General features: G+C 66.1%; 52 protein-coding genes and 1 riboswitch (1 of these 53 cut by a window edge). Of the genes, 24 read left to right on the plus strand and 28 right to left on the minus strand.

Going from position 1 to position 56266, the window contains the following annotated elements; translation table 11 throughout:
* Positions 1-274 precede the first annotated feature (274 nt).
* From RDU24_RS09755 to RDU24_RS09765, 3 genes are all read right to left on the minus strand, one after another.
* Complete coding sequence (locus tag RDU24_RS09755) at positions 275-847, minus strand: hypothetical protein (RefSeq protein ID WP_308735560.1); 573 nt, start codon at positions 845-847, stop codon at positions 275-277.
* 43 nt (positions 848-890) lie between these two features.
* Complete coding sequence (locus RDU24_RS09760) at positions 891-2195, minus strand: hypothetical protein (protein ID WP_308735561.1); 1305 nt, start codon at positions 2193-2195, stop codon at positions 891-893.
* 206 nt (positions 2196-2401) lie between these two features.
* Positions 2402-4510 carry a potassium transporter Kup gene (locus RDU24_RS09765; protein ID WP_308735562.1) on the minus strand — a complete coding sequence of 703 codons (2109 nt, stop codon included), beginning with the start codon at positions 4508-4510 and terminating at the stop codon, positions 2402-2404.
* Positions 4511-4561: 51 nt separating this feature from the next.
* A riboswitch (cyclic di-AMP (ydaO/yuaA leader) is annotated at positions 4562-4703 on the minus strand.
* A gap of 239 nt (positions 4704-4942) precedes the next feature.
* Here RDU24_RS09765 and RDU24_RS09770 point away from each other — a divergent pair.
* The 4 genes from RDU24_RS09770 to RDU24_RS09785 are packed head-to-tail and all read left to right on the plus strand — an operon-like array spanning position 4943 to position 7805.
* The gene (locus RDU24_RS09770; protein WP_308735563.1) at positions 4943-5134 is read left to right on the plus strand and encodes a twin-arginine translocase TatA/TatE family subunit; all 192 of its coding nucleotides are present in this window, start codon (positions 4943-4945) and stop codon (positions 5132-5134) included.
* A 52-nt stretch (positions 5135-5186) separates the two neighbouring features.
* Entirely contained in the window at positions 5187-6056 is an 870-nt protein-coding gene (motA, locus tag RDU24_RS09775; protein WP_308735564.1) for a flagellar motor stator protein MotA, read from the plus strand.
* A gap of 31 nt (positions 6057-6087) precedes the next feature.
* A complete protein-coding gene (locus RDU24_RS09780; RefSeq protein WP_308735565.1) occupies positions 6088-7044 on the plus strand; it encodes a flagellar motor protein MotB in 957 nt (318 codons plus the stop codon).
* Positions 7045-7046: 2 nt separating this feature from the next.
* On the plus strand, positions 7047-7805 hold the full coding sequence (locus RDU24_RS09785; RefSeq protein ID WP_308735566.1) for a PilZ domain-containing protein: 759 nt from the start codon (positions 7047-7049) through the stop codon (positions 7803-7805).
* Positions 7806-8134: 329 nt separating this feature from the next.
* On the opposite strand, the gene RDU24_RS09790 is transcribed toward RDU24_RS09785, so the two are convergent.
* The 7 genes from RDU24_RS09790 to RDU24_RS09820 all read right to left on the minus strand — a co-directional run bounded on the left by RDU24_RS09790 (position 8135) and on the right by RDU24_RS09820 (position 14966).
* Entirely contained in the window at positions 8135-8713 is a 579-nt protein-coding gene (locus RDU24_RS09790; protein ID WP_308735567.1) for a hypothetical protein, read from the minus strand.
* A gap of 63 nt (positions 8714-8776) precedes the next feature.
* Positions 8777-9679 (minus strand): carbon-nitrogen hydrolase, encoded by a 903-nt coding sequence (locus tag RDU24_RS09795; protein ID WP_308735568.1) that lies wholly within the window; start codon positions 9677-9679, stop codon positions 8777-8779.
* A gap of 99 nt (positions 9680-9778) precedes the next feature.
* A complete protein-coding gene (locus RDU24_RS09800) occupies positions 9779-10855 on the minus strand; it encodes a DUF3426 domain-containing protein (RefSeq protein WP_308735569.1) in 1077 nt (358 codons plus the stop codon).
* Positions 10856-10879: 24 nt separating this feature from the next.
* Positions 10880-11413, minus strand: a complete 534-nt coding sequence (gene hpt, locus RDU24_RS09805) for a hypoxanthine phosphoribosyltransferase (RefSeq protein WP_308735570.1) — start codon at positions 11411-11413, stop codon at positions 10880-10882.
* A 5-nt stretch (positions 11414-11418) separates the two neighbouring features.
* The gene (locus tag RDU24_RS09810) at positions 11419-11898 is read right to left on the minus strand and encodes an N-acetyltransferase (RefSeq protein ID WP_308735571.1); all 480 of its coding nucleotides are present in this window, start codon (positions 11896-11898) and stop codon (positions 11419-11421) included.
* Positions 11895-12395 (minus strand): TlpA family protein disulfide reductase, encoded by a 501-nt coding sequence (locus tag RDU24_RS09815; RefSeq protein ID WP_308735572.1) that lies wholly within the window; start codon positions 12393-12395, stop codon positions 11895-11897. Before RDU24_RS09815 ends, RDU24_RS09810 begins: the two co-directional genes overlap by 4 nt.
* 150 nt (positions 12396-12545) lie before the next feature.
* Complete coding sequence (locus tag RDU24_RS09820) at positions 12546-14966, minus strand: homocysteine S-methyltransferase family protein (RefSeq protein ID WP_308735573.1); 2421 nt, start codon at positions 14964-14966, stop codon at positions 12546-12548.
* A gap of 247 nt (positions 14967-15213) precedes the next feature.
* Here RDU24_RS09820 and RDU24_RS09825 point away from each other — a divergent pair, with 247 nt between their 5' ends.
* The 8 genes from RDU24_RS09825 to glpX all read left to right on the plus strand — a co-directional run bounded on the left by RDU24_RS09825 (position 15214) and on the right by glpX (position 23722).
* Positions 15214-16191 (plus strand): sigma-70 family RNA polymerase sigma factor, encoded by a 978-nt coding sequence (locus tag RDU24_RS09825; protein WP_308735574.1) that lies wholly within the window; start codon positions 15214-15216, stop codon positions 16189-16191.
* Positions 16192-16194: 3 nt separating this feature from the next.
* The gene (locus RDU24_RS09830) at positions 16195-16959 is read left to right on the plus strand and encodes an HD domain-containing protein (protein WP_308735575.1); all 765 of its coding nucleotides are present in this window, start codon (positions 16195-16197) and stop codon (positions 16957-16959) included.
* Positions 16960-16970: 11 nt separating this feature from the next.
* Positions 16971-18761: a tetratricopeptide repeat protein gene (locus RDU24_RS09835; RefSeq protein WP_308735576.1), complete on the plus strand. Its 1791-nt coding sequence runs from the start codon at positions 16971-16973 to the stop codon at positions 18759-18761.
* Positions 18762-18765: 4 nt separating this feature from the next.
* Positions 18766-19704 carry a hypothetical protein gene (locus RDU24_RS09840; protein WP_308735577.1) on the plus strand — a complete coding sequence of 313 codons (939 nt, stop codon included), beginning with the start codon at positions 18766-18768 and terminating at the stop codon, positions 19702-19704.
* Positions 19697-20011, plus strand: a complete 315-nt coding sequence (locus tag RDU24_RS09845) for a hypothetical protein (RefSeq protein WP_308735578.1) — start codon at positions 19697-19699, stop codon at positions 20009-20011. The genes RDU24_RS09840 and RDU24_RS09845 overlap by 8 nt, the downstream gene beginning before the upstream one ends.
* Positions 20012-20044: 33 nt before the next feature.
* Positions 20045-20509, plus strand: a complete 465-nt coding sequence (rpiB, locus tag RDU24_RS09850) for a ribose 5-phosphate isomerase B (protein WP_308735579.1) — start codon at positions 20045-20047, stop codon at positions 20507-20509.
* 107 nt (positions 20510-20616) lie between these two features.
* A complete protein-coding gene (gene tkt / locus RDU24_RS09855; RefSeq protein WP_308735580.1) occupies positions 20617-22620 on the plus strand; it encodes a transketolase in 2004 nt (667 codons plus the stop codon).
* Positions 22621-22738: 118 nt separating this feature from the next.
* Entirely contained in the window at positions 22739-23722 is a 984-nt protein-coding gene (glpX, locus tag RDU24_RS09860; RefSeq protein ID WP_308735581.1) for a class II fructose-bisphosphatase, read from the plus strand.
* Between the two features lie 66 nt (positions 23723-23788).
* Here the strand turns inward: glpX and RDU24_RS09865 are convergent, their stop codons facing one another.
* Entirely contained in the window at positions 23789-24028 is a 240-nt protein-coding gene (locus RDU24_RS09865) for a hypothetical protein (protein ID WP_308735582.1), read from the minus strand.
* Positions 24029-24115: 87 nt separating this feature from the next.
* On the opposite strand from RDU24_RS09865, the gene RDU24_RS09870 reads away from it, so the two are divergent.
* The 3 genes from RDU24_RS09870 to RDU24_RS09880 all read left to right on the plus strand — a co-directional run bounded on the left by RDU24_RS09870 (position 24116) and on the right by RDU24_RS09880 (position 26683).
* Positions 24116-25186, plus strand: a complete 1071-nt coding sequence (locus RDU24_RS09870) for a glycosyltransferase family 9 protein (RefSeq protein ID WP_308735583.1) — start codon at positions 24116-24118, stop codon at positions 25184-25186.
* Positions 25187-25243: 57 nt separating this feature from the next.
* The gene (locus RDU24_RS09875) at positions 25244-25663 is read left to right on the plus strand and encodes a DUF2784 domain-containing protein (protein WP_308735584.1); all 420 of its coding nucleotides are present in this window, start codon (positions 25244-25246) and stop codon (positions 25661-25663) included.
* A gap of 102 nt (positions 25664-25765) precedes the next feature.
* Positions 25766-26683: a hypothetical protein gene (locus tag RDU24_RS09880; RefSeq protein ID WP_308735585.1), complete on the plus strand. Its 918-nt coding sequence runs from the start codon at positions 25766-25768 to the stop codon at positions 26681-26683.
* A 25-nt stretch (positions 26684-26708) separates the two neighbouring features.
* Here the strand turns inward: RDU24_RS09880 and RDU24_RS09885 are convergent, their stop codons facing one another.
* Complete coding sequence (locus RDU24_RS09885) at positions 26709-27458, minus strand: class I SAM-dependent methyltransferase (RefSeq protein ID WP_308735586.1); 750 nt, start codon at positions 27456-27458, stop codon at positions 26709-26711.
* Between the two features lie 217 nt (positions 27459-27675).
* Here RDU24_RS09885 and RDU24_RS09890 point away from each other — a divergent pair, with 217 nt between their 5' ends.
* The gene (locus RDU24_RS09890) at positions 27676-28524 is read left to right on the plus strand and encodes a substrate-binding periplasmic protein (RefSeq protein WP_308735587.1); all 849 of its coding nucleotides are present in this window, start codon (positions 27676-27678) and stop codon (positions 28522-28524) included.
* 45 nt (positions 28525-28569) lie between these two features.
* On the opposite strand, the gene RDU24_RS09895 is transcribed toward RDU24_RS09890, so the two are convergent.
* Genes RDU24_RS09895 through flgB form a run of 7 tightly spaced genes read right to left on the minus strand, consistent with a single transcriptional unit; the run spans position 28570 to position 34521 of the window.
* Complete coding sequence (locus RDU24_RS09895; protein ID WP_308735588.1) at positions 28570-29889, minus strand: FliI/YscN family ATPase; 1320 nt, start codon at positions 29887-29889, stop codon at positions 28570-28572.
* Positions 29879-30685: a FliH/SctL family protein gene (locus RDU24_RS09900; protein WP_308735589.1), complete on the minus strand. Its 807-nt coding sequence runs from the start codon at positions 30683-30685 to the stop codon at positions 29879-29881. The genes RDU24_RS09895 and RDU24_RS09900 overlap by 11 nt, the downstream gene beginning before the upstream one ends.
* The gene (gene fliG, locus RDU24_RS09905) at positions 30672-31670 is read right to left on the minus strand and encodes a flagellar motor switch protein FliG (protein ID WP_308735590.1); all 999 of its coding nucleotides are present in this window, start codon (positions 31668-31670) and stop codon (positions 30672-30674) included. Before fliG ends, RDU24_RS09900 begins: the two co-directional genes overlap by 14 nt.
* Position 31671: 1 nt before the next feature.
* Positions 31672-33276 (minus strand): flagellar basal-body MS-ring/collar protein FliF, encoded by a 1605-nt coding sequence (fliF, locus tag RDU24_RS09910; RefSeq protein WP_308735591.1) that lies wholly within the window; start codon positions 33274-33276, stop codon positions 31672-31674.
* 40 nt (positions 33277-33316) lie between these two features.
* Positions 33317-33646 carry a flagellar hook-basal body complex protein FliE gene (gene fliE, locus RDU24_RS09915; protein ID WP_308735592.1) on the minus strand — a complete coding sequence of 110 codons (330 nt, stop codon included), beginning with the start codon at positions 33644-33646 and terminating at the stop codon, positions 33317-33319.
* 26 nt (positions 33647-33672) lie between these two features.
* Complete coding sequence (gene flgC, locus RDU24_RS09920; protein WP_308735593.1) at positions 33673-34110, minus strand: flagellar basal body rod protein FlgC; 438 nt, start codon at positions 34108-34110, stop codon at positions 33673-33675.
* The gene (gene flgB, locus RDU24_RS09925) at positions 34111-34521 is read right to left on the minus strand and encodes a flagellar basal body rod protein FlgB (protein ID WP_308735594.1); all 411 of its coding nucleotides are present in this window, start codon (positions 34519-34521) and stop codon (positions 34111-34113) included. It lies immediately after the preceding gene.
* Positions 34522-34847: 326 nt separating this feature from the next.
* Between flgB and RDU24_RS09930 the strand changes: the two genes are divergently transcribed.
* The 4 genes from RDU24_RS09930 to RDU24_RS09945 all read left to right on the plus strand — a co-directional run bounded on the left by RDU24_RS09930 (position 34848) and on the right by RDU24_RS09945 (position 38535).
* Positions 34848-35408 carry a tetratricopeptide repeat protein gene (locus RDU24_RS09930; RefSeq protein ID WP_308735595.1) on the plus strand — a complete coding sequence of 187 codons (561 nt, stop codon included), beginning with the start codon at positions 34848-34850 and terminating at the stop codon, positions 35406-35408.
* A 150-nt stretch (positions 35409-35558) separates the two neighbouring features.
* On the plus strand, positions 35559-36155 hold the full coding sequence (locus tag RDU24_RS09935) for an IMP cyclohydrolase (protein ID WP_308735596.1): 597 nt from the start codon (positions 35559-35561) through the stop codon (positions 36153-36155).
* Positions 36156-36324: 169 nt separating this feature from the next.
* Complete coding sequence (gene hflX / locus RDU24_RS09940) at positions 36325-37929, plus strand: GTPase HflX (protein WP_308735616.1); 1605 nt, start codon at positions 36325-36327, stop codon at positions 37927-37929.
* A 60-nt stretch (positions 37930-37989) separates the two neighbouring features.
* Positions 37990-38535, plus strand: coding sequence for a hypothetical protein (locus RDU24_RS09945; protein ID WP_308735597.1), 546 nt, complete (start codon positions 37990-37992; stop codon positions 38533-38535).
* Positions 38536-38574: 39 nt separating this feature from the next.
* On the opposite strand, the gene plsY is transcribed toward RDU24_RS09945, so the two are convergent.
* Positions 38575-39195, minus strand: coding sequence for a glycerol-3-phosphate 1-O-acyltransferase PlsY (plsY, locus tag RDU24_RS09950; protein WP_308735598.1), 621 nt, complete (start codon positions 39193-39195; stop codon positions 38575-38577).
* Positions 39196-39376: 181 nt separating this feature from the next.
* Between plsY and RDU24_RS09955 the strand changes: the two genes are divergently transcribed.
* Genes RDU24_RS09955 through RDU24_RS09965 form a run of 3 tightly spaced genes read left to right on the plus strand, consistent with a single transcriptional unit; the run spans position 39377 to position 41505 of the window.
* On the plus strand, positions 39377-39661 hold the full coding sequence (locus tag RDU24_RS09955; RefSeq protein WP_308735599.1) for a DUF1844 domain-containing protein: 285 nt from the start codon (positions 39377-39379) through the stop codon (positions 39659-39661).
* Positions 39662-39664: 3 nt separating this feature from the next.
* Positions 39665-40732: an N-acetyl-gamma-glutamyl-phosphate reductase gene (argC, locus tag RDU24_RS09960; RefSeq protein WP_308735600.1), complete on the plus strand. Its 1068-nt coding sequence runs from the start codon at positions 39665-39667 to the stop codon at positions 40730-40732.
* An 11-nt stretch (positions 40733-40743) separates the two neighbouring features.
* Complete coding sequence (locus tag RDU24_RS09965) at positions 40744-41505, plus strand: 4Fe-4S double cluster binding domain-containing protein (protein ID WP_308735601.1); 762 nt, start codon at positions 40744-40746, stop codon at positions 41503-41505.
* A 77-nt stretch (positions 41506-41582) separates the two neighbouring features.
* On the opposite strand, the gene RDU24_RS09970 is transcribed toward RDU24_RS09965, so the two are convergent.
* The 7 genes from RDU24_RS09970 to RDU24_RS10000 form a co-directional block, all read right to left on the minus strand.
* A complete protein-coding gene (locus RDU24_RS09970) occupies positions 41583-43547 on the minus strand; it encodes a molybdopterin biosynthesis protein (RefSeq protein WP_308735602.1) in 1965 nt (654 codons plus the stop codon).
* Between the two features lie 112 nt (positions 43548-43659).
* Positions 43660-44658, minus strand: coding sequence for an endolytic transglycosylase MltG (gene mltG / locus RDU24_RS09975; RefSeq protein WP_308735603.1), 999 nt, complete (start codon positions 44656-44658; stop codon positions 43660-43662).
* A gap of 29 nt (positions 44659-44687) precedes the next feature.
* Positions 44688-45101 (minus strand): Holliday junction resolvase RuvX, encoded by a 414-nt coding sequence (ruvX, locus tag RDU24_RS09980; protein WP_308735604.1) that lies wholly within the window; start codon positions 45099-45101, stop codon positions 44688-44690.
* 212 nt (positions 45102-45313) lie between these two features.
* Positions 45314-47452: a methyl-accepting chemotaxis protein gene (locus tag RDU24_RS09985; protein WP_308735605.1), complete on the minus strand. Its 2139-nt coding sequence runs from the start codon at positions 47450-47452 to the stop codon at positions 45314-45316.
* 124 nt (positions 47453-47576) lie between these two features.
* Complete coding sequence (locus RDU24_RS09990) at positions 47577-48668, minus strand: HD-GYP domain-containing protein (protein WP_308735606.1); 1092 nt, start codon at positions 48666-48668, stop codon at positions 47577-47579.
* A gap of 1 nt (position 48669) precedes the next feature.
* Positions 48670-49059, minus strand: a complete 390-nt coding sequence (locus RDU24_RS09995; protein WP_308735607.1) for a response regulator — start codon at positions 49057-49059, stop codon at positions 48670-48672.
* Positions 49052-53122 (minus strand): PAS domain S-box protein, encoded by a 4071-nt coding sequence (locus RDU24_RS10000; protein ID WP_308735608.1) that lies wholly within the window; start codon positions 53120-53122, stop codon positions 49052-49054. The genes RDU24_RS09995 and RDU24_RS10000 overlap by 8 nt, the downstream gene beginning before the upstream one ends.
* Positions 53123-53369: 247 nt before the next feature.
* Here RDU24_RS10000 and lepB point away from each other — a divergent pair, with 247 nt between their 5' ends.
* Positions 53370-54224, plus strand: coding sequence for a signal peptidase I (gene lepB, locus RDU24_RS10005; protein WP_308735609.1), 855 nt, complete (start codon positions 53370-53372; stop codon positions 54222-54224).
* Between the two features lie 37 nt (positions 54225-54261).
* Here the strand turns inward: lepB and RDU24_RS10010 are convergent, their stop codons facing one another.
* Positions 54262-56266 carry the 3' portion of a hybrid sensor histidine kinase/response regulator gene (locus RDU24_RS10010; protein ID WP_308735610.1) on the minus strand. Its footprint extends 1037 nt past the window's final position, so the window shows 2005 of its 3042 coding nt (coding positions 1038-3042); its start codon lies off the right edge, out of view — the gene reads right to left on this strand; it ends in the stop codon at positions 54262-54264.

A 56266-nucleotide genomic window follows, 5' to 3' on the forward strand; every position in this document is an offset into this window, starting at 1 on the left:
TCGCCCTTGAAGACGGGGCTGCCCTCTTGAAGCCCGCGGTTTCCCTCAGGCCCGGCTGCGGTCATTTGACCCTTGACGACTTTGGCGATGCCGATTTCTTTGGCCATGTTCCCCCACACCAATTTAATGACAGGCATTGGCAGCGCGGGAGAGAGATGTGGAATGGGGAAGGGCGCTGCAAAATTGCACTACGTATAACAGCCCGTTTGACTAACGTCAACGTTATCCGGTGGGAGGCTATGCGCGAGCCGAATATTGTTCGGATGAAAGGCTGCTACTTTTTCGACTTGCTTTTGTTCTTGCGGGCCGCTTTTGGCTTGGAGCTGACGCGCTTGGGCGTTTTTTCTTTTCCGGCAGATTTTTTGACGCTGGCTTTTTCCTTGCCGCGCACAGTTTTCCCCTTGGCTATTTTGGCCTTTTTCGCCTTGCGCTTGGGGTGGGACTCGTACAGAGGCGTTTTGCCTATGCCCAGGAAGCCCGGATGGACGCCCAATTCACCCGAAGCCTGGCCCCAGGATTTGCCATCCTTGCGCAGCGCCTCCACCTGGGCCGGGCTGATGCCCGCCACGTGCGCCAGAGCCTCGGCCCGGGTGCGCTCCACGCGTTCCTCGGAAGCCTCCAGGGCTTCGGCCGCTTGGCGCGCCGCCTCGCGGTTGCCGCTCTTGTGCAGCTTCCAGGCCTCCTCGCGCAGCTGGGCGTTTTCTTCCAGCACGGCGTCCATGCGCTTGAGCACGGGGTCGTCGCTGACGGCCAGGGCCGGAGCGGGCAGGCTGAGGGCCGAGCAGGTCAGAACGCCTGCGAAGAATGCGGCGACAAGAAGCAACGAGGTTCTGGAAGGCGTGGGCATATGTTCTCTCCGCAGGGGTCGCGAGGTTGCTTTCACGGGGCTTTCATCCGTCGGCGCGAGCAGCGCCGGGAACAGGCGTTGGCGCCGGTTCCGGGGGAGACCGCCAGGCGCAGGCGAAGGCCAGAGCCAGCGCGCCCGCCGAGGCCGGAGTGTGCAGCGCCGGAGTCAAGGCCGCCGCCAGCAGGGTGGCGAGCAGCAGCCCGAACCCGAAGCGCCTGCGGCCATGCAGGGCGCAGGCCAGCATCCCCGCCGCCGCCAGCAGCGGTCCGCCGAGGCCCCACCCGGCCAGAAGCCTGAGCCAGGACGAGGGGATGTCAAAGGCGGACACCGGGAGTCCGGCGGCTTCGGGCGCCCAATCCAGACCGCCCACGTCAGGCATGGCCAGGGCCACGGGCTCGTTCAGCGGCAGCCCCACAAGCCAGGCCCCTGGCTCCTGCTTCAGCGCCTCGACGACCGCCGTCAGGTACCAGGACAGGCCCAGGTCTTCTCCGCCGCCGAGGGTGCTCGCAAGGGGCAGAGCCATGGACATCCAGATGCCCAGGATGCAGGCGCAGGCCAGGGCCAGGCGTTCCTGCAGCGGGCCGCGCTCCAGCAGCAGGACCACGCCGCCCGCCGCCAGCAGGCCCGGGCGCGAAAAGGTGACGAAGAGGCCGGCCAGGACGAGCCAGCGGGACAGACCCCAGGGGGAGGTGGCGGACACTGCGCTGCCGGTCGACACGGGCAGGCCGGAAAGGTTGGCTCCGGCTGCTTCGGGGCTGTGCGCTTCGGGCAGGTCCAGGGTGGCGCACAGCGCGATGAGGAGCAGGAAGGCCATGGTGTCGGAGGCGGCCTGCCCGCCGCCCAGCAGAAAGCCGCCGCCCAGCACCACCTGCCTGGCCATGATGGCCGTGACCAGGAAGTCCAGCGCCAGCAGGGCGCCCAGCGCGCCGCCCAGGTGGACGAGCGTCTCGCGCCTTGGCGCGCCGAAGCAGAAGGTCCAGGCCGCGGCGAACAGCACCAGCGCCGGGAGCCGCAGCTCGTCCAAAAGCGGCGCAAGGTCCTGGGCCTGGCTCAGCACCGGGCCGAACAGGCGCAGCCCAAGGTGCACGGCCACGGCCATGAGCACGGCAAGGCCCAGGCCCAGCCAGGAGGCCCGCGACAGGGGCCTTCGGGCGTGGATGTCGCGCCCGAGGCTGACCACCAGGGCCAGTCCGGCCAGAACGAGCCACGGCGTCAGGCCCTGGGGGCCGAAGCGCTGGCTGAACTCCGGGCGTTCCGCGACGCGGCCCGCCAGCACGGCCAGGGGCATCAGCACGTAGACCGCGAGGAGCGGCAGCCGAGCCAGGAAGCGGTCGCCCGCGCTGGTCATCCGGCGCTCCTGGCGTCGCGGGTGGTGATGTCTGTCCGTGTGGTCCTGGCGTTTGGCATGAAACGGCTCCGGGGAAGTGTCCCCGGCAGAGGGCATAGCGCGTCCTGGGCTCGGGGTAAAGTCCGGGCCGGAAGAAGATGCCGCAGCGCGTCGCGCAGGGCATGGCGCAACAGGCGGCGTTGTCGGGCCGCTGGGGCGGGCCTCGGCTACAGCTCCACCTGGGCGCCCAGCTCCACCACGCGCCCCGGCGGAATGCCGAAGAAGGTCGTGGCGTTCCAGGCGTTGCGCGACATGAAGGCGAACAGGCTCTTGCGCCAGCCCGCGATCCTGGCGTCGCCGCCGGTGAGCAGCGTCTCTCGGCCCAGGTAGAAGCTGGTGCTTTCCATCTCGACGTCCAGGCCGTGGGCGCGCGCAAGGCGCATGATTTCCGGCACGCTCGGGGTCTGCATGAAGCCGTAGCGGGCGATGATGCGGAAGAACCCGTGGCCCAGGCTGGTCACCTCAAGGCGCGAGTGCTCCGGCACGAAGGGCGTCTCGGCGGAGACGACCGACAGGAGGATGATGAGCTCATGCAGCATCTTGTTGTGCTTGTAGTGGTGCAGCAGCGTGATGGGCGTGCCCGTGGCCGAAACGGACATGAACACCGCCGTGCCCGGCGTGCGCATGGGCCGGTCCGTGGCCACCAGGCTTTCGAGGAACAGGTTGATGGGCAGGCCCATGGCCGCGTACTTCTTGCCCAGCGCCTGCTTGCCGTCGCGCCAGGTGACGATGGCCAGCATGATGACTCCGGCCACGGTCAGGGTGAACCAGCCGCCGTCCAGGATCTTCAGCAGGTTCGCGCCCAGGTAGGTCACGTCGAACACCAGGAACAGCACGATGAGCGGGATGGTCTTCCAGTACGACCAGCGCCACAGGGTGTGCACCACGTAGAAGTAGATGATCGAGGTGATGCCCATGGTGGCCGTGACCGCGATGCCGTAGGCCCCGGCCAGGTTGGTGGAGCTTTTGAAGGCCAGCACCAGGCCCAGGCAGGCCACCATCATGGCGTTGTTGATGCCGGGCAGGTATATCTGGCCCTTGGTCTCGGCCGAGGTGTTCACGATGTGGATGCGCGGGCAGTAGCCGAGCTGCATGGCCTGCTGCGTCAGCGAGTACACGCCGGAGATCATGGCCTGGGAGGCGATGACCGTGGCCATGGTCGCCAGGGCTACCATGGGGTAGAGCATGACGTGGGGCACCAGGGCGTAGAACGGGTTGAAGGCCTTGTCCGGGTGCTCCAGCAGAAGCGCCCCCTGGCCGAAGTAGTTCAGCAAAAGCGAGGGCAGCACCATGGCGTACCACGACAGGCGGATCGGGCGGGAACCGAAGTGGCCCATGTCGGCGTAGAGGGCTTCTCCGCCGGTGATGCACAGCACCACGGAACCCAGCACCACCAGGCCGTGCAAGTGGTTCGCCAGGAAGAAGCGGTAGGCGTAGACGGGGTTCACCGCGGCCAAAACGTCCGGGCGGTTGATGATGGCCGCCACGCCCAGGCCGGCCAGCACAGTGAACCAGGCGACCATGAGCGGGCCGAAGACCTTGCCGATCTTTTCGGTGCCGTGCTTCTGCATGCGGAACAGCACGATGAGGATGAGGCAGGTGCCGGGCAGGATGAAGGGCGCGGCCTGGTCGGTGGCCACGTCCAGGCCTTCCATGGCCGAGAGCACCGAGATGGCCGGGGTGATGATGCCGTCGCCGTAGAGCAGCGCCGCGCCGAAGATGGCCAGGGTGACCAGCACGGTGTAGCCGCGTCCGCTCTTGTCCTTGGTCCCTGCCTGCACCAGGGCCAGGAGCGCGAAGATGCCGCCCTCGCCCTTGTTGTTGGCGCGCATGATGAACATGACGTACTTGAGGCTGACCACCACCAGAAGCGACCAGACGATGAGCGAGAGCACGCCCATGATGTTGCCCGGCAGCAGCGCGATGGCGTGCTGGCCGTGGAAGCATTCGCGCACGGCGTAGAGCGGGCTTGTGCCGATGTCGCCGTAGACCACGCCCAGCGCCGCCAGGGCCAGGGCCATGGTGCGACCGGAATCGTGGCCGGAATCGTGGCCGCCGTTGTCGTCCGCGGGGGGCAGATCGGGCGATGTTTCAGGGCCTTCGGCCTGCCTGGGCTGTGCTGGCGTGTCGGGCGGGTTCTGGCTCCCGGCCAGCGGCGGCTCGCCCTGGGCGTCCTGGCTGGCGGCCCAGGGCAGAAAACGCGCGATCGGCAGGCTGGCAATCCAGGCGAAAATGCTTTGCCCCGGGCGCGAAGGGGCAAGGGGAACAGCGGGCATGAAAAAAACCTCCGGTACGAATGAATACGGGGGATGGCCCCGTGTACCGGAGGTCTTCCCCTTCGACGCCTGCGAGGTTAGCTGACGGGCTCGGACCGAAGAGTGTCCTACGCCGTGGTGTCCGGCGATGCGCCCCAAGGGAGTGGTTCCCCCGCTCCCGGGACACAGTCCCGGAACTCGGCAAGAAGTCCTCTATGCCTGCCCCTGGGGGCTGTCAACAGCCTTGCGCGACCCTTTGCCCGGGCTGGGGGAGAAATGGCCGCGCCGTGCGAGTTGCCAAGGCGGGCGAAAGCGGGATAGGCTGTGGCGCAAAGGTTGGCGGCGGGCAATGTTTGCCTGCGCGCCCGCGGATTATGCGAAAGGTACGCAATTTGCATCGCGCTGGCCGTGGAGGAGTGCCTCCCGGTCGGCCACAGCTTCGGGAGGCCATGCATGTTCGGCACACAGGAATGGCTCATCATCGTCATCATCGGCGTGGTCATGTTCAATTGGCGCAAGCTGCCGGAGTTGGGCAGCAGCGTCGGGAAGGCCCTGACCAGTTTCAAGCGCGGCCTGAACGAGCCTGAAGAGATCGACGTGAGCGAGAAGAAAAAGGACTCCGGCGAAACCCCGCCAAAGCCCTGACGCCCGCAACCGGGCCTTCGGGGCGGCAGCGCTTGCCGCATGAGGGGAGTATATGTTCGTAATCATAGGCATGGTCGTCGTTTTGGCGTGCGTCATCGGCGGGTATCTGCTGGAGGGCGGCAATCTGCACGTGCTCTGGCAGCCCATCGAGCTGCTCATCATTTTCGGTTCCGGCATCGGCTCGCTGCTCGTGGGCTCGCCCATGAAGGTCAACGTGGCCATCGGCAAGAACCTGGTGACCGTCATGACCGGCAAGCCCAAGGGCAAGCAGGACTACCTGGACATCCTCCTGGTGCTCTTCGACCTTCTGTCGCTGGCCCGGCGCGAGGGCGTCATCGCCCTTGAGTCCCACGTCAACAAGCCCGACAGCAGCACCATCTTCACCAACCGGCCGAGCGTGCTCAAAAACCATCACGTCCTCGACTTCATCTGCGACAATTTCAAGGCCTACACCGCCGCCAGCATGGAGCCGCACGAATTCGAGGCCCTCATGGACACGGACATCGATTCCCACCACGAGGACGCGCTGCAGGCGCCCACCAACCTGAACCGCGTGGCCGACGCCTTCCCGGCCCTCGGCATCGTGGCCGCGGTCATGGGCGTCGTGCTCACCATGGGCAAGCTCTCCGAGCCGCCCGAGGTCCTGGGCCACTCCATCGGCGCGGCGCTGGTCGGCACCTTCCTGGGCGTGCTTCTCAGCTACGGCTTCTTCGGTCCGCTGGCGGCCATCATGGGCAGCCTGGTTCAGGATACGAGCATCCAGCTCCAGGTGGTCAAGGCGGCCATGAACGCCTTCGCCATGGGCTGGCCCCCGGCCATGTCCCTGGAGTCGGCGCGCCGGGCCATTCCCGCCCACGACCGCCCCGGCTTCGACGAGTTGGAAGCGATCCTGCGCGAGAGCAAGAAGAGCAGCAAGGGCTAGCCTGGCGCCAGGCGGGCAGGAGTAAGCGACAGTGGCTGAAAACAAGTCCATCATCATCAAGAAGATCAAGAAGGGGCACGGCGGCGCGCACGGCGGCGCCTGGAAGGTGGCCTACGCCGACTTCATGACCGCCATGATGGCCTTCTTCCTGCTCATGTGGCTGCTGTCCATGGTCGTGCCAGAAAAGCGCGCGGGCGTGGAGCAGTATTTCAAGGAATTCAGCCTGTTCGACAAGCAGAGCGCGCTCGATATCCGCCAAGGCGGCGCCATGATCCCCGATCAGAACAAGCCCCCCATTCCCCAGCGCGACGAGCTCACCGAAGACGCCAAGGAAGGCACCGTGGCCATTCAGCCCGTGCAGATCCAGCAGAAGATCAAGAGCGCGGTGAACATCAACCTGCCCGACGTCAAGGACCAGATCTTCGTTGACGTCACCGAGGCCGGGGTGCGCATCCAGCTTGTGTACGACGAGAATAATCCCATGTTCGCCAAGGGCAGCCCCGAGCTTACCGCCAGCGGCCGCAAGGCCCTGCAGATCATCGGCGAGCAGCTGAAGCCCCTGCCCAACAAGATCGTGGTGGAGGGACACACCGACGCCATCAACTATTCCGGCGGCAAGTACACAAACTGGGAGCTTTCCACCCAGCGCGCCAGCACCGCCCGCGTGGCGCTGGAGCAGGGCGGCATGGGCGAGGACCGCCTCTCGCGCGTGTCCGGCTACGCGGCCACGCAGCCGCTGTTCCCCGACAACCCCACCGATGCCCGCAACCGGCGCATCAGCGTGCTCGTGCTGAACTACGTTCCGCCCGAGAGCGGCGACGGCCTGCACAAGGCCCTGGGCGCGGAGGCCTCCAAGGTCAAGCAGCCCACCATCGCCGAGGAGCTCAACGCCACCATCGAGCAGATGCTCTCTGCCGAGGGACGCGGCGAAGAACCCAAGGGCAAGGCCGACAAGGCCAAGGCCGCTCCGAAGAAGGAAGGGCACTAGCCATGAGTGAAGTCGAGCCCGCGCGGCTGCCGAACATGGTCGACAAGCTGACCCCCGGCGCCAGGATATTCGCCATCCTGCACAAGGACGCCCTGCGTGAGCGCATCGACGTGCGCCCCTCGGAGGTGCTGGGTCTTGAGGGCGACGTGCTCTTCCTGCGGCAGACCGAGCCCCCCGTGGGGCGCGAGCACCTCGGCGCCAGCATTGAGGCCGCCCTGCTGCTGGACCAGGAGGGCGCGTTGCGGCCCGTCGGCTATGCCGCGCGGCTGCTCAACATCCTCGACGACTACACCGCGCCCGACCTTACCCAGGTGCAGGCGCTGGCCATCTCTGCGCCCAAGGCCGAAGATTTTTTCGAAACCAGCCTGCGCATGCACTACCGAGTGACCGTGGACGACGACATGGGCGTGCTCATTCGGCTTGAAGGCCTCGAAGGGCTGGAGGAGCAGGACAGCCTGGACGCCCCGAGCGGGCCGGAACTGCTCGACTTCTCCGCCGGGGGCGCGCGCGTGCGGCTGCCCGCTGGCGTGCGCGTCAACGTGGGCGACCAACTGCCCTTCAAACTCGTGTTCCTGGGTTCCGGCTATGCCGACGGCATCGGCATCGTGCGCAGCGTCGAATCCACGCCCGACAACCGCCACCTGGACCTGGGCCTCTTCTTCACCAACATGGAGATCCGCGACATCCGCTACATGGAGCGCATGGTCGCGCGGATCGTTTCGGCCTGCCGCCAGCGCGAACGCGACGCCGAGTACGTCTGACAGCCTGGCGGGTGGTCTGAATAGCGGACCGCAGCCCCTCTTGAGGCCGAACCGAAAGGTCAGAAGAAAGACACCCTCCCGTGGCTGGCCCCCAAAGCCGAAAGGGCTGTTTCAGGTTCCTCCCGCCCCCTTCGGGGTTTCAAGGGTGTTGTGCTCCTGTCTCGCCTGCCAGCCATGGCAGCTGCCGCCTGCTTCACGATTCCCTTAACCATCCCAAAAGTGAAAGGTTCCTGTTGACGTCTTTGCGTCGACAGGAACCTTTCACGTACTGGGGAGTCCAGAGGGCCTCAGGCCCTTTGACGGGGGTCCAGGGTGCGGCGCCCCTGGCTCTACTTGCTCTGCTGCTGTGCGGCCAGGGCTTCGCGGCGGCGCTTCAACAGCGCCGGGTACACATTGCTCAGGATCATGGCCGAGAGCAGGAAGGCATAGGAAGTGGCCTCGTAGCTCCATTCCGGCCAGGACTTGTCGTAGGTCTTCAGCCAGGCCACGGTGGTGTTGACGGTGAACACCACGGCCCAGCACGTTGTGAGGATGATGTTGGTGCGGATGAACGCCGGGTGCTTCCACATGCTCGGGTCGGTGTGCTCGCGGGCGTATTCCTCGGTGAAGGGCTTGCCCATGAACATGGTCACCCAGGTGCCGGCGGCCAGGGCGCCGTTGGCCAGGATGCCCATGTTGCGGATGGTCCACATGTCCTGAAACACCAGCACTGCCACGCAGGCGTATGCGAAGAAGGCGATGCCCACCCACATGATGGCGCCCCGGTGCAGCTTCAGCACGGCCATGGCCAGGGTGAGCACGGAGGCAACCACCAGGCCGATTTTGAGCCGCTCCAGGCTGCCGTGGGCGATGACCAGGAAGGCGATCCAGGGTGCGAAGCTGAACAGGAGTTTCAGGAACTGCATCATGAGCGATCTCCAGAGAAATGTCTGTGGCATGAGCCGGTTCGCGTGGCGAGGGATCCTCAGCCGCTAGTCGTCGAAGCGTTTGGTGATGGCGCCGTAGGCGTCGATGCGCCGGTCGCGCAGGAAGGGCCAGCCCCGGCGCACGAACTCGATGCGCTCCGGGTCCACCTGGGCGAGCAGGATGGTCTCCTCGTCGGCGCTGGCCAGGGCGCTGATCTCGCCCGCTGGCCCGGCCACGAAGCTTGAGCCCCAGAACTCGATGCCCGCGCCCTGGGCGTTGTTGCCGTCGGCGAGCGGCTTTTCGAAGCCGATGCGGTTGGCGGCGGCGATGTAGCAGCCGTTGGCCACGGCGTGTCCGCGCTGGACGGTGGTCCAGGCGTTGCGCTGCTCGTCGCCCAAGAGGTCTTTCTCCAGGGGGTGCCAGCCGATGGCCGTGGGGTAGAAGATGACCTCGGCCCCCTTCAGGGCGGTCAGGCGCGCGGCCTCTGGGTACCATTGGTCCCAGCACACGCACACGCCGATCCTTCCCACGTGGGTGTCGACGGCCAGGAAGCCCAGGTCGCCGGGCGTGAAGTAGAACTTCTCGTAGAAGGCAGGGTCGTCGGGGATGTGCATCTTGCGGTAGATGCCGAGCACGTCGCCCCCGCGCCCGAGCACGGCCGCGGTGTTGTGGTAGAGCCCCGGCGCGCGCTTCTCGAACAGGGAGACCACGATGGCGGTGCCGGTCTTCTTGGCCAGTTCGCCGAAGGCCGTGGTGGTGGGGCCGGGTACCGGCTCGGCCAGGTCGAACAGGCGGGCGTCTTCCTGCTGGCAGAAGTAGGGGCCGAGGAAGAGCTCCTGCAGGCAGATGACATCCGCGCCGAGGGCTGCGGCGCGCTCGGCCAGGGCCAGGTGCGCGGCCAGATTCTCCTCGGCGCTTTCGCGGCAGCCGGTCTGGATGAGGGCGATGGTGTAAGGCTTGCGGTTCATGGCTGCCCCGTTGTTTGTGGTCGGGCTGTTTAATGAAGACGCCGGAGCGGGGTGCTCGCCCTGCCCCGGCGCCAAATGCCGTCGAATGTGTCGTTCAGACTATTTCGGGTCCAGCGCGTCGATGACCTTGACGCCGAACTCCTTGACCGTGTCTGGCGGTTTGAAGAACACGGCCATGAAGGGCGTGTCCATGCCGGTCTTGAGGAAGGTGTTGCTGGTCAGGATGCCGACCTCGGAGGCCAGGCTGGAGTTGATCTCCTCCTCGCTCTGCACCTGCAGCTGGAACTGCGACAGGGTGTTGCCGCACAGAAGCTGCTTGGCGACCAGGACATGGCCCTTCTCGTCGAACAGGGAGATTTCGACCTTGATGCGTTCCTTGGGCGTGGCGAAGTTGTTCACGGCCTTGCCCTCGACAATGAAGATCTGGCCCGCCTTCTCGTTGGGGATGTAATACTGGCGGACGTTGCGCAGGGCGATGTCCTTGACCTTCTCGGCGTTGTCGGTCGTGGCCTTGGGCTTGCTTCCGAACGAGCTCAGGAAGGGGATGTCCATCTTGGTCCAGGGCTTGAAGATGAACAGGCCGACGCCGCACAGAGCCACCAGGGCCAGCACTGCTCCCAGGATGATCCACTTCTTTTTGGGGTTGGCCGCAGCCGCGGGCGCACCCAGGTCAAGCGAGTCGCTGCTGCCCAGGGAGTTGAGGAAGTCGTCGTCCTTGCTCTCGGCTTTCGCGGCCGGGGCCGGGGCGGGTTCGTCGTCGTCAAAGGCTCCGCCAGCCTGAGCGGCGGGGGCGGCGGGCTCGTCGTCGTCCCAGGGCATTTTGCTGGCCGGGGCGCCGTCGGCATCGTCGTCGGAGCTCGGTCCGGCGGCGGGCTCGTCATCGTCCCAGGGCATCTTCTTGGCGGGGGCCTTGTCGGCGCCGGCGGCATCGGAGCCAAGTCCTGCGGCGGGCTCGTCGTCATCCCAGGGCATCTTCTGCGCGGCGGGCTTGGGCGCGGGCGCGGCGGGCGCTTCAGCGGCCTGCAGGCCGCTCAGCTCGTCCTCGAAGTCCTTGGCCGGGGGCATGACGGTGAAGATGTTCTGACACTTCGCGCAGCGGACCTTGGACCCGTTGGGCGCGATCTTGTCCTCTGGGAGATTGTATTTGCTCTCACATTTTGGGCAGGCGACAATCATGGCTTTTCTTTTGCTCCATCGCCCCTATTCGGGAACGAGTTCGTACACGGCGTCCAGTTCGCGGTACTTTTCCGCGTAGTCCATGCCGTATCCCACGATGAATCCCTTTTGTATGGGGAACCCGGCAAAGTCAACCGTGACTCCGACTTCCCTGCGCTCGTGCTTATCAACAAACGCGCAAATTTTCAAACTGGCCGCGCCGCGCTTTTCAAGGACGTGCAGAAGGAACTCCGCGCTGCGGCCCGTGTCGACGATGTCTTCCACCACCAGCACGTGTTTTCCCGCCACGTCCACCTCCATGTCCTTGGTGAACACGGCCTGGCGGCCCCGGCTGGTGGAGTTGCCGTAGCTGGCCAGCCGCACGAAGTCGATCTCCGGGCCGACCTCGCCGATGTCGATGCGGCGCACCAGGTCGGAGAAGAACAGGAAGGCGCCCTTCAGGACGCACACGCAAACCAGGGGCTGGCCCTTGTACTGGGCGCTGATCTGCGCGCCGAGCTCGGCCACGCGCTTCTGGATGGCCGCGGCCGGGATCACCGGCAGCATCTTGTGGGACATGACTTCTACAGCTCCATGATCATTGCGATTTCGTCGCAGTCCGGGAAGCGAGGGCAGTTCAGGCAGTCGCTCCAGACCTTCTGGGGCAGGCTGTCCTTGCTGGTCTCGGAAAAGCCCATGTGCTCGAAAAAAGCCACGGTGTTGGTCAGGGCGAAGACGCGGTAGATGCCGAGGGTCACGGCGTCGGACACGCAGGCCTCCACCAGCTTGCGGGCCAGGCCCTGGCCGCGCTGCTCGCGGGCGACCACCAGGGAGCGCACCTCGGCCAGGTTCTCCCAGCTGATGGACAGGGCGCAACAGGCCAGCACGGAGTCGTCCTCGCCGCTGGCGATGACGAAGAAGTCCCGCAGGTGGCTGTACAACTGGTTGAACGAGCGGGGCAGCACCAGCCCGTCGTCGCCGCTGGTGGTCATCAACAGTTTGTGGATGCCCTTGACGTCGGTGATGCGGGCCTTGCGCAGCTGGTGGGCCACGGGCGCGCTCACTGGGCCTTCACCAGCTGGCCGATGACCGGGTCCAGCATTTCAAAGGGATAGGCGCCCGCGCTGTTGAAGGCCACCTGGCCCTCGCCGTCGAAAATGACCAGGCTTGGGATGCTGCGCACGCCGAACTCGCTCGACACGTCGCCCTTGGCCATGAGCACGGTGAGGGTGGTGGGGCGGGTCTTCAGGTACTCGCGCATGGCCTGGTCGGTGTCGTCCACGCTCAGGGCCAGGATGTCGAGCTTTTCCTTGGGGTACTTGGCGCGCAGCTGCTCCAGCACGGGCAGCTCGGTCTTGCAGGCCGGGCACCAGGTGGCCCAGAACATGATCAGCGTGACCTTGCCCTTGTTGGCGGCGATCAGCTTGTTCAGGCCGGGCATGTCAACGGAGTCGAACTTCTCCTGGGCGCCGGGCTTGCCCTCGCCGGAGCAGGCGGGCAGCAGGCCGAGACAGGCGGCCAGCACGAGCAACAGCGTGAATTTCATGAGGGTCTTAGTCATCGGTGTCCTCATCGCAGCCGCGAATCAGGGGCTGCGTCATAACGTCTGCCGCGCATGTAGCAGAAACACGCGCGGGACGCAAAGACTCTCGGAGCCTGCCCTTGTGGCGGCCTTCCGGGCGATCGGGCTGCCGGCCCAGTGCCTGTCGGCCTAGTGCTTGCCGGAAAGTTCGCCGGCCAGCTTCACGGCGGCCACGGCATCGCGCGAGAAGCCGTCGGCCTTGATGGACGCGGCAAAGGCCTCGGTGACCACGGCCCCGCCGATCATGACCTTCATGTCCAGCCCGCGCTCCTTGACCAGGCGCACGGTGTCCTCCATGCGTACCATGGTGGTGGTCATCAGCGCCGAGAGGCCGATGACCTTTGCGCCCACGCGCTCAGCCTCGTCCACGATCTTCACGGCGGGCACGTCCTTGCCCAGGTCGAAGACCTCGAAGCCGTGGTTCTTCAGCATCAGGCAGACGATGTTCTTGCCGATGTCGTGGATGTCGCCCTCAACCGTGGCCATGACCACGGGGGTCTTTTTCTCGGCGCGGCCGGAGGCCAGCAGCAGGGGCTCCAGCCGACCGAAGCCCGCCTGCATGGCCTCAGCCGAGCGCAGCAGCTGCGGCAGGAAGTATTCCTTGCGCTCGTACTTGTTGCCGACCTCGAGGATGGCGGGGATGAGCTCGTCGTTGACCAGGGCGAAGGGGTCCGCGCCTTCGGCCAGGCGCGCTTCCAGCATGGCCAGCAGGGCGGGCTTGTCACCACTGATGACCGCCTCGCCGGGGGTGGTGGCCGCGCCCTTGGCGATGGACGCGCCGGTACCGCCACCGGCGCCGGAGGTCGGGGCCACGGGCGTCCAGTGGGCGTAGCCCTCGATGTAGCGCCCGGCCTGCGGATCGCGGGAGAGCAGCACCTCGCCGGAGGTCAGGATCTCCCGCAGGCGGTTGGAGGCCGGGTTGGCGATGCACGAGGACAGCCCGCAGGCCATGCTCATGGCCAGGAAGGTGGAGTTGAGCAGCTCGCGCGCGGGCAGGCCGAAGCTCACGTTGGACAGGCCCATGGTGGTGGGCAGGCCCAGGGTCTCGCGGCAGTAGCGGATGGTCTCCAGGCAGTGGCGGGCGGCCTCGGGCTTGCTCGAAACCGTGAGCACCAGCGCGTCCACCATGATGAGGCGGCGCGGGATGCCCAGTTCGTCGGCCTGGGCGAGCAGGCGCTCAATGACGCTGATGCGCTCTGCCGCGGTGTAGGGCAGCTTGCGGCCCTCCAGCGGCAGCAGGATGAACGGCGCGCCGAACTTCTTGCACAGCGGGCCGAGCAGCTCCATGCGGCCGGGCTCCCCGCTGATGGAGTTCACCAGGGGCGAGCCGGGCTGCGTCCACAGGGCGTTATCCATGGCTTGGGGGTCGGAGGTGTCGAGCGAGAGCGGCAGCTCGAAGCGGGCGGAAAGGGCCAGGGCCAGCGACGGCAGCACGGCCTTTTCGTCCACCATGGCCGCGCCCACGTTCACGTCGAGGATGGCCGCGCCGTCGGCGATCTGGGCCTGGGCAAGGCGCAGCGCCTCGGCGTGTTCGCCGCGCACCAGTTCCTCGGCCAAAACCTTCTTGCCGGTGGGGTTGATCCTCTCGCCGATGACGGCCAGCGTGTTCTCCGCTCCAAGGCCCACGGAAAGCGAGCGGCAGGTGAGCACCAGCGGGGTCTTGTCGGCGGGTTCGGGGCGGGCGTAGGGCGTGTCGCCCACGGCGGCGCGCAGGGCGGTGATGTGCGCGGGCGTCGTCCCGCAGCAGCCGCCCAGGAACTTGGCGCCCAGCTCCACAAAGGCGCGGCACTGGCGGGCGAAGTCGTCCGGGCCGAGGCGGAACACGGTCTTGCCGTTTTCGTCCAGCTCCGGCAGGCCCGCGTTGGGCTGCACGAGCAGCGGGGTGGACAGGCGCGGCAGCATGGCCCGCACGATGTCGACGATCTGCTCCGGTCCGGCGGAGCAGTTGGTGCCGATCAGGTCAACGCCGAGGTTCTGCATGGTGTCGATGAAGGTCAGCGGCGGGGTGCCGGTCAAGGACACCGCGCCCTCGAAGGTCATGCTCACGGCCACGGGCAGGTCGCAAACCTCGCGCGCGGCGATGACCGCTGCCTTGGCCTCGGCCAGGTCGAACTGGGTCTCGATGATGATGAGGTCGGAGCCGCCGTCGACCAGGCCCTGGATCTGTTCCTTGAAGGCTGCCACCAGTTCGCGGAAGGTGAGCTTGCCCAGCGGCTCGGCGAAGTGTCCGGTGGGGCCGACGCTGCCTGCCACGAAGGCGCGGCCGTCCACGGCGCGCTTGGCCGTCAGGGCCAGCTGGCGGTTCAGCTCGCGCACGTTCGTGGTGGGGTCGAGCTTGAAGCGCGTGCCGCCAAAGGTGTTGGTGGTGACGACCTCGGCCCCGGCCGCGGCGTATTCGGCGTGGATGGAGGCCACGGGGTCGGGGTTGGCCAGGCCGAAAAGCTCCGGCGAGACGCCGGGAGGCAGCCCGCGGGATTGCAGGAGCGCGCCGAAGCCGCCGTCGAAGAAATGGATGCGGCCATCGGCCAGGAGTGAGCGGAATGTGGACATGGGTCGTCTCCGTATGGGTCTGGTCCGGGAGGGGGGGCGGATGGTCGCGCCGCGCTGGGGCCGGACCCTTGAGTTGGCAAAGCCTGGTTTGGACTGGCGTCAAAGGGCGCGGAGCCTGCGGCCCCGGCCCAGGAGGTCGGGTGTACTGAAAAACGTTGAAAAGGACAAACAAAAACTATACGCTCACGTTTTGCGAAACAAGTCTCCGAGCCAGGGATCACAAGCCCTTTCGGATGAAAAGGCTGGCATGAAGTCGAACAATACCACAGCCTCCCCGCCCGAGCGCCGTCGCCCGACGACCCCGGCCCTGGCCGGGAAGAAGCAGCACCTTCCCGCCCTGGTTTCCACCAAGCGCGGCGAGGTCGGCCTGCGCGATTCGCTGCACCACTACCTGCGCGAGATCGCCCGCTTTCCGCTCCTGGCGCCAGAGGAAGAATTCGAGCTGGCCCAGCGCGTGCGCGAGTCGGGCGACCAGGAGGCCGCCTTCAGGCTCATTTCCTCGCACCTGCGCCTGGTGGTCAAGATCGCCATGGATTTCCAGCGGCGGTGGATGCAGAACGTGCAGGACCTGATCCAGGAGGGCAACGTCGGCCTCATGAAGGCCGTGCGCAAGTTTGACCCGGACAAGGGAATCAAATTCAGCTATTACGCGGCGTTCTGGATCAAGGCCTACATCCTCAAGTTCATCATGGACAACTGGCGCATGGTCAAGATCGGGACCACCCAGACCCAACGCAAGCTGTTCTACAATTTGAACAAAGAGCGCCAGCGCCTGACCAATATGGGCTTTGACCCCACCACCAGCGCCCTGTCCGAGAGCCTGAACGTGTCCGAGGCCGAGATCGAGCAGATGGACCAGCGGCTCTCGCGCCAGGACATGAGCCTGGACATATCCCTTGGCGACGACACCGAGAGCACCCGGCTGGACTTCCTGCCCGCGCTTGGGCCGGGCATCGAGGACATCCTCTCGTCCAACCAGATTTCCGCGCTCCTGCTGGAAAACCTGAAGACCATCGCGCCCAGGCTTTCGGACAAGGAGCAGGCCATCTTGAACGAGCGCCTGCTCTCGGACAGCCCGGTGACCCTGCGCGAGATCGGCGACCGCTTCGGCGTGACCCGCGAGCGTGTGCGCCAGATCGAGTCGCGCCTGCTGGAGAAGCTCAAGGAGCATCTGTCCTCAAGCGTCAAGGATTTCTCCGCCGACTGGATTGAGGCCGAGGAGTAGCCTATGGACCTGCGCATTTTGGAACTCAAGCGTCGAGCCCGCGATCTGGCCGTGTCCCGCGCGCAGTCGGCGTTCTCGCTGGAATGCGCCGAGGAGCTGACCTACGCCCGCGACCTGTTCTTCGACCATCCGCTGCTGCTGCGCCTGCAGGGCGACGCCCTGGGCTTTTTGAACGAGGCCTGCGGCCTGGGGGTGGAGCACGGCAAGAGGGTGGCCATGGACGCCGCAGCGCTGATTCTGGTGGAGCCCTCGGGCCTGTCCGCCGATGAGCGCCGCAGGCTGACCGTGCTGGCCGAGATGGCCGGGCTGCTGCACGACGCCCTGCGCCACGAGGATAACCACGCCGAGAAGGGTGCGGACCTCTGCCTGCGCATCCTGCGCGGCTATGCCATCAGCCCGGAGGAGCGGCTTTGGATCGCCGGGGCCGTGGCCGCGCACGAGAAGGACGGCACGCAGCCGCAGGAGGCGGGCGAGCACGCCCGGCTGCTGGCCGGTGCCGTGCACGACGCCGACATTTTCCGCTACGGGCCGGATATTTTCGCCACCACCCTGTGGGAATTGTGCGAGTGCGACGAGTGGTCGCTTGAACAGATCGCCGCGGCGTTCCCGGAGGGCGTGCGCCGCGCCAAGGCTCTCGCCGGCAGCTTCCACACCGAGAGCGGGCGGCGTTACGGCCCGCCCCTGCTGGCCGAGGGCGTGTCCCTGTCCGAGGAATACGAACGCATGCTGGGCCAGACCCTGGCCGCAAACGCCAAGAATAAAGCGTGAGGACAGCGCATATGCCAACGAGTCTTCCCGCCGCCCGCCGTCTGGCCCTGCCGTTGGCGCTGGGCTTGCTCCTGAGCCTGGGCTGCGTCGCCTGCGTCGCCGCGCGGCGGGCGCCCGTGAAGGCGGAGCCCATGGCTGGCCCGGCCTCCACCACCTACGACTACCTTGAGTTCCAGGCTCTTGCCCAGGAAATGGGGCGCACCGGAGTCCTTTCGCGCACCTCGCCCGAGGCCTTCGCCCGCACCCTGGAGTTGCAGAGGGCAGCGGCCCAGGCCCTGGACCGCATCATCGCCCGCGAGCCCGCGCCCAGCCTGTTCATGGACAAGGGTTTCCTGTTCTGGAACTCGGAGCAGGCGGGAGAGGCCAGGAGGATCCTGGAAAACGGCCTGCGCCTGTTCCCCGACGACTACAACCTGAACGCCGCTCTGGCCAACGCCTACCTGCTTGAGAACAAGCTGCCCGAGGCCGCCGCGACCATCGAAGCCTATCTGGCGCGGCACGACAACCAGCTCCTGCGCGAGCGCCTGGGCCAGCTCTACAACGACGCCGACCAGCCAGCCAAAGCCCTGGAAGTGCTGCGCAAAATACCTCAGAAGGGGCGCTCCAACGACGCCCAGTACCAGCTGGCCAGAGCCCAGGCCCGCCTGGGCCAGCGCAAGGCGGCCATCGACACCCTGCGCAAGCTGACCAAGTCCGCCCCGGACTTCCTTGAGGCCTGGGTGGAGCTGGCCTTCCAGCAGGAGATGGAGAAGGATTACGTCTCGGCCCTGGCCACCTACATGCAGATTCTGGCCCTGGGCGAGACCCGCGAGGACATCCGCCAGCGCATCGAGAACGGCGGCGGCGAGGGGCGCGAGGACATCCGCCTGCGCGTGGTGGGCCTGGAACTCAAGCTGAACAACCCGGACAAGGCCCTGACAGTGGCCCTGGAAGGCTCCGGCAGCAAGGCCTTTGTGCTCTCGGCCTCTCTGCTCTTCTTGAGCGAGAACTACACGGCCCAGGCCAGCACCCTGTTGGACGTGCTGGCCAGCACCCCGCCCGTGCCCGGCGAATATTTCTTCTACAAGGCCGTCATCGCCCACGATGGCGAAAGCAACCCGCAGAAGGCCCTGCAGTTCCTCGACCTGGTGCCGCAGAGCGACGCCCACTACAGCCAGGCCCTCCAGTTCCGCATCCAGCTGCTCTACAGCCTGAGCCGCGAGCACGAGGCCGTGGAGCTCATGGAGCAGGGCAAGCGCCTGTTCCCGGGCCAGTCGCGCTTCCCGCTGCTGCAGGCGGGCTACCTCATGGAAAAGAAGCGCCTGCCCGAGGCGCGCCAGGTGCTGGAGGATGCCCTCCAGGCCAGGCCGGAGGACGAGGACCTGCTCTACCAGCTGGGCGCCGTGCTCGACCGCCAGGGCGACCGCAAGGCCGCGCTCCGGATCATGCAGCGCATAGTGGACAGGAACAAGGAGCACGCCGACGCGCTCAACTACATCGGCTACACCCTGGTGGAGGAGAACCGCGAGCTTGAGCGCGCGCTCTCCCTCATCAAGAAGGCCGACCGGCTCAAGCCGGGCAATGGCTACATCATCGACTCCCTGGCCTGGGCCAACTATCGCCTGGGGCGGCTGGAAGAGGCCTGGAAGCATATCCAGCGGGCCGTGTCCCTGGCCCAGGACGACGCCACCATGTGGGAGCACTACGGCGACATAGCCCGCGAGATGGGCAAGCGGGACAAGGCCAGAAAGGGCTACAAGACCGCGCTCAAGCTCAAGCACGAGTCTCCCGAGCGCGTGAAGAAGAAGCTGAAGGGGTTGTGATCGCGTGAGCATGCTGCGCAGAGTGTGTCTTCTGGCCGGGAGTGCGGCCTTGGCTTTGGCCTGCGCCGCCTGCGCGCCCAAGGTCGAGCTGCCGCGTTTCGACGATGTCCTGGCCAACAAGTCGGCCTTTCAGGATCGCTTCGTCACCGCGCCCATGTTCGCCACCGGCGTGGCCGTGCGCGCCAGCCTGCTGTATTCCACGCCCGCGCGCACCAACCGCACGGATGTGCAGATCTTCGGCGACTACGGCCGCCCCCTGCGCCTGGACGTGCGGGCCGGGCTCGGCACCATGGTCGCCCTCATGCGCGAGGACGCCAGCGGCCTGCTGGCCTATTACCCCGGCAAGAAGGCGGTCTACGCGCACATGGACCCGGTCATCGGCGCGCAGCTCCTGGGCCTGCCCTTCCCCTTCTCCATGCGCGACCTGGCCCTGGTGCTCTCCGGCCACTTCCGCTCGCTGGTGCCGCCGGACAAGGCTCCGTCCGAGATCCGCGCATTGCCCGACGGCGGCTTCGCCTACAGCTACGCCAAGGGCCCGGTGCGGCTGCTGGCCGTGGACGCGTACGGCCGCCCGCAGCGCCTGGAGGGCGAGCTCTCCCCCTATTTCAAGACCCAGGCCGAGCGCGAGGGCGAGGTTGTGTCCGGCCCGCGTGTGTGGAGCCTGGTGTTCTCCGACTATCCCGAGGACGACGGCGACCCCCCGGGACCGGCCACGGTGCTGACCCTGAACCTGCCCAAGGGCGAGAGCGCCGTGCTGCGGGTCAAGGCGCTGGACGAGCGCGGGCTGCCCTGGCCGCTCAAGTCGCTGTCCCTCGTGCCTCCGTCGGATTCGAGGTTCATGGCTCTGGACCGCCAGTCACCGCCGCCTCCGGGCATCACGGACATCGTCACCGGGGGCAGCGAGAACGAACACGGACAACCTGAGGAGAAAGCGCATGGATAACAACAACCAGGCACTGATTCCGGTTGTGGAGCCCCCGGCCCAGCCCGGCCTCGTCGGCACCTTCACCCTGGGCCTCAAGGTCTGGGGACGGGAGATGCGGCGTCTCATAACCGGCCAGGCCAAGCGCCACGAGGTGCGCCAGCTGGAGGCCCGCCTGCGCGAGGAGATGGCCGTGCTGGCCAGGCTCGACGCCTCCGGCCAGGCCACCCCCGGCCCGGAGCGCGACCTCTGCCTGCGGCAGGTGGAGATGCTCAAGGCGGAGATCGCCCGGCTGCGGCGCGAGGAAGAGGCCACGGAACCCAGGTAGACAGCCGGGCGCGCGCCCGCAGGAGGAGCCTTCATGTCAAAGACCATCGTTTTGGCCTCCGACCACGGGGGATACGCCCTCAAGTCCGTTCTGGCGCAGGCCCTGCGCAAGGTCGAGTGCGTGGTGGAAGACCTGGGGCCGGACTGCACCAGCTCCTGCGACTATCCGGCCTTTGCCGACAAGCTCTCCAAGCGTCTGCTGGACGCGGGCGAGGAGGGCCAGAACGGGCAGGTGCTGGGCATCCTCATCTGCGGCACGGGCCTGGGCATGAGCATGGCCGCCAACCGCCACCCCGGCATCCGCGCGGCGGTCTGCACCAACGAGTTCATGGCCCGCATGGCGCGGGCGCACAACAACGCCAACGTGCTCTGCCTGGGCGAGCGCGTGACCGGCCAGGGCCTGGCCCTGGAGATCATGCGGGCGTTCATGGAGGCGCCCTTCGAGGGCGGCCGCCACCTGCGGCGCATCGAACAGTTCGAGACGCATTCCATGGCCTGAGGCCGCCCGGCTCCGAGAGCCCGGCCTGAGGCGGAGTGACGACGCGGAGCCATTCCGCGCAATACAACCCGGCGGCTGCGTGCCGCCCCAAACGAGGACCAACTTCCATGCAGAAGACCATCGCCCCTGACCAGCTTGTGGTGAATACCCTGAAAGGGCTCATCATGGACGCCACCCGCGCCGCCGATTCCGGACACCCCGGCGGAGCCATGAGCTCCGCGGACTTCGCAGCGGTGCTCTACTCGGAGTTTCTGAACTTCGACCCCGAGCGCGCCAACTGGTTCAACCGCGACCGCTTCGTGCTCTCCGCCGGGCACGAGTCGGCCCTGCTGTACGGCCTGCTGCACCTGGCCGGGTTCATCGACGCCGACGACCTGCGCGGGTTCCGCCAGCTCGGCAGCCGCACGCCGGGCCACCCGGAGCACGAGGTCACCCCCGGCGTGGAGGCCACCACCGGTCCCCTGGGCCAGGGCTTCGTCATGGCCGTGGGCATGGCCGTGGCCGAAACCTTCCTGCGGGGCAAGCTGGGCAAGGCCGTGTGCGACCACAACACCTACGTGCTCACCAGCGACGGCGACATGCAGGAGTCCGTGGTCCTGGGCGCCGCCTCCCTGGCCGGGCTGTGGGGTCTGGGCAAGCTCACCTGCTACTACGATTCCAACAAGGTCCAGCTGGCCGGGCCGGTCTCCCGCGTGGACCGCACCGACTACGCCAAGGTTTTCGCCGCCATGGGCTGGCACGTGCAGCAGGTCGACGGCCACGACCGCGACGCCATCCGCGCGGCCATCAAGAAGGCCCAGGCCCAGAAGAAGAAGCCGAGCCTCATCATCGGCCACACGGTCATGGCCAAGGGCGCGGCCACCCGCGAGGGCGACTTTGGCACCCACGGCGAACCCCTGCCCGCGGACGAGATCGCCGCCACCAAGAAGAACATGTGCCTCATCGAGGGCGCCTGCTTCCACGTGCCGGACGAGGCCCGCAAGCATTTCCAGGCCCGCTTCCCCGAGCTCAAGCGCGGCGTGGCAGCCTGGAAGGAGACCCTGGCCAAGCGCATCAAGAAGGGCGACAAGGACTTCCTGGACTTCTGGAAGGCCATGAACACCGGGCGCGGCGAGCTGAAGCTGCCCATGCCGACGTTCGAGCCCGGCAAGAAGATCGCCACCCGCGCGGCCTGGGGCCAGTGCCTGAACATGCTCAAAGACGCCCTGCCGAACCTCATGGGCGGCAGCGCCGACCTCGACCCCTCCAACCAGACGAGCAAGTTCCGCGACGCCGTGGGCATCTTCGCGGCCGACAATCCGCTGGGCCGCAACCTGTCCTTCGGCGTGCGCGAGTTCCCCATGGCGGCCATCCTGAACGGCATGGCCCTGCACGGCGGCACGCTGCCCTTCGGCGCCACGTTCCTGACCTTCTCCGACTACTGCCGCAACGCCATCCGCATGTCGGCACTGCAGAAGCTGCCGGTGCTCTACGTGTTCACCCACGACTCCTTCTACGTGGGCGAGGACGGCCCCACCCACCAGCCTATCGAACACGTGGCGAGCTTGCGGCTCATCCCGAACTTGCTGGACCTGCGCCCGGCCGACGCCACCGAGACGGCGCTCTGCCTGGAGCTGGCCCTGCGCCAGACGAACCAGCCCTCGTGCCTGTTCCTCACCCGCCAGGGCCTGCCGGTCATGGATCCCAAGGAGTACCCGGCCGTGGCCGAGGGCGTGAAGCGTGGCGGCTACGTGCTCAAGGACTGCAAGGACGAGCCGGAACTCATCGTCATGGCCTCCGGCTCCGAGGTCTCTCTGGCCCTTGAGGCCGTGAAGATCCTGGAGGAGGAAGAGCCGGGCCGCATGATCCGCGTGGTCAGCATGCCTTCGGTGAACCTGTTCGAGGCCCAGCCCATGCACTACAAGGAATCCGTGCTGCCGCCCACCGTGGAACGCCGCGTGGCCATCGAGGCCGGGCGGGTCGAGGGCTGGCACAAGTACGTGGGCCTGTTCGGGCTGGCGCTCGGGCTCGACCACTTCGGCGAGAGCGCCCCGGCTGACAAGCTGGCCGAGAAGTATGGCTTCACCGCGCCCACGGTGGCCAGGCTCATCCGCGAGCGCTATTTCGGCTAGCGCAAGCCGCTGCCCAGGGCGCTTGCGGTCTGGCGGGGTGCTCTGCTAGAGTACGTACACGATGGGAAAATCGGACCGCGCGTGAGCGCGCAGGTTCTGCACTTTGAAGGAGAAACACATGGAAGCCCCGCAAAGAAATCTGGCCTTGGACCTGGTGCGCGTCACCGAAGCGGCGGCCCTTTCGAGCGCCCGTTGGCTGGGCAAAGGCGACAAGGACGCCGGCGACCGCGCTGCAGTGGACGCCATGCGCCTGTCCTTCAAGACCCTGGCCATCAGCGGCACCATTATCATCGGCGAAGGCGAGAAGGACAACGCTCCCATGCTGCACAACGGCGAGAAGGTCGGCGCGGGCGGACCGCAGACCGTGGACGTGGCCGTTGACCCCGTCGAGGGCACCAGCCTGCTGGCCTATGGCCGCCCCAACGCCATCAGCGTTGTCGGCGTGGCCCCGGCCGGAACCATGTACGATCCGGGCCCCAGCTACTACATGCAGAAGCTGGTGGTGCCCGCCGCGGCCAAGAACGTGGTCGACATCGAGGCTCCCGTGCCCACCAACCTGAAGCGCATCGCCAAGGCGCTGGGTAAGGACGTGGACGACCTGGTGGTCTTCGTGCTCGACAAGCCGCGCCACAAGAAGCTCATCGCCGACATCCGCGAGGCCGGCGCGCGCATCCAACTGCACACCGACGGCGACGTGGCCGGGGCGCTCATGGCCATCGACCCGCGCAACGAGGTGGACGTGATGATGGGCACCGGCGGCACGCCCGAGGGCGTCCTGGCGGCCTGCGCCATCCGCATCATGGGCGGCGAGATGTTCTGCAAGCTCGACCCCCAGAAGCAGGACGAGAAGAATCTGCTGGCGCAGCACGGGGTGGACATCCGCCGCGTGCTCACCGTGGGCGACCTGGTGAAGAGCGACGACGTGTTCTTCGCGGCCACCGGCATCTCGGGCGGCACCTTCCTGAAGGGCGTGCGCTACCTGGGCTACGGCGCGGAGACCAGCTCGCTCGTCATGCGCGGCAAGACCGGCACCATCCGCTACATCGAGGCCATCCACTCCTGGGATCACCTCATGAAGATCAGCGCGGTCAAGTACGACTAACAAACGCACAAAGGCCGGGAGGGGGCGCCATATCCCCTCCCGGCCTTTTCCTTTTTCCGGTATCCGCTAGATTTCAGGGTCGGCGAGCTTGGCGGCGATGATCAGCGCGTCCTCGCTGCGGGCCTGGGCCTGCAGGCTTTTGGACTCCCCGTGGCAGGCGAAGCCCGCTCCCGAGACATGCACGTAGCCTGCGGAGAGGACCTTGGAGTAGGGAATCTGCTCGCGCATCTCGGAAAAATCGATGCGCCTGGGGAAGATGATGGGCTCTGGAATTCCTGCAAAATCCTCGAACATGATGTATTTCATGGCGTCCTCCACGGTCGGTTGCTCTAGCGTGACTCTAGCCTACGTACATGGCGAGGGCAAGATGCGCCGGACGCCCGCGGGCAGGCCATGAAACACTTTCGGCGCATCGGCATCTGGCAGACCGCCTTCCTGGGCGACGCCGTGCTCACCCTGCCGCTCGTCCAGGCCGTGAAGGAGCGCTTCCCCGAGGCCGAGCTGCACCTCTTCGTGCGCGCCGGGGTGGAGGGCCTGTTCAGCGCCCAGCGCGAGCTCGCCAGCGTGCGGCCCTTTGCCAAGCGCGGCGCACAGAAGGGCCTCAGCGCCGCCACCGCCCTGGGCCGGGAGCTTGCGCGCGAGGGCTTCGACCTCTGGATTTCCCCGCACACCAGCCTGCGCAGCGCTCTTGTGGCCCGAACCGTGGGCGCGCCCGTGCGCATCGGCTATTCTCGTCCCTGGTGGAACCGCTTCGCCTACACGCACCTGGTCGACCGCCGCTTTGACGAACTGCATGAGATCGAGCGCCTGATGCAGCTGGCGCTGCCTCTGGAGATCGACCCGGTAGCGCCCAAGCCGCGGCTGGACCTGCCGGCCGAGGCCGTGAGCCGCGCAGAGGCGGTGCTTTCAGCCCTCCCGGCCGGGCCGAAACGTGGCCCAGTCCTCGGCATCCACCCCGGCTCCACCTGGCCCACCAAGTGCTGGCCCGAGGAATATTTCGCCGACATCGCCCGCCGGGCGCTCGAGGCCGGGGCCGTGGTGCTGCTCTTCGCCGGACCCGGTGAGGAGGCGCTGGCCGGGCGCATCGTGTCGACAGTGGGCAAGGCGGCTGGCGCTGCCGAGGGCGCTGGAGCCGGTCGGCTCGTGAATCTGGCCGGGCAGCTCAACATCCCGGCCCTGGCAGCGACCCTGGGGCGGCTCGACGCCTGCCTGACCAACGACTCCGGCCCCATGCACCTGGCCTGGGTGCAGGATACGCCGCTCTGCGCCCTGTTCGGCCCCACGGTGCGCCAGCTTGGCTTCTTTCCGCGCGGGGAGAACTCCCGCGTGCTGGAGCAGAGCATGGACTGCCGCCCCTGCGGACTGCACGGGCACAAGGCCTGCCCGCAGAAACACCACCAATGCATGCGCGACATCACCCCGGACCGGGCTTGGGATGTGCTGCGGGGCATGCTCGGGGTGTAGGGTCCAAAAGCGTCTTTCGGAAACAGGCCCAAGGCTGCTTTATCTCTGGAGGCGCTCATGCCAACGGACGCCGCGACCTCGCTTCTCCTTGCCGACATCGTGCTGGTGCTGCACACGGCCCTGGCGTTGTTCCTCACCTTCGGCCTCGCCGCCATCTGGCTCGGCGGCTGGCTGGGTTGGGGCTTCGTGCGCAACAGGGGCTTCCGTCTGGCGCATCTCGCCGGGCTGGCCGTGGTGGCGCTGGAGTCCGTGCTCGGGCTGACCTGCCCGCTGACGGACCTGGAGAGCGGCCTGCGCAACGCGGCCCACGCCACGCCGGGCGCCATGCCGTATCGGGGCGGGTTCATCGCCCACTGGCTGGGCAAGATCCTCTATTATGACTTGGACGAGCGGGTGTTTCTTGCGCTGTATCTGGCGGCGCTGGGGCTCACGCTTCTGGCGTGGCGGGTGGTGCGGGTGCGGGGGCGCAAGGTCTGAGCAGAGCCCCAAGATGCCGCCTTCCTCGACAAAACCGCGTGAGTGTGGTCTTCCTTCGCCAAAGGCCTGTGGATGGTCCCGCATGGAAAAGGAGTGAGGCTGATGGCGAAACGAGTCGCAACGTGGGTTGGCCTTGTGGCGGCATTGGCAATGGCCAGTGCGGGAACGCCCTGCCGGGCGCAGGCTGCGGGCGCTGTGGTGGAGACCCGGCACCTGCTGGCAAGCGACGCCACGGGGAGGCTGCCGGACGGACAGTTGCAGGCTCTGGCCGAGCAGGCCCAGGCCACCCTGGACCGTTTGCTTGAGCTGTGGGGCTGTCCTGCACAGACAGAGACCTTCGGCAAGATACTGCTGATCTATGACGAGCCGCTCCGCGGCCACTGCACAAGCACCTGCTTCGTCAGGGGGCAGAGGGGCGGGCGCGCCAGCGGCGAGCCCACACGCACCGTGCGGGTGTTCGGCTGCGCCGAGGCTCCGCTGATGCTGGCCCACAAGTTCACAGCTGCGCTCATGCCGCAGCCGGACAAGCTGTTGCGCAACATGATGGGCGCGATTTCGGAAATGCGCCTTGGCAATCCGATGTCCTTCCCGGCCTGTGGCCAGGATGTGGACGACTGGGTTCGGAGCTTTGCGCGCGGCGGCACCCTGATACCGCTGGGGCAGCTCGGGCCGGACCATGAGTCCTGGGGCATGCGCGATCTTGGTGGCGGCAGGCTCATGGCCCTAGACCGCGTACGGCAACTGCGCGCCTACGCCGAGACGGCGTCCTTTGCCCGCTATCTGGAAGCGGCCCACGGCCTGGACAGCCTCAAGCGGCTGACCCGGCTCTCGCGGACGCAGGCGCGGCCGTGGCAGGAGGCCCTGGGCGCCGATCTGGCCGAGTTGGAGGCGCGTTGGCTGGAATCCCTGAAGGCCGGGGGAGCGGGGCGGGAGGAGCAGGCCGGGCGGATGGCCAGGGTAATGGGGAGGGGCTTCGGCGATCCCTGCGCCCTTGCGCAGCGGGGCGTTGGCCTGCGCTGAAGGCGCGGATCGTTGGCCTGCGCCGCTAGTCGGCGCGCTTCACGGCCACCAGCATGTCCTGGCCGTTCTCGGCGTCGGGCCTGCCGCACCAGCGGCCGGGGACGATCTTCGCCGCCGAAAGGCCCTTTTGCGTGAGCATGCTCCGCACGAGCGACTCCTCGAAGGCCACGGCGTCCTCCTTGCTTGCCGGGTCGGCCACCCAGAACCCGCCGTAGCGCTTGGTGAAGTCCGGGTTGCTCCGGCACTTTGCGAGCCGCGCGCGTGCGTCGTCGTTCATGAAGTAGTAGGTGGCGAACATGCGCCCGCCGGGCTTAAGCACCCGCGCGATCTCGGCGAGGTAGCCGTCCATGTCCGCGGGCAGCATGTGCGTGAACACCGACACCAGGATCACCAGGTCGAACGAGGACTCGGCGTAGGGGAAACGGAAGGTCTCGGCGCTGACGCTGGCGCCGGGGTTGTACACGCCGCTGTACACATCCACGGTGCGGAACTCGAAGTTCGGAAGCCTCGGGGACAGGTTCTTCTGGCACCACTCGACGCCCACGGGGAAAATGTCGAAGCCGCTGTAGCGGGCCTCGGGGCCGAGGTAGTGGGCCAGGCCCCAGGCAGCGCGGCCAACGCCGCAGCCCACGTCGAGCACGCGCTCGTTGGGCTTCAGGTCCGCGTGGCGGATGAAGAAGTCGAGCAGCATTTGCGCGCTTTGGGCGTAGTCGCCCCCGCCGAAGCAGATGCTCAGGTCCGGGTGCGGGACGGGCAGGGCGGTTTGTACGTGCATGTGCGGCTCCTGAAATGAGATGCGCGCGAGCGGAAGGATTTGCCGCGCAAGGAAGAAATAGCAAGGATCGGGCCAGGGGCGGCACGGAGTTGTCGCTTGTCGGGCCGCTTCCTGTTTACACAACAGCTGTTCCGGGTTACAATGCCATATTGAGATGCCCCCGGGCTCAAACTGTCCATGGCCTAGGCCTGCAAGGCAAGGCGGTTGGGAGGTTTCCATGGCATTCTCATGCGGACTCTACCCAAGAACAGGTTTTTCGGACGCCGCCGGGCCGGTGCGTTTTATCGCGCGCGCTCGCTTCTTGTCGGCGCGGTTGGCTGTTGGGGCCTGCGTGGCCGCCCTGCTTTTGCTGACTGGCTGCGGCAGGGCCGAGGCTTCTGAGGCCAAGGGCGGCGCAACGCCGCTCAAGGTCGGGACGTTTGTGCTCCCCCCCTGGGGATGGGTTGACCAGGATGGCTCGCCGCACGGCATCATCTATGAGCTGCACCAGAACATCGCTGAGCGCACGGGCCTGCCCTTCACCCATGGAATGTACCCTTTTGTCCGGCTGAGCGAGATGCTCCGCTACGGAGAGTTGGACTTCATCTCAGGCCAGCCCCATAAGTCGCTGCTTGAGGCCGGAGAGAAACTCGTCCTCCTGCACACCATCAACATCATCGCGGTCACAAAGAAAGGGAGCGGCATCCAAACCCTCCGTGACCTCAAGGGCAAGACCGTCGTCTACCAGCGCGTGGCTTCCTACCCGCAGCTGGAAGGCTTGCCTGGGAACATCGTCAGGGTGGACAGCTACGAGCAGTCCATTCAGATCCTCCACGCCAGGAGCGGAGTGGACGCGGCGGTGTTTTCCGAGCCTTCGTTTTATTACTTCATGCGGATGCTGGGACTCAAGCGCGCGGACTTCGGCGACATCGTTACCATTGAACGCAACCGGGAGGATTGGGTGTTCGTGCGCCGAGGCCTTCCCGCAACGGTAAGGGCCGCGCTGAAGACTGCGGTGGAAGGGGCCACCCGAGACGGGGTGTATGAGAAACTGCTCTTGAAGTACTGCGGCGTTATCGAGAAGTAAACGGCGCGAAGGCTGGGACTGGTGAACCGGTCCGCCGTGCGCTGTCTACCCCACCCCCGCCAGCCCGCGGAGCTTGGCGAAGCATTCGTCGAGGCCGACGTTCTCGCCCACGAGCTGCTGCAGGAAGCCGTTGATGGGGCCGACCATCTCGATGGCGCGGTCCACCTCGGCGTTGGCGCCCCTCTGGTACGCCCCGATGTTCACCATGTCCTCCACGCGCTTGTAGGTGCTCATCAGTCGCAGCACCGCGCGCCCGGCCGCCAGGTTCTCCTTGTCCACCACCTCGCTGCGCAGTCGGCTGATGCTCTTCAGCACGTCGATGGCCGGGAAGTGCGACTGGTCCGCCAGCTCGCGCGTGAGCACGATGTGCCCGTCGATGATGGAGCGCACCGCGTCGGCGATGGGCTCGGTGAAGTCGTCGCCGTCCACCAGGACGGTGTAGATTCCGGTGATGGAGCCGAGCGCGCTCTTGCCCGTGCGCTCAAGCAGCTGCGGCAGCTGCGCGAAGACGCTCGGGGTGTAGCCGCCGCGCGTGGGCGGCTCGCCCGCGGCCAGGCCGACCTCGCGCCCGGCCATGGCGAAGCGCGTCACAGAGTCCATCATGAGCAGCACGTCCAGGCCCTGGTCGCGGTAGTACTCGGCCACGGCGGTGGCGGCGAAGGCCGCGCGCATGCGGATGAGCGGGCTCTTGTCGCTGGTTTCGACGATGACGACGCTTCTCGCCATGCCCTCAGGGCCAAGGTCGCGCTCGATGAATTCGACGACTTCTCGGCCGCGTTCGCCCACCAGGCCGATGACGTTGATGTCGGCCTTGGTGTAGCGGGCCATCATGCCCATGAGCGTGCTCTTGCCCACGCCGGAACCGGCCATGATGCCCACGCGTTGGCCCTTTGCCAGGGTGAGGAGGCCGTTGATGGCGCGCACGCCGACGTCCAGCGGCTGGTCGATGCGCGGGCGTTCCATGGGGTTTGGCGGGGTGCGGTAGAGCGGGGCGAAAGATTCCGCCGCGATCATGCCCTTGCCGTCGATGGGCTCGCCAAAGGCGTCCAGCGTGCGGCCCAGGAGGCCGGGGCCGACAGGGATGTGCGGGGGCGAGGCGGAGTTGCGGATGAGGCTGCCGGGGCGGATGCCGCGCATGTCGCCGTAGGGCATGAACAGGCAGGCGCCTTCGCGGAAGCCAACGACCTCCGCCGGGATGGGCGTGGAGTCGCGGTCCTCGGGCAGCAGGTGGCAGACAGAGCCGAGCGGGGGCTTTATGCCCTGGCCCTCGGCGATGAGGCCCACGACCTTGGTGATCTTGCCGAAGGTCTGGCAGAGGTCGAGCCCCTGGCAGGCGGCGTTAACGGCCTTGGGATCAAGCGCCACTGTGGCCTGTCTCCCTGGCGCTCTCCAGGTCCTCGGGCAGTTCCAGCTGGTCCAGGTAGGGCTTGAGCACCGCCAGGCGGCTGTGCAGCGCGTTGTCGGCCAGCATGTCGGCCGTTTCCAGCACCACGCCGCCTTCCGTCAGGGAATTGTCGGTGACGAGCCGCCACTGTCCGAGGTCGGGACGGCTGGCCTGGATCTCTTCCATGAGGGCCTTGGCCAGGTCATAATCCTGGGGCGCGACCTTGAGGGTGAACTCGCGGTGGGCTTCCAGCCGGGAGCAGGCCTCTTCCATGAGGCTCTCCAGAATGGCCGCGCGCCGCGTGTCCATCTCAACGCGCAGCGCCTTCTCGGTGAACGTTTTTGCCAGCAGGGCGAAGTCGTGCCGGCGCGATTGCCAGACCTCCAGCCCGAGGCCGGAAATGGCCTGGACAAGGGAGCTCATGGCCTGGGCCTGGGCCTGGAACTCGGCGTCGAGCCGCGTCTGGGCCTCTTCCAGGGCCTGCTGGCGGGCGGCCTCGACGGCGGCCTCGACCTCTTTGCGGCCTTCCTCGCGGATGGCCTCGGCCTCGCGGGTGGCCTTTTCCAGGGCGTGGGTGATGATGCCGCGGGCCATCTCCTGGGCCTTGTCTCGGCAGCGGGCGATGTATTCGGCCTCGGTGGCCTCGTCCCACACGGGACGGTGGCGCTTGCCCTCCATCTCCTGAATGGTGATGTAGTCCGGGCCGGGCGTGTCGCAGCCCATGATGACGCGTCCGGTGTAGAGCTTGTCCTGCGGTACCGGATTAGATGAATTCATCTCCACCACCTCTGCTTATGGCGATGCGGCCTTCGGCTTCCAGACGCCGCACGGTCTTGACGATGTTCTGCTGGGCGCCTTCCACTTCGGAGAGCTTCACCGGGCCCATGATTTCCAGGTCTTCGCGGATCATGCCGGCGGCGCGCTCGGACAGGTTCTTCAGGAACTTGTCCTTGAGGTCGTCGGAGGCGCCCTTGAGGGCCTTGGTCAACTCCTCGTTGGAGATGTCCTTCAGCAGTTCGCGCAGGCTGCGGTCGTCCAGGGCCTTGATGTCCTCGAACACGAACATGAGGTTTCTGATGTCGTCGGCCATCTGCTGGGACTCTTCCTCGATCTCGGAGAGCACTTCTTCTTCCGTCGCGCGGTCCACGGCGTTGAGGATCTCGGCCACGGAGTTGATGCCGCCGACCTTCTTGCCTTCCTTGCCGCCCATGGCGATGAGCTGGCTCTGGAGGACCTTGTCGACCTCGTGGAGCATCTCCTCGGCCACGGCCTCGAGCTTGGCCAGGCGCATGAGCACCTCTGCGCGCACGCCGGAGGGCAGGTTGGACAGAAGCTCCGCCGCCTGGTCCGGGTGCAGGTGGCCCAGGATCAGGGCCAGGGTCTGCGGGTGTTCGTTTCTCAGTATCTGGGCCAGGATGCGCGGGCTGACGTTCGACAGCTCCTGGAACGGGGTCGGGCCGGAGCTGATCTCAAGCGTATCCAGAATGTACTTGGCCGTTTCGGAGTCGAGAGCCTTGGAAAGCAGGCGCTTCACCTGGTCCGCACCGCCCATGAGCATCTCCGCGCCGTAGGTGATGGAGTCGTTGAACTCCTTCAGTACGTCCAGCACATCCTCGCGGGACACGGAGTCGATGTCGAGCATGGCCTTGGACACCGCTGCGATCTCCTGGCGCTCCATGCGCTTGAAGGCCTCTGCGGTGAACTTTTCGCCCAAAGCCAAGCAGACTATGGCGGTTTTCTGGGGTCCGGTGAAGCTTGCCACGTTAGGCCTCCTGTCTGGCCCAGGACTTGAGCAGCCTGATGGCCGCGTCCATGTTTTGATCGGTCAGTTGCACCGCCAGATTCTTGGCGTTCTCCAGGCGGCGCGAGGTGTCCAGAGCTTCCTCGGGAATCTCGAGAGCTTCCTCAATGGCCAGGCGCTCGTCGTGACTGGGCAGACTCGCCACTTCCTCAACCTCCTCCTCGGCCACCTTGGGCCGGATAAGGGCCATGACAACCGGACGAACCACCAGGATCAGGAAGAGGAAGACCAACAGGCCGGTCAAGAGCGGCTTGCCCAGGCGCTGGCCCATCTCGATGAAGTTCCTGACCAGCGAGGGGCCTTCGCTCATGTCCATGGCTCCGAAGGCGATGCTGGAGACTTCGATGGAGTCCCCGCGATCCTTGTCGAAGCCCACGGCGCTCTGAACCAGGCTCCTGATGCGGTCGATCTCTTCCTGGGTGCGCGGCACGTAGGTGAACGTGCCCGTCTTCTCGTCCTTGGTGTACGTGCCATCCACGATAACAGCAACACCCAGGCGCTTCAACTCTCCCACGGGGGAGACAATCTGCTGTTCTTCCTTGTTGATCTCGTAGTTCGTGGTGCGCGATTCGCGGCTGGAGTCCTGGGAGCTCTGGGTCCCGGTGAAGCCGTCGCCGCGGAAGTTGGCGTCGGGCACGTTGCCGTCGAGGTTGGCCTTGCCGGCCACGGTCTCCTCCGAGCGGGTTTCGCTGCGGATGACCTGGCTGTCGGGGTTGAACACTTCCTTCTTGATGGTCTTGTGGCTGAAATCAAGCTCGGTGTTGACCCGGGCGATGATCTTCTGCGGCCCGATGACGGGCGTCAGCAGTTCTTCGATGCGGCGCTCGATCTTGCGCTCCATCTGGGCCTTGAAGTCCAGCTGGGTGGTGTTCATGCCCTGGGTGGCTTCGTCGTCGCTGGGCTGGTAGATGGGCTGGCCGTTGGCGTCGGTGATGGTGATGCGGTTCTTGTTGATGCCTTCCACGGCCATGGACAGCAGGTTGACGATGCCCTGGACCTCCTTGGCCTCGAGCTTCTTGTCCTTTTCCTTGAACTTGATGATCACCGCCGCGGAGGGCTGGGTCTGCTCCTCGATGAACAGGCTCTTCTTGGGCACCACCAGGTGCACGCGGGCCTTGTCGACCTGGGGGAACTCCATGATGGTGCGCGCCAGTTCGCCCTGCAGCGCACGCTGGTAGTTGATGTGCTGCACGAAGTCGGTCTGGCCGATCTTGATGTCGTCAAAAATTTCGAAGCCGATGCCCTGGCCGTGCAGGTTGCCCTCACCGGCGATCTTCAGGCGCAGCTCGTAGACCCTGTCCGCCATGACCATCACGGTCTGGCCGTTGTCCTCGAGCTTGTAGGGCTCTTTGGTGGACTTGAGGGTGTTGACGATCTTGGAGGCGTCCTCGGGAGAGAGCTTGGAGTAGAGGACCTTGTAGTCGGGCTTGTTCATGACGATGACGCCCACGACAAAGGCGGCCATGAGGGCCACGGCCAATCCGCCGATGATCACCTGCTGCGAGATGCTGCGGCCGGTCCAGGCGTTCTTTGCCTTCTCCAGGTATTCCATTACCTTCGGGTGCATGTTCGGTCTCCTTGGTGCTCTCTATGGGCTATTCTGCGGCCTAGAACGACAGCTTCGTCAGTTCCTGGTAGGTCGACATGATCTTGCTGCGCACGGCGCTGGTCATGCTCATGGCCAGGCCGGCCTTCTGCAGGGTGATCATGAGTTCGTGGACGTTGGTGTCCTTGCCCGCGGCGAAGGAGGTGGTCAGGTCCGACTTATGGTTTTGCAGGTCGTTGACCTTCTCCAGGTTGCCCTTGAGTGCATCCATGAAGCCGCCCTGGGGGGCCTCGGGGGTCTTCTTGAAATTCGCTCCTACCTTTTCCTGGGCGACCTGCTGGGTCTTCAGCGCGTTCTGGTAGGCCTGCATGGCGACGGACTTGACGATCATGGCGTGCTCCTTGTGCTCTTATGCGGCTAGCGGGCGATCTGCAGGGCCTTGTTGAACATGGCCTTGGTGTCCTGGATGGCCTGGACGTTGGCCTCGTAGGACCGCATGGTGGTGATCATGTTGGCCATCTCCTCCACCACGTTGATGTCGGGGTAGGACACGTAGCCTTCCTTGTCCGCATCGGGGTGGCCGGGCTCGTGGACCTTCTTCATGGGCCGCTTGTCGGTGACGATGCCGCGCACGGTCACGCCCTTGAGCTCACGGTCCTCCGCGTTTTCCATGGCCTTGTCGAAGGGGTTCATGATGGGCGTGGCGGCAAAGGCAACGGACTTGCGGCGGTAGGGGCCTCCTTCGCTGGTCCGCGTGGTCTTCACGTTGGCCAGGTTCATGGAGATGACGTTCATGTACGTGCGCTGGGCCTTCATGCCCGAGGCGCTGATGTCGAGTGCGCTCATGAAGTCCATTTACTTGCTCCCTTCCTGAATGGCGGTCTGAAGACCGGCGAAGTTCTTGGAGATGATGTCGCTGACGGCGTTGTACATCATCGTGTTCTTGGCCATGGCGCTCATTTCCTTGTCCAGGTCCACCACGTCCTCGCCGTAGACGACGCGGGGCTTGTACTCGGTGAGCCCCTTGCCCTGGAAGCCGCGGACGTCGAACTCCGAGGGCATGTGTTGGGCGTTGGTGCGTGCCATCTTGCCCTTGGCGTCGAGCTGGAGGGCCGTCTGCAGATCGTTTTCAAAGGCCAGCTGGCGTGGCTTGTAGTCGCGCGTGTTGACGTTGGCGATGTTGCCCATGACAACATTTTGACGTTGCAGGCGCAGGTCAAGGACCTTCTCCATCACCAGGATGTGTTCTTCGAAAAGAGCTTTCATCGTTGTACCTCCTTGCTTGCGGGCAGTTGCCGCCGGGCGGGTGCGCCCAGCGCTGTGCCTTTCCGCCATCGTCTTAGCAACTCGCGTTCCAAAGTTGTAATACGCCGAAATTGCAACACTAATTATCGATCAGGGGAGGGGGCACGCCGTGCTCTCTTAGATGATGGCGGTCTGCTGACGCAGAGAGGGCGATGTTGGGAGGATTTCGGAATGGCGATATTTTCAGTTGGCACGCATGTTGCTAGTTCGGGTCAGGCTCTCATGAGCCATGCAACTTTTGCCGTCCGCATGGAGACGCGGGCAGTTAGGGAAAACGGAGGGGAACCATGAGTCACCTGGATTACGAAATCAACAAGGAACTTGGAGAGTGCTATCTCTTCATGGGCGAGTTGGACAAGGCCGAAGGGTACTACCAGAAGGCCGCGTCCTCCAACGGGATCCACCCGGATCCGTACCTTGGCCTGGCCACCATCGCCGTTCAGCGCGGTGATCTGGACAACGCCCTGGCCTTGTACTCCAAGGCCCACGGCATCGGCGCCACGGACAAAACTTTTGCCGGGATCGGCCTGGTCAAGATGGAGCTGGGAGCGAAGGCGGAAGCCTTTGATCTCTTCATCGAGGCAGTGAGCCGCAACCCCGAGAACATGGTCGCACTCTTGAGCATCATCCGCCTCGGACACGAGCTGGATGCCCTTGAGAAGGTCGTCCCGCATCTGGAGAACTATCTCTCCATCGACCCGGACAAGAGCGAGGTTCGCTACTCCCTGGCCGGCTGCATGGTCTGTCTCGACCGCAAGGACGAGGCCCAGGCGCAGCTTGAGCTCATCGTGGAGAAGGACCCCGCGTTTGCTCCGGCGCGGGAACTGCTCGAGCAGCTGCACCACTAACTGACGGTCTCCCCTCCCTATTGGTCTTCCGCTCCGCCCGGTCGGTCGGGCGGGGCGGAGGACTACATCGGCAGCGGTCCCGTCGGCATATCCCCCGGCTTGCCTTGGCCTGGGAGTTCTGGCACAACCTCGAAAAAGAGAGAGGGTGTCATGGACTTTCTACCTATTCGGCGGGCCATCCTGTCCGTCACAGACAAATCCGGTCTGGCTGATTTCGCATCCACTTTGTCCGAGCGCGGCTGTGTGCTGGTCTCCACCGGCGGCACGCACAAGAAGCTCGTCGCCGCGGGCATCAAGGTCATTGGCGTCAGCGACGTCACCGGCTTCCCCGAAATTTTGGGCGGTCGCGTCAAGACCCTGCATCCGCGCATCCACGCGGGCATCCTGGCCGACAAGGACAACCCCGGCCACCTGCTCACGCTGGAAGAGCTGCGCATCGAGCCCTTCGACATGGTCTGCGTGAACCTCTACAACTTCGCCGACGCCGCCAGCAAGGGCCTGGACCTGAAGAGCGCCGTCGAGGAGATCGACATCGGCGGGCCGTGCATGCTGCGCGCCGCGGCCAAGAATTTCCACACCACGCTCGTGGTGCCCGATCCTGTCTTCTACCCGCGCATCCTGGAAGAGGTCGCCGCTCATGGCGGCGTTTCCCTGGCCCTGCGCCGCGAGCTGGCCGCGGAGACCTTCCGCCGCGTCTCGGCCTACGACGACATGATCGCGCGCTATTTGGCAACGACGCCACTGTAAACAACCCGGGAGGGTGTCCGCCATCGCCCAAAAGCCACAAGGCAACACCCAAGGGCTCAAGCCCAACCAGCTCCAGCGACTGTCGCGCCTGTCCACACGCCGCTTCCCGTCCGCGGGGGGCGGCTTTACTTCGGACCAGGCGCGGGAGCTGGCGCTGCTCTCGCGCGACGTGGGCAGGCAGCTCGGCCTGCTCATCGACCGCCAGGGCCGCGTGGACATGCTCATCGTGGGCGACCCCACCGCCATCTACATCCCCGAGCTCTCCCGCGCGCGCCTGGGCGAGATGCGCCTGCGCGGCCTGCGCCTGCTGCACACGCACCTCTCCGCCGAGGGCTTAAGCCAGGAAGACCTTATGGACATGGTGTCCCTGCGGCTGGACAGCGTCGCGGCCCTCACCGTCAGCGACTATGGCGAGCCCCTGATGCTGCACGTGGCGCACGTGGTGCCCGTGAGCGAGCTGGCCGGGCCGGACGCCAAGCCCTACGACGTGCTCCCGCCAGTGCGCTGGGACCGGTCGGACGTGGATTTCGCGGCGCTTGTCGCGGCGCTGGAGGACGAGTTCGCCCGCGCCGAGCGCTCCCAGGCCGAGGACAAGGGCCGCGAGCGCGCCGTGCTGGTCAGCGTCTCGCGTGAGCCGCGCATCGTGCAGGAGCGCAGCCTGGAGGAGCTGGCCGAGCTGGCCCGCACCGCCGGTCTGGCCGCCTCGGCGCGCATGGTGCAGCGCGTGGCCACGGCCGATTCCCGGCACATCCTGGGCAAGGGGAAGCTGCAGGAGCTGGAAGTTCTGTGCCTGCAAACCGGCGCGCAGATCGTCATCTTCGACCAGGACCTCTCGCCCTCGCAGCTGCGCAACCTGGCCGAGACCACCGAGCGCCGCGTGCTCGACCGCACCCAGCTCATCCTCGACATCTTCGCGGGCCGGGCCACCAGCCGCGCCGGAAAGCTGCAGGTCGAAATGGCCCAGCTCAAGTACACGCTGCCGCGCCTGGTGGGCAAAACCCCGGCCATGTCGCGGCTCATGGGCGGCATCGGCGGGCGCGGGCCGGGCGAAACCAAGCTCGAGATCGACCGCCGCAGGGTCCGCGAGCGCATCACCAAGGTCAAGAAGGAGCTGGAGGACGTGCGCCGCCACCGCTCCAGCACCCGCGACCGCCGCGCAAAGGCCGGTGCGCCGGTCATCGCGCTGGTGGGCTACACCAACGCGGGCAAGTCCACGCTTTTGAACACCCTCACCGGCAGCAGCGTCATGGCCGAGAACAAGCTCTTCGCCACGCTGGACCCCACCAGCAGGCGCATCCGCTTCCCGCGCGAGCGCGAGGTCATCCTCACCGACACAGTGGGGTTCATCCGCCGCCTGCCGCCGGACCTGAAGGAGGCCTTCCGCGCCACACTGGAGGAGCTGGAGTCCGCAGACGTGCTGGTGCACGTGGCCGATGCCTCGCACCCGGAGGCCGTGGAGCAGATCACGGCGGTGGAGTCGATACTGGCCGAGATGGACCTGGGCGACACGCCGAGGCTCCTGGCGCTGAACAAGTGGGAAGTGCTGACCGCGGAACAGCAGGAGATCATGCAGCGGCTGTACCCGGCGGGCATCCCGGTGACGGCGCTGGAGCGCCGGGGGCTCATCCCGCTGGTGGCGGCGATCCTTGGGCGGCTGCCCGTGGACGCGCTGGTGGGGCCGGTGCAGGGCGCTGGCGCTGCCGCGCCGCAGGAGGATTCATCTCCCGACGACTGGCTGGCCGACTGGGAGCCGGGCAGCGGGGTGGTGCAGTAGGGAGGATACCACACGAGTTCGCTTGAGAAATGTATGTCTGCGTGTCAAATGGAGGTGCAAATGTCTCCACTATGCCTGCTGAATAATGAGAATATGTGTGCAAAGAGTAGTACTGTCGAGACCTTGAAGTCTGATACTACGGTTAGGGTCGCATATGGATATGATTGGGGGACGATGTCAGATAATAGTGCATTAATATTTTGGCATGTTGAGGGAATTTTTAGAGAGCTAAGAAAGGAATTTGGGATAGAATTTGAGATGTTTTCTCTAGGTGGCAGAGATGGGAGCATATACTGTAACATATGCAGCCAATTGCAAAGTGCTGATATTGCAGTATTTGATTTGAGCACGCACAATGTGAACGTTGCTTTTGAGTTGGGGATAGCAGTAGGCGCAGGTACTCACGTTTTCGTTCTGCGTTCGAATCATTATAAACGACAAAAGAGGTCGTTCTCAGATTTGAATGGGATATTAGAGTACAGATTTACCAGGGGTTCTGGTAAATTAAAATTTGAGGCAAATTTTACCAGAAGCTTAACTGAGAAACTTATCAAAGCCGCAGTAGACAAAATCGCTACGTTCCAGGGCACAGACGGTCAATTGTAGGCTAGCTGATTCGACACATTATTGGCTCCTCCCCCCCCTCTATCCCTCCAAATCAGGCGGCTCGGTCACCGGGTCGTCCTTCCTTCTGCGCCAGGGCATTTCCTGCCCACGGTCCAGGCGCAGGATGTTCTCCCGGTGCCGCCAGAACAGGAACAGCATCACGCCGAGGGACAGCGGCAGCAGGTGGATGTTGCCCGTGAAGAAGCTGAAGAACGGCAGGGCGAGGGCGAAGGTGAGGGAACCCATCGAGACGTAGCCCGACAGCGCGATGACCGCCAGGCAGCAGATCACCGAGAAGAACATGGTCCACGGGGCCAGCGCCAAGAACACGCCGATGGTGGTGGCCACGGCCTTGCCGCCCCGGAACTGCAACAGCGGCGAGTACGCGTGCCCAGCGATGGACGCCGCCCCGATGAGCGAGAGCGCGATCCAGCCCGTGCCCTCCGGGGCCATGGCCGCGGGCAGGTAGCCCTTGAAGATGTCGAGCACGAGCACCAGCACGCCCCACTGGGTGCCGCACAGCCGCGCCACGTTGGTGGCGCCCACGTTCTTGCTGCCCGCGTCGCGCGGGTCGATGCCCTTGACGAAGCGCGCCACGTACAGGCCGAAAGGCACTGCGCCAAGGCCGAAGGCCACGAGGATGAGCAGGATGGCGATCATTGGGGCTCCTTGCCGAATCTTGGTTACGGTTGTGTCCTTGTACCTGTTTTAAGGTGCGATGAAAAGCCTGGGCGCGCCGAAAAAATCTCCGCGCCAGGGCGGCCTTGGGGCCGTCACCCGGCCTTGTGCGCCGGGCGCTGGTGGTGTATCCCCGAACCATACCACTTTCCTGGAGGCAATCATGGCCGATAACAAGAGCTGCGGCGAGAATCTCATGGGCTTGCCCGAGATCGACTTCACCACCTTCGTGCTGTCGCTTTCGTCCTCGGCGATGGTGCATCTGGGCGAAACCCCGGACCCCAGCACCGGCAAGGTCGACTACCAGCCCCACCTGGCCAAGCAGGTCATCGACATCCTCGGCATGCTGAAGCAGAAGACCGAGAAGGGCCTGACCGACGAGGAGCAGAAGCTCATGTGCGAGATGCTGACCACCCTGCGCATGAAATATGTGAACAAGGTGGGCTAAGCGATGGCGCAGCGCATTCCCGTCGGACTGGTTGGCGTCACCGGCTATACCGGCATGGAGCTCACGCGCATCCTGGCCGGGCACCCCGGCCTGGAGCTGGTGCGGGCCACCTCGCGCTCCGAGGCGGGCAAGACCCTGGCCTCGCTCTACCCGTATCTTTCCGGCCCCGGCGACCTGGGCCGCATGGGCGCGCTCACCGTGACCCAGCCCGACCCCGAGGACCTGGCGGCGGCCTGCCAGCTGGTGTTCCTGGCCGTGCCGCACAAGACCGCCCAGGAGATCGCCAGCGCGCTCATCAAGAAGGGCGTGAAGGTGGTGGACCTCTCGGCGGACTTCCGCCTGCGCCACAAGCCCACCTACGAGCACTGGTACGCCACGCCGCACACCGAGCCGGACCTGCTGGCCGAGGCCGTGTACGGCCTGCCGGAGCTGTACCGCGCGGACATGGCCGGGGCGCGCCTCATCGCCAACCCGGGCTGCTACCCCACGGCGTCCATCCTGGGCCTGGCCCCGGCGCTAGAAAAGGGCCTCGTCCACACGGACGACATCGTCATCGACGCCAAGAGCGGCACGAGCGGCGCGGGCCGCAAGGCCAGCGTGGGCACCCTGTTCTGCGAGGTGGCCGACACCTTCCGCGCGTACAACCTGACCAAGCACCGCCACACCCCGGAGATCGAGCAGGAGGTGTCGCTGCTGGCGGGCGGACCCGTGGCGCTGTCGTTCAACACGCACCTCCTGCCCATCGACCGCGGCATCCTGGCGACCATCTATACGCGCCTGGTGAAGCCCATGACGCTGAAGGACGTGCACGCCCTGTACGCCGAGCGCTACGCCGACGAGCCGCTGGTGCGCGTGCTGCCCGCAGGCACCTTGCCGGAGACGCGCTGGGTGCGCGGGACCATGTTCTGCGACATCGGCCTGGCGGTGGACGAGCGCATCGGGCGGCTCATTGTCCTCTCGGCCATCGACAACCTGTGCCGTGGCGCGTCGGGCCAGGCGGTGGCGGGCGCGAACCTCATGCTCGGCCTGCCCGAGACGCAGGGGCTGCCCACGGCGCCGCTCATGCCGTAGGGGAATACCCCGTGGCGGAAGCGAAACTGACGGCCGCCGCGCTCAAGCGCTGGGCGCGCGCCTGGGGCGCCAGCCTGGTGGGCATCGCCGACCTGGAGCGCCTGCGCGGCATCGACACCGAACCGGCCGACCTGCTTGACGGCTTCACTCGCGCCGTGAGCCTGGCCGTGCGCCTGAGCGACCCGGTGCTCGACGCCATCGTCGACCGGCCCACGCCGCTGTACGCCCAGCACTACCAGAAGGTGAACGCCCTGCTCGACGAGCTGGCCCTGCGCGTGTCCCTGGCGCTGCAAAAGGCCGGGGGCCGGGCGCTGCCGCTGCCCGCGTCCCAGGTGCTGAACAGCGAGCGCCTGACCTCCTACCTCTCGCACAAGGCCGTGGCCGTGGCCGCCGGGATCGGCTGGCAGGGCAAGAGCCTGCTCACCGTGACGCCGCAGCATGGCCCGCGCGTGCGGCTGGTGACGGTGCTGACGGACCTGGCGCTGACCCCGGACCAGCCGCTGAAGAACCGCTGCGGCGCCTGCACCGCCTGCGCCGACGCCTGCCCGGCCCAGGCCATTCGCGGCGCGAGCACCGACAGCCACTACGCCTCGCGCGAGGAGGCGCTGCACTTCGACCGCTGCCGGACCAAGGTGCTGGACGAGTTCGCCAAGCTGCCGCACATCACGGGCGGCATCTGCGGGGTCTGCGTTGCGGCCTGCCCCTTCGGCCGGAAGGGCGGCCGGAGCAGGGGCGCAAAGAAAAGCGCTGAGCCCGCCCACACCCCCGGGTAAACCCGAGTCCGTCGACGCGGCCCAGCGCTTGTGCCGGCGCGGAAATTCCCGATTCCCCTTCGGTCAATCCCCGGCGACTATTCCCCCAGCCCGAAGCCCGGCGTCATGAGCCTGCCCGTGAAGGTGGTCTCGTAGCCACCCAGGGCCTGCATGCGCTCCTGGAACTGCGGGGTCTCGATGACCGCGCGCAGGGTCTTTATGCGCGGGTCGTCCAGGTAGGCCGCCGGGAACACCAGGTCGTAGCGCTCGTGGGCCAGGGGCGCGAAGTCGAGCGCCAGGGCCTTGGCCGCGGCGAAGATGCCCAGGCCGCAGTCCGCCGCGCCGGTAAGCACGTTCACGGCCACGGCCATGTGCGTGAACTCCTCGCGGTCGTAGCCGCGCACAAGCTGCGGCGCGATGCCCGCCACGTCCAGGTGGTGGTCCAGCAGGATGCGCGTGCCCGCCCCGCGCTGGCGGTTGATGAAGCCCACCTCGGGCCGGGCGAGGTCGGCCACGCCCTTGATGCCCTTGGGGTTGCCCTTGGCCACGATGAGCCCTTGGTGGCGGATGGCCAGGTTCAGCACCACAAGGTCCAGGCCAGGCAGGTGCTTACTCAGGAACGGAAAGTTGAAGTCCTTGGTCGCGGGATCGAACAGGTGGCAGCCCGCGAACAGGGCCGAGCCGTTCTTCAGCGCCGTGAGGCCGCCCATGCTGCCCACGTGGCTCGACACCAGGCGCAGCGGCTCCGGCAGGCCCATGAGCTCGTTGGCCAAGAGGTCCAGGATGTTGTCGTGGCTGCCGATGTGCACCAGGACCTTTTCCAGGCCGCCCGGCGGCACCAGCAGCTCGGCCTCGATGTCGGCGTCCTGCTCCAGGCCCTCGCTCTGGGCCGGGATGCGCGTGACGGCCTGGGCCCGCGTGAGGCTGGTGATGAGCCCGGCGCCGCGCGCCAGGGGCGCGGCCACGAAGCCCTCGCCCACCTTGCCGACAGCCAGCCGCACGATTTCCTCCATGCCCGGGCGCGACGGGGTCTTGCGGGCCAGCCGCGCGCGGATCTTCTGGCGGCCGGGGGACTGCTGGCGGGTCAGCCAGCGGACGACGGGCTCTAGGACATCTTCGAGGCAGACTACCGCGCTCACCGGGTAGCCCGGCGCGCCCACGAGCAGGCGGCCCTGCACGTCGCTTCCCATCTTGTCCGTGGTCACGCCTAGCACGGTGGGCTTGCCCGGCATCACCGCGATGCCGTGGCACAGCACCTCGCCAAAGGCCTCGAAGGTGCTGCGGGTGAAATCCTTGCTCCCGGCCGAGGAGCCCGCGCCCACCACCACGATGTGCGCGCCGTCGGCCAGGGCTTGGCGCACGGCGGCCTGGAGGGCCTCGGCCCGGTCCTGCACGGGGGCTGTCCAACTGGGCAGCGCGCCCCAGGAGGCCGCGATGGACCGAAAGACCTGGGAGTTGGACTCGATGACCTGCCCGGGCTTGGGCGTGGGCTTGTCCAGAAAGTTCAGCACCTCGTCGCCCGTGGGGATGAACGTGAGGCGCACGCGCTCCCACACCGGCACCTCGAAGATGCCCGCGGCCAGGAGCGCGCCGATGTCGTAGGGCGTGAGGGTGTGGTTCTGCGGCAGCAGAAGTTCCGTGGCCACGATGTCCTCGCCGATGCGGCGCACGTGCTGCCAGGGGAAGGCCGGGGCCTCGATGCGCACGGTGGCGTCGTCCACCTGCTCCACGTGCTCGATCATGACCACCGCGTCCATGCCTTCCGGCAGGCAGTGGCCGGTGTTCACCGGGTGGAAGGACTTGGGGCTTTTGAGGGTCACGGGGCTGCCCTCGCGCGCGGCGAAGGTGTCGCTGGAGCGCACGGAGATGCCGTCCATGGCCGCGGCGTGGAACGTGGGCGAGGAACACCGCGCGAAGATGGGGCCGCTGGTGACGCGCCCGCAGGCCTCGTGGGCGGGGATCGTCTCCTCGCGGATGAGCCTCGGGCGGTCCAGGGCGGACTTCGCCAGGAGCACGGCCTGCTCGGGCGGAATTGTGGACAGGTAAACGTTGCGATCGGACATGCTGGACTCCCCTGTATCTCGTCGACTATGTCGGCATTGACATAGATGCCCGAAGGGGGCCGCAATTGTCAAGATCGCGCGGCCTTGGCGTGATGTGGCCCCGGCGGGCCGGTCAGCGTTTCGTCGACCGGTAGGTGTCCTTGTTGCGGTGGCGCTGGAAGCGCGTCACGGCCTGGTTGTGCTCGGCCAGGTTGCGGCTGAACTCGTGGCTGCCGTCGCCCTTGGCCACGAAGAAGATGAAGTCGTTCTGCTCCGGGTTCAGGGCGGCCTTGAGCGAGTCGAACCCCGGCGAGCAGATGGGGCCGGGCGGCAGGCCCGCGTGGGCATACGTATTGTACGGGTTGGCCGGGTCCTCCAGGTGGGCGCGCTTGAGGTCGCCGCCGAAGCTCTCGCCCAGGCCGTAGATGGTGGTGGGGTCGCACTGCAGGCGCATGCCGAGCTTCAGCCTGTTGGCGAAGACCCCGGCGATGCGCGCCCGCTCGGAAGGGTCGCCGGTCTCGCGCTCCACCAGGGAGGCCAGGATGACGACGCGCCTGAGCTCGTCGGCCGGGGGCAGGCCCTCGGGCCAGAGCTTCTTGGCCTGGCGGGAGAACTCCTTCAGCATGGCCTCCACCGCCGCCGCGCTGCTGTCGTCGAAGCTCTTGGGGAGCTGGTAGGTCTGGGGGAACAGGTAGCCCTCGGCGCTGGCCGCAGGTATCCCGTATTTTTCGAGCAGGGTGGCGTTTTTCATGGCCTGGGCGAAGCCGTCGCGGCTGGCCAGCCCCTCGGCCTCGAACAGCGTGGCCACGGTCCACCAGGGCAGGCCCTCGCGCACCTGGATGCGATGTTGCAGGCCGCTGGTGGTGGTGAGGACGCGCAGGATCTCCTGCGGGGTCCAGCCGGAGTTGAGCTGGAACTCGCCCGCGCGGGCGGAAGTCATGCGGGAGTGCAGCTTGGCCAGGAAGACGAAGGCCTGCGCGCTCTTGATGAGGCCCTGGCGTTCCAACTCACCGGCGATGGCGGGCAGTGTCATGCCGGGGCGGATGAGCACCACGACCTCTCGGCCGGGCACCTCGGCCGGGCCGAGAAACACCACCAGGGCCACGGCCACGGCGATGGCGATGGTCAGCACGAAACCGGCGAAGGTCCACAGGATGGGCCTTAGGCGGGATTTCGGGCGATCCAGGCTTCCAGGATCTGGACTGCCGACTGGCTGTCCAGGTTCTCTTTCCTTTTCCGGCTCCACAGACCGGCCTCCTTCAACTGCTCTTCCGCCGCGGCGGAGCTGAAGCGCTCGTCTTCCAGATAAATGGGGCAGCTGACGCGCCTGCCCAGGCTCTCGGCAAAGTTGCGGGCCTGGCGGGTGGTCAGGGAGTCCTCGCCCTCAAGCGTCAGGGGCAGGCCAACCACCACGGCGCCCACGCCCTCGGCCTCGATGAGGGCCACCAGCGCCTCGAACAGGGCGTCGCGCGTGGTGCGCTCGATGCTCTTGCGGGCAAACGCCATGCGGCCTTCCGGGTCGGTGATGGCCAGGCCGACGCGCCTGGTGCCGAAGTCTATGCCGAGGGTGCGCATGGTGTGTTCCGCCTTGTGCCGCGCGGTCCGGGGCGGGTGCTGGCCGGGGGGGCGTGGCGGCGCGAGTGTGCTTCGACAGGCCGGGGGCTGTCAATGGCTTTGCGCGGGGCAACCGCATGGATGCGCCTGGGCGTCAATGAAAGGGCGGCCCCTCCCGGTTGGGAAGAGCCGCCCCTGTTGGGAGCTTGTGTCGGCGTGGCGCCTTGGGCCGTCTACTTGCAGACCTGCCCGGACTTGAGCGCCTGGCCCGTGGCCCCGGCTTCCTCGCGCAGTTGGCAGATGAGCCTGTTCAGCACCTGCGCCTGCCTGGCCAGTTCCTCAACGGCCTGGGCGGCCTGGCTCATGGCCTGGGATGTTTCGTTGGAGATGGCGCTGACCTGCTCGATGGAGTGGTTGATCTCCTCGCTGGCGGCGGACTGCTCTTCGCTCGCCGTGGCGATGGAGCGCACCTGGTCCGAGGCGGAGTCGACCAGCTGGACGATCTCCGTCAGGGCCTGGCCGGACTGGCCCGCCAGTCCCGTGGCGTCTTCGATGAGGTGCACGGACTTGTCCACGCCCTCGACGTTGGCCCGGGTGCTGCGCTGGATCACGCCGATGGCGTCGCCCACCTCCTTGGTGGCGCTCATGGTCTTCTCCGCGAGCTTGCGGACTTCGTCGGCCACGACGGCGAAGCCGCGCCCGGCGTCGCCCGCGCGTGCGGCCTCGATGGCTGCGTTCAGGGCCAGCAGGTTGGTCTGGTCGGCGATGTCGGTGATGACGGTCATGATGCGGCCGATGTCTTCGGCCTGCGCGCCCAGGGTGCCCATGTCGACCTTGAGCTGGGTGGTCTGCCGCTGCACGTCGTTCATGCCGGTCATGACCTTGTTCACGATCTCGGAGCCGGTCTGGGCCTTCCTGCGGGCGTTGTCGGAGGTTTCGGCGGCCTGGGCGGCGTTCTTTGCCACCTCAAGCACGGTGGCGTTCATCTCCTCCATGGCCGTGGCCGTCTCGGTGACGCGCATGGCCTGGCGTTCCGCGCCCTTGCTGGATTCGCCGATCTGGGCCGAGAGCTGGGCCGAGGCCGAGGACACGATGTTCACGATGTCCTCAAGCTTGCTCGCCGCGGCCATCATGCCGTCGCTCTTGGCGCGCTCGGCCTCGAGCTTGGCCTGTTCGGCCTCCGCGGTGGCGATTTCGGCCGCGCGGGCCTTTTCCTCGGCCTCCTTGGTCTTGGCCTGGATGTCCTTGATGTTCTGCTCCAACACCCCGGCGGTGGTGTTCAGGGCGTCGTAGATGGCGCCGATCTCGTCGCTGCGGGTGTTCTCGATGCGGTGGTCGTAGACGCCCTTGGCGATCTCATCCACGAAGGTGGACACGGCGTTCAGCGGGCGCAGGATGAAGTTGTTGCTGACGAGCAGGACGGCCAGCGCCATGACGAGCAGGCTCACAAGGCCGACGCCCGAGAGCAGGAACAGGGTCTTGACCACCGGGGCCTTGATCTCGGATTCCTCGATGAAGCCCATGAGCTTCCACTTGGTCTTGGGCGAGGTGTAGACCAGCCCAAGATAGTTCTTGCCGTCGATCTTGAATTCCGCGCTGCCCGACTCCATCTTGAACAAGGTGTCCAGGTGCTTGGCCTCCAGTTCGGCGACCTTCTTGAAGTTGTACTCCTGGTGCCTGGGCTCGGCCATGATGACGCCGTCGTCCTGCACCAGAACAAGGTAGCCGGTGTCGCCCAGCTTGACCGACTTGATGAGCTCGGTGAGGTTCTTGAGCGAGATGTCGATGCCCATGACGCCGATGACCTTGCCGTTGCGCACGACAGTGCGCGCAGCGCTGGTGACGGCCTCGCCGGTGGTGGACATGTAGGCCTTGGAGAGCTTGGCCTTGTCGGTCAGGGGCTTGGCCTCGGTGTACCAGGGGCGCTTGCGCGGGTCATAGCCTGCGGGCATGTCGGAGTCTTCCAGGGCGCTGACAAAAGCTCCGTTCTCGTTGCCCATGAACACTTCCACGTAGGCCGTGTGCGTGGCCTGCACCGAGGCGAAGAAGTCAACGAGCTTGCGGCCCATTGCGTCGTCGGGATCGACCGTGGCCTTGCGCTTCTCGGTCGTGCCGACGTGGGTGGTGGTCACCTCGTCCATGCGCATGGCCAGCGGGTTCTTGGCCAGCATGTCGGCGTTCAAAAGGCATTCGTCAAGGAAGAGGCTGATGGCGTAGTCCACCTGGCTCATCTCACCCCTGGCGGCGCGCACGTATGATTCGCGCGACTGCTGGCTGAAGTTTACGGCCACAATGGTCAGGATGCCCGCCAAGATGGCGGCGATGACCGCCACCAGCCCAAATATCAGTCGTGCCTTGATGGAGCGTGTCATGCTGCCTCCGTGTTAGCAGTTCAGCCTCTTGGGGACGGAAAACCGGTTCACAGTAATATAAGACCACAATGCCTATCGGAATGCGAGGAAATATAATTAGCGCTGGCCAGCTCTGATATTCTGGCTAGTCCTTCCAGCGCTCGCGGATTGCCCATATCTCCTTGGTGTGGCGGAAGAAGGCCTCCACCACCCTGGGGTCGAACTGCGTGCCCGCTCCCTCGCGGATGATCTGGTGGCACTTCTCCCCGGGAAAGGCCTGCTTGTAGGGCCTGTCGCTCGAGAGCGCGTCGAACACGTCCACCACGGCCACCACCCGGGCCTCCACGGGGATGGACTCCCCCGCCAGGCCGAAGGGGTAGCCCTTGCCGTCCCACCGTTCATGGTGGAGCAGGGCCAGGATGCGGGAGAGGCCCAGCAGCTCGGTGTCGGCCATGCCCAGGGCGTAGACCGGGTCCAGGCAGGTCTGGTGGGCCTCGTCCTTGCTGGAGAGCGGCCCGAGTATCTCGCAGCCGTACATGCAGTGAAGTTGCATGACAGCCCACTCGGCCTCGGTGAACTTGCCTGGCTTGAGCAGAATTTCGTCGGGGATGCCGATCTTGCCGACATCGTGCAAAGGCGCGCATTCGCGCAGCATCTCGCAGCGATCCTCGGGCAGGCCAACGGCCCTGCCCAGCAGCGCGCTGATCTCGCCCACGCGGATGACGTGGCGGCCGGTTTCGTTGTCCTTGTATTCCGCCGCGCGGCTCAAACGCTGCATGACCTGGCGGCGGGTGAGCTCAAGCTCTGCCGTGCGCTGGTGCACCAGGAGCTCCAGGTTTGCCTGGTAGTCCCTGTTTTCGCGGATGAGCCGGGCCTTTTCCAGCGCCTTGTCCAGGGTGTAGTCCAGTATCTCGAAGCTGTGCAGCGGCTTGGTGATGAAGTCCCAGGCGCCCAGGCGCACGGCCCGTAGCGCGTCCTCCACGATGCCGACGCCCGAGAGCACGATGAGGGGCAGTTCCTTTGTCCTGGCCACGGCCTCCTGGATGAACGAGTAGCCGTCCATCACCGGCATGTTCAGGTCCACGATGACGGCTTCGAGGCTGTGCAGGTGCATTTCCAGCAGGGCCAGCCCCTCTTTTCCGTTGGCGGCCTCAAGCATGTCGAAGTCGCGGTCTTCAAGGTAGGCGCAGAGCGAGCGGCGCAGGCCGGGTTCGTCGTCGATGACCAGGATGGACATGTTAGGCTTCCTCTTGAGTGATGAGTTCGCGGATACGCGCGAGCACGTCGGCGGCGTTGGCCGGCTTGTAGAACACGTCGGCCTTGACCATGCCCAGGTCCTGCAGGGCTTGTGATACGGAAAAGTCCACGGAGCCGGTGTGGACGATGAAGTGATGGCAGAGCTTGGCGGCGGCGGCGGATTCGATGAACTCCGCACCGTCCATGCCCGGCAGGCGCATGTCCACGACACAGAGCTCGGCCGGGCGCTGCCGGAGCAGTTCCAGCGCGTCCTCGGCGGAAGCCGCACCGAAGAGGTCGAACTCGTCGTACTCGCCCAGGTAGTCCATCAACAGCTCGCGCACGCGCTCCTCGTCGTCGAGCACAAGTATGGGATGAAGCTTGTCAGCCATGGTCTGCCTCCCCGGAGTCGGCTGGCAGCTCTATGAAGAACGTCGTGCCCTTGCCAGGGCTTGAGGTCATCCACATCTTGCCCCCGTGCCCCTTGGTGATGATGAAGTAGGACACGGACAGGCCAAGCCCCGTGCCCACGCCGGGTGGCTTGGTGGTGAAGAAGGGCTCGAAGACCTTGCGCTGGGTGTCCGGGTCGATGCCGGGGCCGTTGTCCGCCACCTCGATGTGCACGCAGTCCTCGCCCGGGCGCATGCGGATGTCGATGCGCGGATTCGGCGTGGGCGGGTTGGCCATGGCCATGGCCTGGGCGGCGTTGCGCAGGAGGTTCAGCAGCACCTGTTCGATCTCGGTCTCCGTGCAACTGCATTCCGGCAGATCCTCGGCCAGGTCCAGGCTGATCTCTATGCGCTTGAAGTCATAGGACTTCTTGAGGTCGTAGTCCGAGGAGGCCAGGAACACGGACTGCTCGATGATGCGGTTGAGGTCGCAGGTTTGGCGCTTGGACTCGCTGCGGCGGCTGAAGTTCAGCATGTTGCGGATGATGCCCGAGGCGCGCAGGGCCGCGCTCTGGATGTCCTCCAGGAACACGTCGAGCTTGCGCGCCTTCAGGTACGCCTGGAGCTTCTCCATGGGCAGGTCGAGGCTGGCCGCGGCCTCCTGGTTCTTCTTCTGGTCCGGGCTGGTGCGCAGGATGAGGTTCTGCACGGCCTGGTGCACGATGCCCAGCGGGTTGTTGATCTCGTGCGCGATGCCCGCCGCAAGGCTGCCCACGCTCATCATCTTTTCCGACTGGATGAGCAGTTCCTGCATGCGGCGCTCGTTGGTGATGTCGTGGATGATGTTGACGTAGCACTGCTCCCCGGCGATGCTGACCAACTGCGCCGAGCTGACCACCCGGCGCAGTACGCCGTCCTTGCGCCGCAGCCGGAATTCGAAGTCGTTCACGTGGCCCTCGGCCAGGAGCTTGGCGATGAACTTGTCGCGCTCGCGCAGGTCGTCCCAGATTGTCAGCTTCGTTACATCGCGGCCGATGGCCTCTTTGCGGGGGTAGCCTGTGGTTTTCTCGAACGCTGCGTTGGCGTCGATGCGCACCGAGTCGCTGAGGCGGACGAAGCTGATGCATTCAGGTGCCATCTCAAAGATGCGCGAGAACTTCTCCTCGCTTTGGCGCAGACGCTCCTCGGCCTGCTTGCGTTCGGTGATGTCGCGGAAGATGCCCTCCACGCCCAGCACGTTGCCCGCTGCGTCGCGGTAGAAGCTGGCGGTTGTGGCGGCCTGCACCGGGGTGCCGTCCTTGCGCTTGAGCAGCAGTTCGTAGTCCTTGATCACGCCCTCGGCCGCCAGCTTGGCCAGGAGCGCCTTGCGTTCGGCCGGAATCATGTAAAACGACTCCGTGAGTTGCCCCAGAACCTCGTTCACGGAGTCGTAGCCAAAGAGCTTCAGGCCCGAGGGGCTGACCATGATGAGACGGCCCGCGGCATCGCTGCGGAAGTAGACGTCCTGCATGTTCTGGATCACAGAGCGGTAGCGCTCCTCGCTCTCGCGCAGGGCCTGCTCGGCCCGCTTGCGCTCGGTGATGTCCTCAATGGTGCCGTCGATGAAGGTCGGCTGGCCGTTTTCGTCCATGTGCAAGGCGGCGTTGATGATGGCCTGGAAAACGGTCCCGTCCAGGCGCAGGAAGTCGACACTCATGCGCGCCCCTGAGGGAGTGGCGAGCAGGGCGTCAAGCAGGCGCTGGCGGTCCTCCGGTTGCTGGTAGAGTTGCCTGCCCAGGTCCGTGACGCCTGCAAGGAAGTCCTGGACGCTGGCGTAGCCGTGCATGCGCGCCAGGGCCGGGTTGGCCTCCAGCACGCCGCCGTGGAAGTTGGACCGAAAGATGCCCATCGGCGAGTTGGTGAAGATGGCGCGGTACTTTTCCTCGCTGGCCCGCAGCGCCTGAAGCGCGGCCCTCTGCTCGGTGATGTCGCGCCAGTTTGTGTAGAGCACTTCCTTGCCCCGGATGTGCACGGGAGAGAGGGTGACCTCCACCGGGAACAGGCTTCCGTCGGCCCTCTTGTGGATCCACTCGAAGCGGTTGATGCCTTTCTCCACGGCGGTGGCCATCATGCGCTCGGCCTTGGTCATGGAGGGCTCGCCGTCTTCCTGCAGCTCCGGGGAGAGCGCGCCGGGGTGGGTGTTGAGCAGGTCCTCCTTGCGGGCATAGCCAAGTATGGACACTGCGGCGTTGTTGCAGTCCACAAACCTGCCGCCTTCAATGATGAGGGCGGGGTCAGGGGAGCCGTTGAAGATCTTTTCGAGGGTTTCGACGTTCTCCCGCAGCTGGTTCTCCAGGCGTCGGCTCTCGGTGATGTCCCGGCCCTCGACGATGAATTGGGTCACCTGGCCGCCCTGCCCGGTCAAGGGGGAGAGGGAAAAATCCACCGCGGTGGGGTTGCCTTGCGCGTCGTTGTTCACCACCTCGCGCCGGACCAGTCCTCCATTCAAGGCCGTGGCCATGTCCCTGCGCAGGGAGGCCTCGGCCTGCTTATGGTCGGGCCACCAGGGGCAGTCCCAGAAGGGCCTGCCGAGCACATCCTCACGGCGGGCCTCTATGAAGGACAGCGCGCTCTTGTTGATGTCCAGCACGTTTCCGTCGAGGTCCAGCAGGCCGCTGAACTGGAACGTCTGGTCGAAGGCGGCCTTGGCCAACGCCTCGCTGCGTCGAAGCTCCTCTTGCACATCCTTGATCTTCTGGATGTCCAGATTCAGTCCCACCAGGCGCTTTGGGCTGCCGTCGTCGTCCCAGGCGATGGCCCGGCCCTTGCCGAGCACCCAGCGATAGCTGCCGTCGGTCTGGCGCATCCGGTACTCGGCCTCGAACAGCCCCAGGCCACCAGAATCGATGTAGCCCCTGAGGGTCTGGTCGGTGCTTGTGCGGTCCTCCGGGTGCAGCAGCCCGAACCATCCTGCGAAGGTGGCCTCCACGGCGCCGGGAGCGAGGCCGAGCATGGCGTACCATTGGTCGCTGAAATAGGCCTGCCCGGTGGCCGGATAGAAGTCCCAGACACCTGCGTTGGTGGCCTCGGTGGCCAGGCCCAGGCGCTCGGTCTGTTCCTGCAGCTCCTGCTGGGCCTGGCGCAGGCTCTCCATCTTTTCGCTCAGCCTGCGCTTGAGGTAATAGCTGATCGCCCCCAGCCCAAGCAGCAGCAGGACGGTGAACACGCCGACGAGCTTGATGAAGCGCAAGGCCTCCGGGCTCAGCATGCCCTCGCTGGAGAGGGATATCCAGCGCTTGCGCGAGACCTCGATGTCCTCGTCCGAAATCTCGGCCAGGGCCTTCTGCACGGCGCTGTAGAGCAGGGGGTACTTTCGGCTTATGCCGATGCTGGAGTGGGAGGTTATGCCCGTGAGGCCGGCCACGCGAAGGTTGGTCAGGCCGTCTTGCTCAATGTAGTAGGAGGCGCTGGCCAGGTTGTCCACAAAGACATCCACCACGCCGAAGGACACGTCGCGCAGGCCTGCGCGCACGTCGAGCACGGGTACCACTTCGAAATGGTCTTTGCCGCGATCGGCCACCTGCTTTTCAAAGGAAAAACCGGCTCCCACGGCCACGCGCCGCCCGGCCAGATCACTCCATGTGACGGTGCCGGGAAAGGCCCGGGTGGTGGTGATGAAGACAAGGGGGACGGAGATATAGGGGGCTGTGAAGTAGGCGAAGCTCTCGCGTTCCGGCGTGCGCTCGATGACGGCGCAAAGGTGGGTGCTCCCCTCCTCCAGGCTGGCAAGCTGCTCGACCCAGTTGAAGCTCGGCACCTTTTGGAAGGTGATGCCGAGCAGCTTTTCGATCCTGGCGATGATGTCCGCGGACAGGCCCGTGTATTTTCCTTCCTTGTCGCGGAACTCCAGGGGGGGGAAGTCGGCCTCGTAGGTCAGTACGATGGCGCCCCGGTTGTCATCCAGCCATTTCTGTTCTTGGGCGGTCAGCCCAGCGAAGGGACGCTCCTTGGAATATGCCGACAGCGCGCAGAGCAAGATGCCAAGCAAGAGCACGACAATTGCGGGCAAGAGAACCGTTTTGCGCAAGCACTCCTCCAGAAGGACCCAGGATGAAGCGGTCAAGGGCGGAAGCCTAAGTCTATGATTATCTCATGTGGATAATTTCGGCAAGGAGATATGAGAAAAGCATTGTTAGTAAATCCTGTTGTGCGTATTTCTGCGTGGCTGTGAACAGGGGCCGGAGCCGCGCCTCCTCGTGGGGTTCCCGCGCTTGTTTTCGGTCCGGCTGCGATGTAGATAATTCCGTCGGCATTCCGAAAGTGAGAGAGCGCCTATGCCCCTGATGCTGCCGCCAAGACCAGCGACCGGCGACCCGAACGTATCCAGGCCCCGCAAGCCCTGGCTGGCCGGGGTGCTGTCCTTCCTGGTGCCGGGCCTGGGCCAGGTGTATGTCGGCCGTACCCGCCGGGGGTTGGTCCTGCTTGGCGTGGGGTGCGCGTGGCAGGTCCTGGGCATCGGCGCGGCCGAGGCCTTCCGCTGGTGGCTCATGTCGCTGGCGGGATATCTCCTGCTTTGCTGCGCCGCGGGGCTGGATGCCCTGCGCACGGCCAGGGTGTTCGGGCCTTACCATCCCGGCCCGAAGAACAGCGCCATCCTCTACACCGGCTGCGTGGTGGCCTTGGTGACCACGTCGCTCCTGGCTGGCCTGGCCGAGCGCGAGTACTACCCCGTCTACACCGTTGCGCAGACCTCCATGCGGCCCACCCTGCGCACGGGCGACCACCTGCGCGCCCAGTCCCTTGGCCCGCGCGACATCATCCGCCGGGGCCAGTTGGTGGTCTTCGAGTACCCCTCGGAGCACTCGTTGATATTCGTCAAGCGCGTGGTGGGATTGCCGGGAGAGGTGGTGGAGGTGGAGGACGGCCTGGTCTACGTCAACGGCGATCCCATCGAGGAAGGCTACTACGCCGTGCGCAGCAAGAACTCCAAAAGCCTGGACATGCCCGCCGCGCGGCTGGCCCCGGACGAATACTACGTGCTGGGCGACAACCGCTACGCCACCTTCGACTCGCGCAGCTACGGGCCGGTGAACCGGGCGCGCATGCTGGCCACTCCGCTGTACATCGTCTATTCCGTGGGCGACGACGGCGCGTGGCGCACCGACCGCATCGGCCTGCCCGCCAGATAGCGCTCAGTCTGTTGTTTTCGCAAACGAAAGCGCAGGGCTATGCGCTGCTCAGGATCTCGCGCAGCGCTTCTGACAGCGCGCTCTGGCTGTAGGGCTTGGCCAGCACACGAAGGATGTTCGGGGGCAGGTCCGGGGGCATCTCGCCCGCGTGCAGCCGCCCGGACACCATGACCACGGGCAGGCCCTGGTGCTCAACGGCCAGCCTGCGCGCGAACTCCACTCCGTTGACGCCGGGCATGTCGAAGTCCGTGAGCACAAGATCGAACGCATCCGGGTTCTCGGCCAGGGTCGCCAAAGCCAGGGTGGCCGAGGCGGAGGGCGTGACCTCGTAGCCCAGCCGCCCGAGCACGCGCGGGATGGTGGCCAATTGGTCCTGGTCGTCCTCCACGAAGAGGATGCGGCCCTGGCCCCGGCGCACCTGCTCGCCCTGGCTCTGGTCGGCCTCGCCCTCTCGCTCCAGCAGCGGCAGGTAGATGTCGAAGCTGGTGCGCTCCCAGGGGATGCTCGACACGGCCACAGCGCCCTTGTGCGCCGTGATGATGCCGTGGACCACGGCAAGGCCCAGGCCGGTGCCCTCGGCTTTGCCCTTGGTGGTGAAGAAGGGGTCGAAGATCTTGCTCAGGATGTTCTGGGGGATGCCCGGCCCGGTGTCGCTGATGCACAGGCGCAGGTAGTGGCCCGGCGGCAGGGACAGGGTCTCGGCGGAGGCGGTGTCGAGCACCTCGTCGTTCAGCGTCAGGAGCAGGTCGCCTCCCGTCTCGCGCATGGCCTGGAAGGCGTTGGTGCACAGGTTCAGGAACACCTGGTGCAGCTGGATGGGGTCGGCCAGGGCCAGGGCCGGGTCGCGGCGGATGTCTTCGCGCACGGTGATGTTGCGCGGCAGGGAGGCGGAGAGCAGCGACAGCGTCTCGCGCACCACCTCGGCCACGTTCACGGCCTCGAATCCGGCCTGGGACGGGCGGCTGAAGGCCAATATCTGGCGCACAAGCTGGCTGCCGCGCTGGCTGGCCTTGAGCACGCGCAGGATGTCGCCGGTCATCTCCGAGCCCTCTTCCAGGTCGAGCAGGGCCAGTTCGGCCGAGTTCAGGATGGTGGTGAGGATGTTGTTGAAGTCGTGCGCGATGCCGCCCGCTAACGTGCCGATGGCTTCCATCTTCTGGGACTGGAGCAGCATGCGCTGGGACTCGTGCAGGGCGCGCTCCGCTTCCTCGCGCTTGGTTATGTCCTCCACGATGCCCTCGAACGCCAGCAGGTTGCCGGAGGAATCCGCGACGCCGCGGATGTGCAGGAACACGGCCATGCGCTGGCCGTCCGGGCGCTTGATCTCGCGCCGGTAGCCCGCTGCCCCGCCCGGTCCGGGCGCCGCGGTGAGCCAGGCCTCGGCGGCGTCTCCGGCCAGGAAGCCCGCGCCCATCTCGCGCAGGGCCGCGAGGTCGGTCTGGCCGAGCATGTCGAGCAGCGCGCGGTTGGCGTCGAGCAGGGTGCCGTCGGGCGCGGCGCGGAAGATGCCCAGCACCGAGTTCTCGAAGATGCCGCGGTACTTTTCCTCGGCCTGCCGCAGTTCCTCCTCGGCGCGCTTGAGCCCGGTGACATCGCTCAACACGCCCACCAGGCCCATGGTCTCGCCCTTGGCGTTCAGGTAGGTGGCCTTGCTCACGATCATGGAGCGCTCCCCGCCGTGGGCCGCATCAAGCGAGCATTCGTAGATGCGCGAGCCGGGAGCCGCCAGCAGTTGGCGGTCAACCTCGTCGCGCAGGCAGTCCGCTTCGGCCAGCGCCGGGTCGCCGATGTCTTGCGGGAGCTTCCCCGCGATGCCCTCGCGGGTGGTGCCGAAGAAGCGCTCGAAGGCCAGGTTGCAGTCCTGGAAGGCGCTGTTGCGGTCAAGCGAGTAGATGGGCAGCGGGATGGCGTCCATGAGGATTTTGAGGAACGAGAGCTGGTCGTTGACGCGTTCCTGGATGCGGCGGCGCTGGCTGATGCTGGCCACCAGGAGCACCAGGATGAAGATCAGGGCCATGAGGCTGACGATGATGGTCCAGAAC

The organism is Humidesulfovibrio sp., from assembly GCF_031082295.1.
Classification (GTDB): Bacteria; Desulfobacterota; Desulfovibrionia; order Desulfovibrionales; family Desulfovibrionaceae; genus Humidesulfovibrio.

What these genes read in the sequence shown, in the direction of transcription:
- RDU24_RS09755 (WP_308735560.1), bottom strand. Translation starts at nt 847, where the DNA reads ATGCCCACGCCTTCCAGAACCTCGTTGCTTCTTGTCGCCGCATTCTTC.
- RDU24_RS09760 (WP_308735561.1), bottom strand. Translation starts at nt 2,195, where the DNA reads ATGACCAGCGCGGGCGACCGCTTCCTGGCTCGGCTGCCGCTCCTCGCG.
- RDU24_RS09765 (WP_308735562.1), bottom strand. Translation starts at nt 4,510, where the DNA reads ATGCCCGCTGTTCCCCTTGCCCCTTCGCGCCCGGGGCAAAGCATTTTC.
- RDU24_RS09770 (WP_308735563.1), top strand. Translation starts at nt 4,943, where the DNA reads ATGTTCGGCACACAGGAATGGCTCATCATCGTCATCATCGGCGTGGTC.
- motA (WP_308735564.1), top strand. Translation starts at nt 5,187, where the DNA reads ATGTTCGTAATCATAGGCATGGTCGTCGTTTTGGCGTGCGTCATCGGC.
- RDU24_RS09785 (WP_308735566.1), top strand. Translation starts at nt 7,047, where the DNA reads ATGAGTGAAGTCGAGCCCGCGCGGCTGCCGAACATGGTCGACAAGCTG.
- RDU24_RS09790 (WP_308735567.1), bottom strand. Translation starts at nt 8,713, where the DNA reads ATGATGCAGTTCCTGAAACTCCTGTTCAGCTTCGCACCCTGGATCGCC.
- RDU24_RS09795 (WP_308735568.1), bottom strand. Translation starts at nt 9,679, where the DNA reads ATGAACCGCAAGCCTTACACCATCGCCCTCATCCAGACCGGCTGCCGC.
- RDU24_RS09800 (WP_308735569.1), bottom strand. Translation starts at nt 10,855, where the DNA reads ATGATTGTCGCCTGCCCAAAATGTGAGAGCAAATACAATCTCCCAGAG.
- hpt (WP_308735570.1), bottom strand. Translation starts at nt 11,413, where the DNA reads ATGTCCCACAAGATGCTGCCGGTGATCCCGGCCGCGGCCATCCAGAAG.
- RDU24_RS09815 (WP_308735572.1), bottom strand. Translation starts at nt 12,395, where the DNA reads ATGACTAAGACCCTCATGAAATTCACGCTGTTGCTCGTGCTGGCCGCC.
- RDU24_RS09820 (WP_308735573.1), bottom strand. Translation starts at nt 14,966, where the DNA reads ATGTCCACATTCCGCTCACTCCTGGCCGATGGCCGCATCCATTTCTTC.
- RDU24_RS09825 (WP_308735574.1), top strand. Translation starts at nt 15,214, where the DNA reads ATGAAGTCGAACAATACCACAGCCTCCCCGCCCGAGCGCCGTCGCCCG.
- RDU24_RS09830 (WP_308735575.1), top strand. Translation starts at nt 16,195, where the DNA reads ATGGACCTGCGCATTTTGGAACTCAAGCGTCGAGCCCGCGATCTGGCC.
- RDU24_RS09835 (WP_308735576.1), top strand. Translation starts at nt 16,971, where the DNA reads ATGCCAACGAGTCTTCCCGCCGCCCGCCGTCTGGCCCTGCCGTTGGCG.
- RDU24_RS09845 (WP_308735578.1), top strand. Translation starts at nt 19,697, where the DNA reads ATGGATAACAACAACCAGGCACTGATTCCGGTTGTGGAGCCCCCGGCC.
- rpiB (WP_308735579.1), top strand. Translation starts at nt 20,045, where the DNA reads ATGTCAAAGACCATCGTTTTGGCCTCCGACCACGGGGGATACGCCCTC.
- tkt (WP_308735580.1), top strand. Translation starts at nt 20,617, where the DNA reads ATGCAGAAGACCATCGCCCCTGACCAGCTTGTGGTGAATACCCTGAAA.
- glpX (WP_308735581.1), top strand. Translation starts at nt 22,739, where the DNA reads ATGGAAGCCCCGCAAAGAAATCTGGCCTTGGACCTGGTGCGCGTCACC.
- RDU24_RS09865 (WP_308735582.1), bottom strand. Translation starts at nt 24,028, where the DNA reads ATGAAATACATCATGTTCGAGGATTTTGCAGGAATTCCAGAGCCCATC.
- RDU24_RS09870 (WP_308735583.1), top strand. Translation starts at nt 24,116, where the DNA reads ATGAAACACTTTCGGCGCATCGGCATCTGGCAGACCGCCTTCCTGGGC.
- RDU24_RS09875 (WP_308735584.1), top strand. Translation starts at nt 25,244, where the DNA reads ATGCCAACGGACGCCGCGACCTCGCTTCTCCTTGCCGACATCGTGCTG.
- RDU24_RS09880 (WP_308735585.1), top strand. Translation starts at nt 25,766, where the DNA reads ATGGCGAAACGAGTCGCAACGTGGGTTGGCCTTGTGGCGGCATTGGCA.
- RDU24_RS09885 (WP_308735586.1), bottom strand. Translation starts at nt 27,458, where the DNA reads ATGCACGTACAAACCGCCCTGCCCGTCCCGCACCCGGACCTGAGCATC.
- RDU24_RS09890 (WP_308735587.1), top strand. Translation starts at nt 27,676, where the DNA reads ATGGCATTCTCATGCGGACTCTACCCAAGAACAGGTTTTTCGGACGCC.
- RDU24_RS09900 (WP_308735589.1), bottom strand. Translation starts at nt 30,685, where the DNA reads ATGAATTCATCTAATCCGGTACCGCAGGACAAGCTCTACACCGGACGC.
- fliF (WP_308735591.1), bottom strand. Translation starts at nt 33,276, where the DNA reads ATGCACCCGAAGGTAATGGAATACCTGGAGAAGGCAAAGAACGCCTGG.
- fliE (WP_308735592.1), bottom strand. Translation starts at nt 33,646, where the DNA reads ATGATCGTCAAGTCCGTCGCCATGCAGGCCTACCAGAACGCGCTGAAG.
- flgC (WP_308735593.1), bottom strand. Translation starts at nt 34,110, where the DNA reads ATGGACTTCATGAGCGCACTCGACATCAGCGCCTCGGGCATGAAGGCC.
- flgB (WP_308735594.1), bottom strand. Translation starts at nt 34,521, where the DNA reads ATGAAAGCTCTTTTCGAAGAACACATCCTGGTGATGGAGAAGGTCCTT.
- RDU24_RS09930 (WP_308735595.1), top strand. Translation starts at nt 34,848, where the DNA reads ATGAGTCACCTGGATTACGAAATCAACAAGGAACTTGGAGAGTGCTAT.
- RDU24_RS09935 (WP_308735596.1), top strand. Translation starts at nt 35,559, where the DNA reads ATGGACTTTCTACCTATTCGGCGGGCCATCCTGTCCGTCACAGACAAA.
- RDU24_RS09945 (WP_308735597.1), top strand. Translation starts at nt 37,990, where the DNA reads ATGTCTCCACTATGCCTGCTGAATAATGAGAATATGTGTGCAAAGAGT.
- plsY (WP_308735598.1), bottom strand. Translation starts at nt 39,195, where the DNA reads ATGATCGCCATCCTGCTCATCCTCGTGGCCTTCGGCCTTGGCGCAGTG.
- RDU24_RS09955 (WP_308735599.1), top strand. Translation starts at nt 39,377, where the DNA reads ATGGCCGATAACAAGAGCTGCGGCGAGAATCTCATGGGCTTGCCCGAG.
- argC (WP_308735600.1), top strand. Translation starts at nt 39,665, where the DNA reads ATGGCGCAGCGCATTCCCGTCGGACTGGTTGGCGTCACCGGCTATACC.
- RDU24_RS09970 (WP_308735602.1), bottom strand. Translation starts at nt 43,547, where the DNA reads ATGTCCGATCGCAACGTTTACCTGTCCACAATTCCGCCCGAGCAGGCC.
- ruvX (WP_308735604.1), bottom strand. Translation starts at nt 45,101, where the DNA reads ATGCGCACCCTCGGCATAGACTTCGGCACCAGGCGCGTCGGCCTGGCC.
- RDU24_RS09985 (WP_308735605.1), bottom strand. Translation starts at nt 47,452, where the DNA reads ATGACACGCTCCATCAAGGCACGACTGATATTTGGGCTGGTGGCGGTC.
- RDU24_RS09990 (WP_308735606.1), bottom strand. Translation starts at nt 48,668, where the DNA reads ATGTCCATCCTGGTCATCGACGACGAACCCGGCCTGCGCCGCTCGCTC.
- RDU24_RS09995 (WP_308735607.1), bottom strand. Translation starts at nt 49,059, where the DNA reads ATGGCTGACAAGCTTCATCCCATACTTGTGCTCGACGACGAGGAGCGC.
- lepB (WP_308735609.1), top strand. Translation starts at nt 53,370, where the DNA reads ATGCCCCTGATGCTGCCGCCAAGACCAGCGACCGGCGACCCGAACGTA.